54 protein-coding genes (1 of these 54 running past the window's edge) are annotated in these 57,671 nt (G+C 35.2%); 34 read left to right on the forward strand and 20 right to left on the reverse strand.

The window, feature by feature from the left end; translation table 11 throughout:
* Nucleotides 1-598: 598 nt before the first annotated feature.
* Complete coding sequence (locus VB264_RS07625; RefSeq protein WP_323248159.1) at nt 599-1,576, reverse strand: GlxA family transcriptional regulator; 978 nt, start codon at nt 1,574-1,576, stop codon at nt 599-601.
* Between the two features lie 122 nt (nt 1,577-1,698).
* Here VB264_RS07625 and VB264_RS07630 point away from each other — a divergent pair, with 122 nt between their 5' ends.
* From VB264_RS07630 to VB264_RS07675, 10 genes are all read left to right on the forward strand, one after another.
* Nucleotides 1,699-2,124, forward strand: a complete 426-nt coding sequence (locus tag VB264_RS07630; protein WP_323248161.1) for an SRPBCC family protein — start codon at nt 1,699-1,701, stop codon at nt 2,122-2,124.
* 11 nt (nt 2,125-2,135) lie between these two features.
* Nucleotides 2,136-2,975: a VOC family protein gene (locus VB264_RS07635; protein WP_323248163.1), complete on the forward strand. Its 840-nt coding sequence runs from the start codon at nt 2,136-2,138 to the stop codon at nt 2,973-2,975.
* Between the two features lie 80 nt (nt 2,976-3,055).
* Nucleotides 3,056-3,466 carry a VOC family protein gene (locus tag VB264_RS07640; protein WP_323248165.1) on the forward strand — a complete coding sequence of 137 codons (411 nt, stop codon included), beginning with the start codon at nt 3,056-3,058 and terminating at the stop codon, nt 3,464-3,466.
* Nucleotides 3,467-3,486: 20 nt separating this feature from the next.
* Nucleotides 3,487-3,858, forward strand: a complete 372-nt coding sequence (locus VB264_RS07645) for a DoxX family protein (RefSeq protein ID WP_323248167.1) — start codon at nt 3,487-3,489, stop codon at nt 3,856-3,858.
* Between the two features lie 11 nt (nt 3,859-3,869).
* On the forward strand, nt 3,870-4,406 hold the full coding sequence (locus VB264_RS07650; RefSeq protein WP_323248169.1) for an SRPBCC family protein: 537 nt from the start codon (nt 3,870-3,872) through the stop codon (nt 4,404-4,406).
* 8 nt (nt 4,407-4,414) lie between these two features.
* Nucleotides 4,415-4,777: an iron chaperone gene (locus tag VB264_RS07655; RefSeq protein ID WP_323248171.1), complete on the forward strand. Its 363-nt coding sequence runs from the start codon at nt 4,415-4,417 to the stop codon at nt 4,775-4,777.
* A 78-nt stretch (nt 4,778-4,855) separates the two neighbouring features.
* A complete protein-coding gene (locus VB264_RS07660; protein WP_323248173.1) occupies nt 4,856-5,269 on the forward strand; it encodes a DUF1801 domain-containing protein in 414 nt (137 codons plus the stop codon).
* A gap of 16 nt (nt 5,270-5,285) precedes the next feature.
* Complete coding sequence (locus VB264_RS07665) at nt 5,286-5,507, forward strand: hypothetical protein (RefSeq protein ID WP_323248175.1); 222 nt, start codon at nt 5,286-5,288, stop codon at nt 5,505-5,507.
* A 195-nt stretch (nt 5,508-5,702) separates the two neighbouring features.
* On the forward strand, nt 5,703-6,491 hold the full coding sequence (locus VB264_RS07670; protein ID WP_323248177.1) for a PhzF family phenazine biosynthesis protein: 789 nt from the start codon (nt 5,703-5,705) through the stop codon (nt 6,489-6,491).
* Nucleotides 6,492-6,534: 43 nt separating this feature from the next.
* Nucleotides 6,535-7,548 (forward strand): quinone oxidoreductase family protein, encoded by a 1,014-nt coding sequence (locus VB264_RS07675; protein ID WP_323248179.1) that lies wholly within the window; start codon nt 6,535-6,537, stop codon nt 7,546-7,548.
* Between the two features lie 135 nt (nt 7,549-7,683).
* On the opposite strand, the gene VB264_RS07680 is transcribed toward VB264_RS07675, so the two are convergent.
* Nucleotides 7,684-8,457 (reverse strand): AMP nucleosidase, encoded by a 774-nt coding sequence (locus tag VB264_RS07680; protein WP_323248181.1) that lies wholly within the window; start codon nt 8,455-8,457, stop codon nt 7,684-7,686.
* Nucleotides 8,458-8,651: 194 nt separating this feature from the next.
* Between VB264_RS07680 and VB264_RS07685 the strand changes: the two genes are divergently transcribed.
* The 4 genes from VB264_RS07685 (at nt 8,652) to VB264_RS07700 (ending at nt 13,223) form a co-directional block, all read left to right on the forward strand.
* Nucleotides 8,652-9,002 (forward strand): type I restriction enzyme HsdR N-terminal domain-containing protein, encoded by a 351-nt coding sequence (locus VB264_RS07685; protein WP_323248183.1) that lies wholly within the window; start codon nt 8,652-8,654, stop codon nt 9,000-9,002.
* A gap of 65 nt (nt 9,003-9,067) precedes the next feature.
* Complete coding sequence (gene pafA, locus VB264_RS07690) at nt 9,068-10,720, forward strand: alkaline phosphatase PafA (protein WP_323248185.1); 1,653 nt, start codon at nt 9,068-9,070, stop codon at nt 10,718-10,720.
* 107 nt (nt 10,721-10,827) lie between these two features.
* Nucleotides 10,828-12,141 (forward strand): UDP-glucose dehydrogenase family protein, encoded by a 1,314-nt coding sequence (locus VB264_RS07695; protein WP_323248187.1) that lies wholly within the window; start codon nt 10,828-10,830, stop codon nt 12,139-12,141.
* A 101-nt stretch (nt 12,142-12,242) separates the two neighbouring features.
* Nucleotides 12,243-13,223 (forward strand): UDP-glucuronic acid decarboxylase family protein, encoded by a 981-nt coding sequence (locus VB264_RS07700; protein ID WP_323248188.1) that lies wholly within the window; start codon nt 12,243-12,245, stop codon nt 13,221-13,223.
* Between the two features lie 259 nt (nt 13,224-13,482).
* Here VB264_RS07700 and VB264_RS07705 read toward each other — a convergent pair whose 3' ends face one another.
* From VB264_RS07705 to VB264_RS07720, 4 genes are all read right to left on the reverse strand, one after another.
* Nucleotides 13,483-14,487: a beta-ketoacyl-ACP synthase III gene (locus tag VB264_RS07705; RefSeq protein ID WP_323248190.1), complete on the reverse strand. Its 1,005-nt coding sequence runs from the start codon at nt 14,485-14,487 to the stop codon at nt 13,483-13,485.
* Between the two features lie 166 nt (nt 14,488-14,653).
* A complete protein-coding gene (locus tag VB264_RS07710; RefSeq protein WP_184131079.1) occupies nt 14,654-14,980 on the reverse strand; it encodes a HesB/IscA family protein in 327 nt (108 codons plus the stop codon).
* A 107-nt stretch (nt 14,981-15,087) separates the two neighbouring features.
* On the reverse strand, nt 15,088-16,017 hold the full coding sequence (gene ctlX / locus VB264_RS07715) for a citrulline utilization hydrolase CtlX (RefSeq protein WP_323248192.1): 930 nt from the start codon (nt 16,015-16,017) through the stop codon (nt 15,088-15,090).
* A gap of 12 nt (nt 16,018-16,029) precedes the next feature.
* A complete protein-coding gene (locus tag VB264_RS07720) occupies nt 16,030-17,475 on the reverse strand; it encodes an arginine deiminase family protein (protein WP_323248194.1) in 1,446 nt (481 codons plus the stop codon).
* A gap of 401 nt (nt 17,476-17,876) precedes the next feature.
* Here VB264_RS07720 and sufC point away from each other — a divergent pair, with 401 nt between their 5' ends.
* The 6 genes from sufC to VB264_RS07750 all read left to right on the forward strand — a co-directional run bounded on the left by sufC (nt 17,877) and on the right by VB264_RS07750 (nt 22,742).
* Nucleotides 17,877-18,653, forward strand: coding sequence for a Fe-S cluster assembly ATPase SufC (sufC, locus tag VB264_RS07725; RefSeq protein ID WP_309920269.1), 777 nt, complete (start codon nt 17,877-17,879; stop codon nt 18,651-18,653).
* 61 nt (nt 18,654-18,714) lie between these two features.
* Nucleotides 18,715-20,031, forward strand: a complete 1,317-nt coding sequence (gene sufD / locus VB264_RS07730) for a Fe-S cluster assembly protein SufD (protein ID WP_323248196.1) — start codon at nt 18,715-18,717, stop codon at nt 20,029-20,031.
* A gap of 93 nt (nt 20,032-20,124) precedes the next feature.
* Nucleotides 20,125-21,357, forward strand: coding sequence for a cysteine desulfurase (locus VB264_RS07735; protein ID WP_323248198.1), 1,233 nt, complete (start codon nt 20,125-20,127; stop codon nt 21,355-21,357).
* A 46-nt stretch (nt 21,358-21,403) separates the two neighbouring features.
* Nucleotides 21,404-21,823 carry a SufE family protein gene (locus VB264_RS07740; protein ID WP_323248200.1) on the forward strand — a complete coding sequence of 140 codons (420 nt, stop codon included), beginning with the start codon at nt 21,404-21,406 and terminating at the stop codon, nt 21,821-21,823.
* A 47-nt stretch (nt 21,824-21,870) separates the two neighbouring features.
* Nucleotides 21,871-22,182: a DUF59 domain-containing protein gene (locus VB264_RS07745; protein WP_323248201.1), complete on the forward strand. Its 312-nt coding sequence runs from the start codon at nt 21,871-21,873 to the stop codon at nt 22,180-22,182.
* 143 nt (nt 22,183-22,325) lie between these two features.
* Nucleotides 22,326-22,742, forward strand: a complete 417-nt coding sequence (locus tag VB264_RS07750; RefSeq protein WP_309920256.1) for a BrxA/BrxB family bacilliredoxin — start codon at nt 22,326-22,328, stop codon at nt 22,740-22,742.
* Between the two features lie 69 nt (nt 22,743-22,811).
* On the opposite strand, the gene VB264_RS07755 is transcribed toward VB264_RS07750, so the two are convergent.
* Both VB264_RS07755 and VB264_RS07760 read right to left on the reverse strand, forming a co-directional pair.
* A complete protein-coding gene (locus tag VB264_RS07755) occupies nt 22,812-24,215 on the reverse strand; it encodes a tetratricopeptide repeat protein (protein ID WP_309994609.1) in 1,404 nt (467 codons plus the stop codon).
* A 257-nt stretch (nt 24,216-24,472) separates the two neighbouring features.
* Entirely contained in the window at nt 24,473-25,561 is a 1,089-nt protein-coding gene (locus VB264_RS07760; RefSeq protein ID WP_323248203.1) for an SDR family NAD(P)-dependent oxidoreductase, read from the reverse strand.
* 16 nt (nt 25,562-25,577) lie between these two features.
* Here VB264_RS07760 and VB264_RS07765 point away from each other — a divergent pair, with 16 nt between their 5' ends.
* From VB264_RS07765 to VB264_RS07785, 5 genes are all read left to right on the forward strand, one after another.
* Nucleotides 25,578-26,519, forward strand: a complete 942-nt coding sequence (locus VB264_RS07765; RefSeq protein ID WP_323248205.1) for a Ppx/GppA phosphatase family protein — start codon at nt 25,578-25,580, stop codon at nt 26,517-26,519.
* Between the two features lie 228 nt (nt 26,520-26,747).
* The gene (locus VB264_RS07770; RefSeq protein WP_309920246.1) at nt 26,748-27,467 is read left to right on the forward strand and encodes a MotA/TolQ/ExbB proton channel family protein; all 720 of its coding nucleotides are present in this window, start codon (nt 26,748-26,750) and stop codon (nt 27,465-27,467) included.
* A 53-nt stretch (nt 27,468-27,520) separates the two neighbouring features.
* Nucleotides 27,521-27,919 carry an ExbD/TolR family protein gene (locus tag VB264_RS07775; protein WP_309920244.1) on the forward strand — a complete coding sequence of 133 codons (399 nt, stop codon included), beginning with the start codon at nt 27,521-27,523 and terminating at the stop codon, nt 27,917-27,919.
* Between the two features lie 83 nt (nt 27,920-28,002).
* The gene (locus tag VB264_RS07780; protein ID WP_323248207.1) at nt 28,003-28,509 is read left to right on the forward strand and encodes a DUF421 domain-containing protein; all 507 of its coding nucleotides are present in this window, start codon (nt 28,003-28,005) and stop codon (nt 28,507-28,509) included.
* Nucleotides 28,502-29,164, forward strand: a complete 663-nt coding sequence (locus VB264_RS07785; RefSeq protein WP_323248209.1) for an MgtC/SapB family protein — start codon at nt 28,502-28,504, stop codon at nt 29,162-29,164. The genes VB264_RS07780 and VB264_RS07785 overlap by 8 nt, the downstream gene beginning before the upstream one ends.
* A 50-nt stretch (nt 29,165-29,214) precedes the next feature.
* Here the strand turns inward: VB264_RS07785 and VB264_RS07790 are convergent, their stop codons facing one another.
* Entirely contained in the window at nt 29,215-30,528 is a 1,314-nt protein-coding gene (locus VB264_RS07790; RefSeq protein ID WP_323248211.1) for a gluconate:H+ symporter, read from the reverse strand.
* Nucleotides 30,529-30,955: 427 nt separating this feature from the next.
* Here VB264_RS07790 and rpsU point away from each other — a divergent pair, with 427 nt between their 5' ends.
* Both rpsU and VB264_RS07800 read left to right on the forward strand, forming a co-directional pair.
* On the forward strand, nt 30,956-31,150 hold the full coding sequence (rpsU, locus tag VB264_RS07795) for a 30S ribosomal protein S21 (RefSeq protein ID WP_323248213.1): 195 nt from the start codon (nt 30,956-30,958) through the stop codon (nt 31,148-31,150).
* A 214-nt stretch (nt 31,151-31,364) separates the two neighbouring features.
* Nucleotides 31,365-32,249 (forward strand): tyrosine-type recombinase/integrase, encoded by an 885-nt coding sequence (locus tag VB264_RS07800; protein WP_323248215.1) that lies wholly within the window; start codon nt 31,365-31,367, stop codon nt 32,247-32,249.
* Between the two features lie 50 nt (nt 32,250-32,299).
* On the opposite strand, the gene VB264_RS07805 is transcribed toward VB264_RS07800, so the two are convergent.
* The 5 genes from VB264_RS07805 to VB264_RS07825 all read right to left on the reverse strand — a co-directional run bounded on the left by VB264_RS07805 (nt 32,300) and on the right by VB264_RS07825 (nt 37,805).
* Nucleotides 32,300-32,923, reverse strand: a complete 624-nt coding sequence (locus VB264_RS07805; protein WP_323248217.1) for a Uma2 family endonuclease — start codon at nt 32,921-32,923, stop codon at nt 32,300-32,302.
* 70 nt (nt 32,924-32,993) lie between these two features.
* Complete coding sequence (locus VB264_RS07810) at nt 32,994-34,529, reverse strand: P-loop NTPase family protein (protein WP_323248219.1); 1,536 nt, start codon at nt 34,527-34,529, stop codon at nt 32,994-32,996.
* 30 nt (nt 34,530-34,559) lie between these two features.
* Entirely contained in the window at nt 34,560-34,856 is a 297-nt protein-coding gene (locus tag VB264_RS07815; protein ID WP_323248221.1) for a hypothetical protein, read from the reverse strand.
* Between the two features lie 134 nt (nt 34,857-34,990).
* Nucleotides 34,991-36,109, reverse strand: coding sequence for a vWA domain-containing protein (locus tag VB264_RS07820; protein ID WP_323248223.1), 1,119 nt, complete (start codon nt 36,107-36,109; stop codon nt 34,991-34,993).
* Between the two features lie 184 nt (nt 36,110-36,293).
* Entirely contained in the window at nt 36,294-37,805 is a 1,512-nt protein-coding gene (locus VB264_RS07825) for a choice-of-anchor I family protein (protein WP_323248225.1), read from the reverse strand.
* A 444-nt stretch (nt 37,806-38,249) separates the two neighbouring features.
* Between VB264_RS07825 and VB264_RS07830 the strand changes: the two genes are divergently transcribed.
* From VB264_RS07830 to VB264_RS07860, 7 genes are all read left to right on the forward strand, one after another.
* Nucleotides 38,250-40,622 carry a TonB-dependent receptor gene (locus tag VB264_RS07830; RefSeq protein ID WP_323248227.1) on the forward strand — a complete coding sequence of 791 codons (2,373 nt, stop codon included), beginning with the start codon at nt 38,250-38,252 and terminating at the stop codon, nt 40,620-40,622.
* Between the two features lie 369 nt (nt 40,623-40,991).
* The gene (gene thrA / locus VB264_RS07835) at nt 40,992-43,448 is read left to right on the forward strand and encodes a bifunctional aspartate kinase/homoserine dehydrogenase I (protein WP_323248229.1); all 2,457 of its coding nucleotides are present in this window, start codon (nt 40,992-40,994) and stop codon (nt 43,446-43,448) included.
* A gap of 22 nt (nt 43,449-43,470) precedes the next feature.
* Nucleotides 43,471-43,719: a hypothetical protein gene (locus tag VB264_RS07840; RefSeq protein ID WP_323248231.1), complete on the forward strand. Its 249-nt coding sequence runs from the start codon at nt 43,471-43,473 to the stop codon at nt 43,717-43,719.
* A 99-nt stretch (nt 43,720-43,818) separates the two neighbouring features.
* Nucleotides 43,819-45,219, forward strand: coding sequence for an AAA family ATPase (locus VB264_RS07845; protein WP_323248233.1), 1,401 nt, complete (start codon nt 43,819-43,821; stop codon nt 45,217-45,219).
* 4 nt (nt 45,220-45,223) lie between these two features.
* Nucleotides 45,224-45,898 carry a DUF4276 family protein gene (locus tag VB264_RS07850; RefSeq protein ID WP_323248235.1) on the forward strand — a complete coding sequence of 225 codons (675 nt, stop codon included), beginning with the start codon at nt 45,224-45,226 and terminating at the stop codon, nt 45,896-45,898.
* A gap of 50 nt (nt 45,899-45,948) precedes the next feature.
* Entirely contained in the window at nt 45,949-46,884 is a 936-nt protein-coding gene (locus tag VB264_RS07855) for a homoserine kinase (protein ID WP_323248237.1), read from the forward strand.
* A gap of 123 nt (nt 46,885-47,007) precedes the next feature.
* Complete coding sequence (locus VB264_RS07860) at nt 47,008-47,610, forward strand: Uma2 family endonuclease (RefSeq protein WP_323248238.1); 603 nt, start codon at nt 47,008-47,010, stop codon at nt 47,608-47,610.
* Nucleotides 47,611-47,931: 321 nt separating this feature from the next.
* Here the strand turns inward: VB264_RS07860 and VB264_RS07865 are convergent, their stop codons facing one another.
* The 6 genes from VB264_RS07865 to VB264_RS07890 form a co-directional block, all read right to left on the reverse strand.
* On the reverse strand, nt 47,932-49,677 hold the full coding sequence (locus tag VB264_RS07865; RefSeq protein WP_323248240.1) for an OmpL47-type beta-barrel domain-containing protein: 1,746 nt from the start codon (nt 49,675-49,677) through the stop codon (nt 47,932-47,934).
* Complete coding sequence (locus tag VB264_RS07870; protein WP_323248242.1) at nt 49,670-51,436, reverse strand: tetratricopeptide repeat-containing sensor histidine kinase; 1,767 nt, start codon at nt 51,434-51,436, stop codon at nt 49,670-49,672. Before VB264_RS07870 ends, VB264_RS07865 begins: the two co-directional genes overlap by 8 nt.
* A 442-nt stretch (nt 51,437-51,878) precedes the next feature.
* Entirely contained in the window at nt 51,879-53,741 is a 1,863-nt protein-coding gene (locus VB264_RS07875; protein WP_323248244.1) for a glycoside hydrolase family 13 protein, read from the reverse strand.
* A gap of 242 nt (nt 53,742-53,983) precedes the next feature.
* A complete protein-coding gene (locus VB264_RS07880) occupies nt 53,984-55,303 on the reverse strand; it encodes a SusE domain-containing protein (protein ID WP_323248246.1) in 1,320 nt (439 codons plus the stop codon).
* Between the two features lie 87 nt (nt 55,304-55,390).
* Nucleotides 55,391-56,935 carry a RagB/SusD family nutrient uptake outer membrane protein gene (locus VB264_RS07885; protein WP_323248248.1) on the reverse strand — a complete coding sequence of 515 codons (1,545 nt, stop codon included), beginning with the start codon at nt 56,933-56,935 and terminating at the stop codon, nt 55,391-55,393.
* Between the two features lie 13 nt (nt 56,936-56,948).
* On the reverse strand, nt 56,949-57,671 hold the 3' end of the coding sequence (locus tag VB264_RS07890; protein ID WP_323248250.1) for a SusC/RagA family TonB-linked outer membrane protein. 2,622 nt of this gene lie beyond the right edge of the window; the window shows 723 of its 3,345 coding nt (coding positions 2,623-3,345); its start codon lies beyond the right edge, outside the window; the stop codon is at nt 56,949-56,951.

A 57,671-nucleotide genomic window follows, 5' to 3' on the forward strand; every position in this document is an offset into this window, starting at 1 on the left:
GAAGTCTTTTACAGAAAAACAGACCCTTGGGATGTGTTACACTGTGGAGAGGATTCCAAAAATTTCAAACTATTAAAGAAATATATAACATCAATACTTATGGGTAATCAGTAGGACTTAAGTCCCTCGCTAGAGATGAGGGTTTCAACGCTTGGTTTTAAAGACTATTTATGTATATTTAAGCTAATTTAATCAATAATAACATTTCCATTTCAACTTTTTAAAAGATGTGGGTAATCAATAGGACTTAAGTCACGGGCTAATAGAAAAGTTAGAATCTTATTTTTAATCCTCCATTGATTACAAATCCATCTACAGGCGCATAAATATCTCTAAACGTAGGATTGCTAATGGAACCTGTATAAATAGTATCAAACTGTTGAGCTACTAATGGAAATTGTGTAGTATTTCCATTATAATGTTGCTTTACTTCGCTAACGTATAACTTATAAAAAGCTTGAAGTCATTATACGTCAAATTACATTTGCTTCTATTCCTTTAGTATCGATAAAACCGTTTGGCTGTTGAAATTCATAAAAGTATAGTAGCATTTGGCACTATTTTAATGAATGTATTCATTACTTCTCTGTTACAGGTTTTACTCTACCCCAATTTTATTGTATTTATTCTTGTATTCAACAGGACTAAGGCCTGTTATTTTTTTAAAGGTAGTTCTAAAAGCTTTTGTATCAGTATAACCAACATCAAACATTACTTCATTAATATTTTTACGGCTACTTTCTATGCTTCTTTTGGCAGCCTCAATCTTAACCCTTTGGATATATTCCAGTACAGAATTATTAGTAGCCAATTTAAACCTTCGTTCAAAGCTTCTTCTTCCCATGGATACTTTCTCCGCTAATTCTTCTACCGTAAGTTTTTCTTCAATATTCTGTTCGATATACTCTTGCACTGTTCTGATAGCATCATCATTATGTCCTTTTTGTCCTTTGAACATCGCAAAGGATGATTGACTCGTACGGTCTATATCTATCGCAAAAAACTTTGAGGTAAGGATAGCTGTTTCACGGTCAGTATATTTTTCAATAAGATACAGCAATAAATTCCAGCAAGAATTTGCACCTCCGCTTGAATAAATACCGTCTTCGTCCGTCACAATTTTGCCATCTTGCAAAATGACTGACGGAAACATATTTCTAAATTCCTCTGTAAAGCCCCAATGCGTAGAACACTTTTTACCATCGACCAAGCCCGTAGCAGCTAATAAAAAAGCACCCACACAAAGCGAGGCTACCTCCGAGCCTTTTTGATGTTGTGAGATAATCCAATTTATCGTGTTTTTATTGGCCGAAATACCCTCGTGCATACTCCCTGCCATTGGAGGAATAATGATTAAGTCTGTCTCACTGACATCTTTCATGAGCAAGTCAGGATCAACCATAAAAGGCCCATCAATTAATTTCATTTGTTTGCGTTGTCCTACTAGCTTAACGTCAAACAGTTTGTCTTTGCCCGAACCGATAAGAAACTGATTTACAGTTTCAAACATAAAGCGTGAGATAGCTATCACATGAATAGCAGCATGATCAGGAACTAAAATGGCGACTTTTTTCATAACACAAATATAGAAAAATAGTTTGTCGTAAATTACCCTTCATTTGTCGTTTTTGTATAGTTAATTTAGAAAAAGCTTTTGCACATTTGTGTCATCAATATTTCACATAAAAACCTAGTAACATGGAAAGTACAACAAAAGCAAAAATCACCGTAGAAGTTACCGTAAATGCTCCATTAGAAAAAGTGTGGACGGCATTTAATGACCCCAAGCACGTAATCAATTGGTGTTTTGCTTCAGATGATTGGCATGCGCCAGCTGCTGAAAGTGATTTTAGAGAAGGAGGGAAAAGCAAAACCGTAATGGCTGCAAAAGATGGTAGCTTTTCTTTTGATTTTGAATGGATTTATACAAAAATCAAAGATTTGGAAACGGTAGAATATGCCTTGGGAGATGGCAGAGAAGTAAGTATACAATTTGAAGAAACAGCAGATGGTATAAAGGTAACAGAAACGTTTGACCCTGAAAGTGAAAATCCTGTAGAAATGCAAAAAGGTGGATGGCAAGCTATTCTTGATAATTTTAAAAAGTATGTTGAACAAAACTAACTAGCAAAATAATGTACACAGACGCTCTTATTTCATGCTTATGGTTTGACGGACAAGCTAAATCTGCTGCTACCTTTTATAGTTCAATTTTTAAAAGTAGCAAAATCACGGCTGAAAATCCGATGGTGGTAACTTTTGAATTGAATGGAACAAAATTCATGGGATTGAATGGTGGACCAATGTTTAAGATTAACCCTTCTATTTCATTTTTTGTAACTTGTACGACTATCGAAGAAGTAGACGAAGTATGGAATAAATTGATAGAAGGAGGCAAAGCCTTGATGCCTATTGATACTTATCCTTGGAGTAAACGATATGGCTGGTTGCAAGACCAATTTGGCGTAACATGGCAAGTGAGTATAGGTAATGAAGGACAAACTGAGCAAATAATAAGACCATCGTTTTTATTTACGAATAAACAATTTGGTAAAGCCGAAGAAGCTATTAAGTTTTATACATCAGTTTTTGAAGGTAGCACGATTGACCTACTCTTGCCTTATGGACAGGAAGATGCGAATGCAGGAAAAGTATTGTATTCGGAGTTTACCATCGGGAAAAGCCCGATGATTGCGATGGATGGTCCGGGCGATCATCAATATGCCTTTAATGAAGGCGTATCCTTGGTAATTAACTGTGATACACAAAGTGAAATTGATTACTATTGGAATAACCTTACTAAAGGAGGAGAAGAAAGCATGTGTGGTTGGTTGAAAGACCAGTTCGGGGTGTCGTGGCAAGTAGTGCCTTCAATGATTGGGAAATTGGTGAGTGACCCCGAAAAAGGACAAAGAGTAATGCAAGAAGTGTTCAAAATGCGAAAACTTGATATTGATGTGTTATTAAATGCTTGATATGTAGGTGATTATGTTGTGTTTTGAGCTGTTTGTTATTATATTAGCACACCTTCCATTTTTTAAATGAAGTATCTTAAATGTCAACGATTAGTGTTTATTTAAGTTTTAACGGTAATTGTAGGGAAGCAATGACTTTTTATCAGCGATGTTTGGGTGGAGAACTTTTTTTTCAAACATTAGGAGAACACCCCAACGCTGAAAAAATGCCCGATCGCATGAAGGCCTGTATTCTGCATGGCACGCTTACCAGAAATGGATTAGTTATTATGGGGTCTGATATGTTGGGTGAAGAAGGATTAAAAAAAGGCAATGCTGTCTCCTTAATGTTGCATTGTGATAGTGAAACAGAAATGAAGGAATGTTATCAAAAGCTCTCTCTTGGAGGCGCACAAACTTACCCCATCGCCCAAAGTTTTTGGGGGACATTATTTGGGGATTTAACCGATAAGTTTGGTAATCAATGGTTATTACATTACAGAAAGAACTAACAATTAAACATACTATTATTATGAAAAGCACAAAAATTACCTTTTGGATTAGTACAGCAGTAATATTCTTGTTTTTTGGTGTGATGCCTGCTTTGACTGGCCACACTGAAATGGCAAAAGAAAGCATAAAGCATTTAGGGTATCCACAATACTTCGGAGTGGCCTTGAATATCTTTAAAATAGTGGGTTCGTTGGCATTAGTTATCCCTCAGGTTCCTAAGATACTTAAAGAATGGGCTTATGCAGGATTTGTATTCGACATTATTTTTGCTACTATTAGCTTATGGGCTGTTGATGGCTTTAGTGCCATGCTTTTGATGCCAGTCGTAGTATTAGCTGTATTATTAGTGTCATATTTCAGCTACCATAAATTACAAAGTCCACAACTTTAATAGATAGCCCCATGAGCATATTGTTTATTATTCTGTATATCATTTTTGGATTCATCGCTTTAGTGTTGATTATAGGCTTATTCACTAAAAAGGGTTATGCAATAAGTAGATCCATTGTTATTAATAGACCCGTCGACGAAGTATTTTATTACTTAAGGCATATCAAAAACCAAGACTATTTTAGTAAATGGGTAATGACAGACCCTAATATGAAAAAAACTTTTATAGGCACAGATGGAACCTTGGGTTTTATTTATGCTTGGGAAGGCAATAAAAAAGCTGGCATGGGTGAACAGGAAATAACGGGTATTGAGGAAAACAAAAGTTTGGATATAGAAGTACGCTTTAAGAAGCCATTTGAAGCTACTGCTAATACGCCCTTCGTCACAGAAGCTATTACTGCTAATGAAACAAGAGTAACATGGGGAGCGAGTAGCGGAATGAAATATCCTATGAATATTTTTTTATTAATAGGTATCGAAAAGAACCTAGAGAAAGATATTGACATAAGTCTTGGTAACTTAAAAAGGATTCTTGAAAGTAAATAAAATCATCCATGAAAGCCGTAAACAACATTGATGAATACATTGCGGATTTCCCTGAAGAAACCCAAGTACTTTTGAGGGAAATCCGACAAACAATCAGCATGGCTGCTCCTGAGGCGACAGAAAAAATTAGTTATGCCATGCCTACTTTTTATTTAAAAGGAAACGTAGTGCATTTTGCAGGTTATAAAAATCACATAGGGTTTTATCCAGCATCCTCTGGCATTCGCAATTTTCAAGAAGAAATTGCTGGTTATAAAAGCTCAAAAGGAGCAGTGCAGTTTCCACTTGACCAACCTTTGCCTAATGACTTGATTACTAAAATCGTTCAGTTCAGAGTACAAGAGAATCTGGAAAAAGCGGCTAAGAAATGAGCTTACAGGTTTGTCATAGACAACACAATCTATTACGAAATGCCTTACGTAAACAAGGACTAAACTTTAAGCAAGACGATGGCAAAAAAAACTAAGCTTTCAGAGGCTGAACTAGTAATAGCATATTTTGAGGCACTTGAGCATCCTTTAAAAGAAGTTGTTCAACGATTGAGAACAATCGTTTTGTCGACTGACAAGGAAATTGCTGAACAAATAAAATGGAACTCACCAAGCTTTTATTATTCTGGGAAAATGCAACCGTTTGACCCTAAGGAATATAAAAGAGATATCGTGGTGTTTAACCTGCATAAAAATGATAGCGTATTATTAGTATTTCCAACGGGTTCAACGATTAATGACTCATCAGGATTGCTGGAAGGAAAGTTTGCTGATACTAGGAAAATTGCTAAATTCACAACAATAGAGGAAGTGAAAACAAAAGAAAACGCTTTGAAAACAGTAATAAAAGCGTGGCTAAACCAAATTGATTAATAAACTTTTATTAAGGATGACCTACGTTTCAATAGAAATATTCAAAACCAGTGTGAGCAATCAGCGAGCATCAGAGGAGATATTAAACTTATTGAAAATATCATTTCCTCATCTGAAAATGAATTTTGACCTTGACGATTGTGACAAGATTTTAAGGATTCAAGGACATAGTTTTTGTTCAACCAACATCATAGAGATATTAAGCAATATGGGGCATCACTGCGAGCGTATTGAATAAACTTTATGAACGATGATTACCTCTGAGCTGTTACTCATATTAATTGAGTAATAGCTTTTTTTGTTAAATGAATAGGTGAAGAGTGATTGACTGATTGAGTGAATTAGTGATTGAGTGATTTTTTAAATTAATGCGCTAGATTAAAATCACTAATTCACTCAATCACAAATCACAATTTATTAAATTAACTGCAAAATGAAACTTGAATTATATCAAATAGATGCCTTTACAGATCATATCTTTGGTGGAAATCCTGCTTGTGTTGTTCCTCTAAATAATTGGTTAAGCGACGAGACACTTTTGCAAATAGCGAAAGAGAATGCCGTAGCAGAAACAGCTTTTTTTATCAGTATGGGAGATAGGATTCATCTACGTTGGTTTACGCCCGAAATTGAAATGGATTTATGCGGACATGCTACTTTAGCCACTGCTCATGTTTTGAAAACAATACTGAACTATCCTAATGAAAACATTGTCTTTGATACACTAAGTGGTGAGTTAATTGTTACAAGCCATGATGATATTTACACCTTAGATTTTCCGTCCAGAAAGCCCGTACCCGCTGTATTACCTGACATTATTCAACAATCCATCAGCATTCAGCCTTTGTATGTGTTAAAAGCAAGAGACTACATATTGGTGTATGAATCAGAACAATCAATCAAAGATATGGTGATTGATAGGCAAATTTTTGATACGATTAACCTAGACCCTGGTGGGGTAATTGTTACGGCTAAAGGCACTAATGCCGATTTTGTATCAAGATATTTTACATCGCAATCTTCTATTTTAGAAGACCCAGTTACAGGGTCAGCACATTGTTCATTAATACCCTATTGGAGCGAGCAACTTAATAAAAAAGAGATGAAAGCACTACAGCTTTCTGAAAGACAAGGCACCTTGTATTGCGAAGATAAAGGTGATAGAGTATTGATTAGTGGCAAAGCAAAAACCTATTCAATAGGAGTATGTTGGATTGAATAATAGGGCGGATAAAAATTTATTATACTGAAAATATTGGTCTTACATGATGAAAGCAATTGTTTTAAAAGATTTTGGGAGTATTGATAATTTTGAATTGGCTGAAGTTGATACACCAATAGTTACTCCAAATGATATTCTAGTAAAGATTAAGGCTACAGCATTTAATCCAATTGATTATCAGATGCGTCAAGGGGCTACTGAAAGTAAATTACTGAAATCTCCTATTCTTGGTCGTGAATTATCAGGAATTGTTAGCCAAATAGGCGAGCAAGTCACTGGATTTACTATTGGGGATCGTGTAACTGCTTATGTTGGCAGTTTAGCTTCAAATGGTACTTATGCCGAGTTTATCAGTATTCCTCAGCAACTAGTTGCTAAAACTCCCACTTCATTGTCATTTGCTCAAGCAACTGCCCTGCCAATGGTAAGTATGACAGCCATGCAATGTTTTCAACGAGCAAATATTCCCAAAGAAAAACCTGTTTTCATCAGTGGGGGTGCGGGTGGAGTAGGTACGCTATTGATAAAACTTCTTTTAGTAAATGGGAATAACGAATTGATTACAACCGCAGGTAATGAAGATAGTAAAAACCAATTAATTTCATTGGGATTGAACCCTGATAATATTATCAATTATCATGAACCAGACTTTTTTGAAAAGATACAATCAAAGTGCACTAATGGTAAATTTGAGTATTGTATTGATTTAGTAGGAGGCAAAATGTCAGAAGTATGTGCCAATCTTTTGCAAGTTCATGGAGTATACGTTGATGTAACATTTTTGGCTACTGAACAGGCCAGAGAAACATTATTTGACAAAGCCACCATCATCATTAATGTTGCTAATTTTGCGTATAGCTTAACAGGAAATAGCAATGATACGGCATTTTATGGTAGCGCATTAAATGAAATTTTTAATAAAATAAACGATAGCATTATTTCACCCATAGATATTAATATCATAGGCAATTTGAGTGTAGAAACTGTTCAAAAAGCGCATCTGATGATGGAGAGGAATGAAACCAGAGGAAAGAAATTAGTAATGATTAATGATTAGAATACTCAATCAGCAACAATAAAAAGCATATTAAAGAGGTTGTCAAATTTAGGTGATTTGAGTCAAGAATCTCCGCAAGCGTTTTAAACGCTTGTGGAGGTAATTTTCCTGTATCAACAGCAAAAACTCTAACCTTTACTCAAACCTTAAATGTTTTACTGATTCGCCAGAGACTGCTAATTCTACCAAAGAATCTATGCCAATTTGTAAGTGTTTTTCTACAAAATTGGTAGTTACTTTTTTATCGCTTTCTTCCGTTTTTACACCTTCTGGCGTCATTGGGTTATCCGAAACTAATAATAATGCTCCATGAGGAATTTTGTTGGCAAAACCAGCCGTAAAAATAGTCGCGGTTTCCATATCAATTGCCATGGCACGAATATCTGTCAGGTACTGTTTGAAAGCCTCATCGTGTTCCCATACGCGTCTGTTGGTAGTATATACCAAGCCTGTCCAGTAATCTAATTCATGTTTTTTAATCATGGATGAAACTGAACGTTGCAAACGGAAAGATGGTAAAGCGGGTACTTCTTTAGGCATATATTCGTCAGAGGTTCCCTCTCCGCGTACGGCAGCAATCGGTAAAATCAAATCTCCTAAGCCAAGGTTTTTCTTTAAACCGCCACATTTCCCTAAAAACAAAACGGCTTTAGGCTCAATAGCTGATAGTAAATCCATCACGGTAGCCGCCATCGGTGAACCCATTCCAAAATTGATAATTGTAATGTTGTTTGCAGTAGCAGTTAACATTGGTCTATCTTTTCCTCTGATTTCCACAGAGAATTGCTCCGAAAACATCGTCACATAGTTACTAAAATTAGTCAGTAAAATATACTGACCAAATTCATCCAGTTTCATTCCTGTATACCGAGGAAGCCAATTTTCTACTATTTCTTGTTTTGTTTTCATAAATTTGGTTTTAATTTGTGATTAAAAATGAGCGGTTAGTCAATTTATTTGTAGCATTGTATTATCCTTAATTTTTTTAAATAAAAACTCAATCCACAATCTTGGAAAATCTAAACATCCCATCATACGATTACAAATTAAGGAAAGTTGATGAAAAAATCTATATATATGATATCCTCAGACGCAAATATATTATGCTAACACCCGAAGAATGGGTTCGACAGCACTTCGTTCATTTCTTAATCAACCATTATCAGTATCCTAAAAGTTTAATCAAATTAGAAAGTTCTTTAAAATATAATACGCTACTCAAACGAACAGATATCCAAGTGTTTGACAGAGACGGTAAATTAAAGATGATTATCGAGTGTAAGGCTCCCTATATTCCACTTAGTCAACAGGTTTTTAGTCAGGTAGCGGAGTATAACCAAGTATTAAAAGCAGAATTCCTGACAATTACTAATGGTATGGTATATCATTGTTGTAAAACAGATTGGGAAAATATGAATCTTGAGTTTCTAAAAGATTTACCCTTATTTGTCTAAAATTTCATGTTTCTATAATTTCATTCATCATTCACATCACTACCTTTGTGAAAAAAACCTTCATCATGGCATCAAAAAATATCTTGTCCATTGTACTTTTCTTCGCTCTGACAGCTTCTTTTGCTCAGAAACCAAAAACTCAAACAACGTCAGCAACTTTAGCAAAACCCAAATTAGTAGTAGGTATTGTGGTAGACCAGATGCGTTATGACTACTTATATCGCTATTATGATAAATATAGTGCGGGTGGTTTCAAAAGACTAATGAATGAAGGGTTTAACTGTCGAAACAACCACTACGACTATGCTCCAACGGTTACAGCGGCAGGTCATGCAGCTATTTTTACAGGTTCTGTTCCAGCCGTTGATGGTATCGTAGGTAATGAATGGTATGACCAAAAATATAATCGTTCAGTATATTGTGTGGAGGATTCAACAGTAAAAACTGTAGGGGCAGATTCTAAAGCAGGATTGATGTCTCCTAAAAACTTATTAGTTTCAACCATTACAGATCAATTGAAAATTGCCAATGCATATCAATCAAAAACGATAGGTATTTCATTGAAAGACAGAGGGGCGATTTTACCAGCAGGGCATACAGCGAATGGTGCTTATTGGTTTGATTCTAAAGATGGTTCTTGGATTACCTCTACCTTCTATATGAACGATTTACCACAATGGGCGAAAGATTTTAATGCTAAAAAAATGCCATTAAAATACATGGCTGAGGGCTGGAAAACTCTTTTGCCAATTGAGCAATATACGGAGAGTTCTGTGGATAATCAACCCTTTGAAAGTAAATTGGCGGGTGAAACTAGTCCAGTTTTTCCGCATGAATTAGTAGGTAGAGCAGGCGTAAATTTACTAGAAGTACTAAGAACAACGCCTTTTGGAAATACCCTGACGAAAGATTTTGCTTTGGCAGCTTTAGCAAATGAGAATCTAGGGAAAGGTGCTAAAACCGACTTTTTAACAGTTAGTTTTTCATCAACAGATTATGTAGGGCATTCATTCGGCCCCAACTCAATAGAAGCAGAAGATACTTATTTGAGATTAGACAAGGATATTGCTGAAATCTTAACGACTTTAGATAAAACACTTGGTAAGAACAATTATTTAGTATTTTTAAGTGCAGATCATGGCGTAGCGGATATTCCAGGGCTCTGGCAAGCGAATAAATTACCTGCGGGGATATACGAACGTTCAAAAGCAACTGCTGAAATAAAAGCGGCGTTGAAAGCAGCTTTTGGCGAAGGCGATTTTATAAAAGCAGAGGAAAATTCTCAATTATATTTGAATTATGCTTTGTTAAGTGAAAAGAAATTGTCATTTTCACAAGTATATGAGGTAGTAAGAGAAACTTTGTTGAAACATGACGAAGTAGCCGACGTTGTTGACTTTCATAATATCGGGAATAGCACTTTACCAGATTATCAGTTGAAATTTCTCAAAAATGGCTACAATACTAAACGTAGTGGTGATATTTCAGTGGTGTTAAACCCAAGTTGGTTTAGTGGGTATAAAACTGGGACAACGCATGGTACACAATATAGATACGATACGCACGTACCATTATTATTTTTTGGTTGGGGCGTGAAAGCTGGAGAAACCACCACAAGAACTAATATCTCTGATATTGCACCAACCGTTGCAGATATATTAAGTATCCTTGAGCCTAATGGCAGTGTTGGAGGAGTAATTTTAGGGGTAAAACAATAAGAAAGGTTTTTGAAATAACAAAATGGCATACTTTTAGTTAGTTTAATTTTGTAGAATTTGATTAAAATAAACTAAATTACCAATCTAAATAAAAAATACAAAAACGTATGAAGATAGCAGTAGTCGGAACTGGATATGTAGGCTTAGTAACAGGTACTTGTTTTGCAGAGACAGGAAATCAGGTAGTTTGCGTAGACATCGATGCAAAGAAAGTTGAAAAGATGAAAAATGGCATCATTCCTATTTATGAGCCAGGTCTTGATGTTTTATTTAATAGAAATACAGCAGAAGGGCGTTTGAAATTCACGACAGATTTAGCCGAAGGAATCAAGGATGCTAAAGTGATTTTCTTAGCATTACCAACACCTCCAGGTGAAGATGGTTCAGCTGATTTAAAGTATATTTTAAAGGTTGCTAATGATTTAGGTCCTATTTTAGATCAATACGTAGTAGTAATTGATAAAAGTACAGTACCAGTAGGAACAGCAGAGAAAGTACATGCTGCTATTGCTAAAAATGCTTCAACAGATTTGTTTGATGTAGTATCAAATCCAGAATTCTTACGAGAAGGAGTTGCTGTAGAAGACTTTATGAAACCTGACCGTGTGGTAATCGGAACGAGTTCAGAAAAGGCTAAAGGAGTAATGACAAAATTATATGCTCCATTAGTACGTCAAGGTAACCCTGTTATTTTCATGGACGAACGTTCAGCAGAAATGACTAAATATGCAGCCAATGCATTCTTGGCAACTAAGATTACGTTTATGAACGAAATTGCTAACCTATGCGAAAAGGTAGGAGCAAACGTAGATGATATTCGTAGAGGAATTGGTACTGATTCAAGAATTGGTAAGCGTTTCTTATTCGCAGGAATTGGTTACGGCGGAAGCTGTTTTCCTAAAGACGTTCAGGCTTTAGAGAAAACTTCAAAAGACTCTGGTTATGACTTTCAAATATTGAAAGCCGTAATGACTGTAAATGAAGACCAAAAGACGAGATTAATACCGCATATCAAAGCACATTTTGGTGGAGATTTGAAAGGGAAAGTATTTGGGATGTGGGGCTTAGCCTTTAAACCATATACTGATGATATTCGTGAAGCGCCAGCTTTGTACAACATCGAAGAATTGTTAGCAGAAGGAGCTATCATCAAAGCCTTTGACCCAGAAGCAATGGAGAACGTGAAGGGAGTAATTGGTGATACGATTACTTATACAAAAGGTCCTTATGAAGCTATCAAAGATGTGGATGCGTTATTGATTATGACAGAATGGCCACAGTTCCGTACACCAGAATTTGAGATAATGGAAGTGTTGTTGAAGAATAAAGTAATCTTCGATGGTCGTAATTTATATGAATTAGACCAAATGAAAGAATTAGGATATACTTATTATTCAATTGGTAGAGATACAGTCAAATAATTGTGATTGAGTGAGTTGTGATTGAGTGATTTTTATACAAAGCATTAGTTTTTAAAAAATCACTCAATCACTAATTCACAAATCACTAACTATATAAAAACATGAAACGAGTATTAATAACAGGAGGAGCAGGCTTTTTGGGTTCACACCTTTGTGATAGATTTATCAAAGAAGGATTCCATGTAATAGCGATGGATAATTTGATTACAGGTGATTTGAAGAATATCGAACACTTATTCAAATTGCCGAATTTTGAATTTTATCACCATGATGTTTCTAAATTTATCCACGTTCCGGGTGAATTAGATTATATCCTTCACTTTGCCTCACCAGCCTCTCCGATTGACTATTTGAAAATTCCAATTCAAACCCTAAAGGTAGGTTCATTAGGTATTCATAATTGTTTAGGATTAGCCAGAGTAAAGAATGCAAGAGTATTGATTGCTTCAACTTCAGAAGTTTATGGAGACCCAACGGTTCACCCACAACCAGAAGAGTATTGGGGAAATGTAAATCCAGTTGGCCCTCGTGGTGTTTATGACGAAGCGAAACGTTTCCAAGAAGCAATGACGATGGCATATCATACTTTCCACGGTTTAGAGACAAGAATTGTTAGAATCTTTAATACTTATGGCCCAAGAATGAGACTGAATGATGGACGTGTATTGCCTGCATTCATCGGTCAAGCTTTAAGAGGCGAAGATTTAACGATGTTTGGAGATGGTTCACAGACAAGAGCATTCTGTTATGTAGATGACTTGGTTGAAGGTATCTATCGTTTGTTATTGAGTGATTATGCACAACCAGTAAATATTGGTAATCCAGATGAAATCACTATCAAAGAATTCGGAGAAGAAATTATCAAATTAACAGGAACAGAGCAAAAGTTAATCTCATTACCATTACCAACAGACGACCCTAAGCAACGTAAACCAGATATTACCAAAGCAAAGGCTATTTTAGGTTGGGAACCGAAAGTGAGTCGTTCAGAAGGCTTGAAGATTACCTATGAATATTTCAAATCTTTATCGAAAGAGGATTTATTCAAAATGGCAAATCATAGAGAGTTTGAAAAGAAATAAACATAAACATGAGTCATCCCGAATTTTAAAATCATAAAAAAGCGGTCTAAATTAGTTTTTAGACCGCTTTTTTATGATTGATGGGCAACGAATTCCTACTGTTTGAGCGGAGCGAGTTTAGGAATTCTTGATTTTCTTTTGTTACTTTTCTTTCATCAAGGAAAGAAAAGTAAGGACTAGACGATAATTAAGTAGAAAACCTCACAAATTGTCTCCAAAACACACAATTTTAGGAAAAATTTGGGATGACTCATGTTTATTACCATCTAATCAAAGCTGACCCCCACGTAAAGCCACTTCCAAAAGCAGCCAGACAAATTAAATCTCCATCCTTTACTCGCCCAGTTTCCCATGCTTCGCAAAGGGCTATTGGAATAGAAGCGGCGGTAGTATTGCCATACTTTTGAATATTGTTCATTACTTTATCTTCCGAAAGTCCCATTTGTTGGCGAACATATTCCGAAATTCTTAAATTAGCCTGATGCGGTACTAATAAATCTATCTGGTCTGGTTGAAGTCCATTTTTATCTAAGGCCTCGCGTATTACTTCTGGAAAACGCACAATAGCATGCTTGAAAACAGCATTACCGTTCATGATAACATCACCAGAGTTTTTGTCTTTCACTAGATTATCAAAGAATCTGCCCCCACTGCTACTACTACTAGGTTCTTTTACATATAAATCCTCAGCATATCTGCCATCTGCGTGCAAATGCGTTGAAAGTATTCTATGGTTTTCATCTTGAGTTGCTTGTAATACTACCGCACCCGCTCCATCTCCAAAAATTACTGCCACCCCTCTACCTTCGTTAGTTGGGTTCAAGAAAGTAGATTGCACCTCAGCACCAATCACCAAGATGTTTTTATACATTCCTGAGCGAATGAATTGATCAGCAGTTGATAATGCATAAATGAACCCCGAACATTGGTCGCGGATGTCTAATACCCCTACACCTTGTATGCCTAATTCTCTTTGCATCACAAACCCAGGACCTGGGAAATAATAATCGGGTGTGATGGTAGCATACACAATAAAGTCAATATCTTCTGGTGTAATTCCAGCGCGTTCTATCGCGATTTTGGCTGCTTCGGTGGCCATTGAAGCATTGGTATCTTTGCCAGCTGTAAAATATCTACGTTCTTTAATACCAGTACGTTCGGTAATCCAAGCGTCGGAGGTGTCCATTAAAGTTTCTAAATATTGATTGCTGATAATATTTTCAGGTACGTAATGTCCGATACCTACGATTCTTGAGTAAAGCATAAAGAAATTTTTAAATACAAAACAAAATTATGAATTTTCGTGAAAATATTAGATTATTTCCGGAAAATGAATTGATGTTTTAATAAAAGCAAATATGATGCCCAATAAAAAAGTGTCACCTAAGTTTTGCTTAAATGACACTCTGTTATAAAAGTCTAAACAATAATTAAACTGAAAAACTTTCGCCACATCCGCAAGTACGGGTAGCATTCGGGTTTTTGAATTGAAAACCTTTACCGTTCAAGCCGTCTGAAAAGTCAAGCTCTGTACCTGCTAAGTATAAAATTGATTTTTTATCAACCATGATTTTTACACCTTTATCTTCAAACACCATATCAGTAGTTTGCGGTTGAGAAGCAAAATCAAGATTATACATTAATCCAGAACATCCTCCGCCTTCCACAGCTACTCTAACGTTAAAGTCGCTCGTAAGTCCTTCTTTCTGACGCAATTCTATGATTTTGTTAGCTGCTATTTCTGTGATGGTTACCATATCTTTATGAAAATTATTTCCTATTTTAATCTTTATAACGGCAAAGTTAATCGGAAAGTTCATAGAAAGTACGCTGTATTGAATCCAATTTTGGGATAAAATATAATTTATTTCACAGGTAAATGTACTTCTGCCATCATACAACGAGCAGACCCTCCGCCATTTCCTTCTATCATCGATAAGTCAAAATGGTGAATAGTGGTATAATCTTCAAGCGTAGCAATTTGCTTAGGCGTTAATGAATAATAAGCTGCATCAGACATTACTAAAATTTTGTCCCCTTGCAAACTCCTTATTTCCAGCATATTACCAGCAAAGTTATTCATCTGTTCCAATGATATTTCTATGATTCTTTTACCATGTTGTTCTAAGGCATTTCGTAAAGTAAGTCGCTCATCTAAATTTTTGATAGCATCTAAACACACCACAGAAAACATATCACCTACACACATCAATACATTGGTATGATAAATCTGCTTTCCATTGCCATCTACCGCTTCAAAAGACACTATTGTATAATTCGTTTTAGCACTAAATTCTGACAATACATCCTGATTGGTTCTAGGCGAAATACAGGCATAAGTAATCTTATTCTTGCGGTCGAGTACCATCGAGCCTGTTCCTTCCAAGAATTTATTATCCTTTTCAAAAGAAGATAAATCGATTCTTTTATTCACATAAAATCTCTCTTGAAGGCTATCGATAATATCCTGTCTGCGTTCTAAACGTCTGTTTTCAGCCTGCATTGGATAGAGGATAACTGTTCCATCATTATGAAATGAAATCCAGTTATTAGGGAAAATAGAATCAGGCGTGTGTGGGCTTGCAGTATCCTCAATAACGATGATATCTACACCAGCTTTGCGGAGCTGTGCCACCATTTCGTCAAATTCTTTCAGGGCAATTTCTTGTGAAGTTGCTTGTGTTTCTTTGCCAAAAGCTTGGTTTTGAAAAGCATTGGATGTGGCAGTTTGTTCATTAAAACCAAAACGAACAGGACGAATCATTAAAATATGAGCAGTAGTCTGATTTTGCATGGCTTAATAAATTTACAATGATAGTTCACTTCTTAAAATGGGCATCGACATACAATGCGAGCCACCCCTTGCTCTGGATAACTCGGCTGACGGAAGCATAATAAATGTATTTTGAACCGTTTCGGGCGAACGCTTTCCTGATTCAAAATCATTTAATAAATCTTCCATTTTGATGGTTTCAAACCCCATTTCTCTGAAAGCCTCAAGGGTTTTATCGTTTCTATCATACCCAATCACAACCCCTTCTTTTACAGCCAGTAAATTACAAGAGTCTGTCCATTGTTCTCTGGCACCATAAGGAAATTCATTATTGCCAGAATAAATAAATTTCACATCTAATGGTTGAACGCCAAGGTCATAAATAGAAATTTCGGTTAATAATTCCTCTAAGCTAGCTATTTCACGAGGTTCATGTGCCTCTCCACGACGAAACTGAACAATGTGTACTTGTTCTGCTTTCTTGGAAGGTAACAAGCCTGCTTTAATTAAAACCTCATCTTCTGCTTGTAGTTGTGGTTTAGCCAACGAACCCAACAATACCCACATATTACGTTTTACTTGCGTAAAAACGGTATCAATGTGCATATAATCACGTTTGTTTGGAATCTTTACCAACGTAATTTTATCTACTATTTTCTTTTCAAATAGAATCTTAATGACTTGTTTGGCTGCATTTACGGTGGTTCTTTCTGAAATGCCAATCAATAAATGATTTTTTGCTACCATCATTACATCGCCCCCTTCCAACGTCGTTTGTGCTTCGTTAGCTTCGTATTCTGGTAATAAGAAAAGCGTTTCGTTATCAGGTATTTCTATCAGATTTTTACGAACAGTATCAAAAATTGGGTGATTGAAAAAGATATACTGAACCAACAATGCCTCGCGAGTACGCGCTTGTTTTTTAGGACGGTTCAGTAGAATATGATTGTTGATGGTAATGCCAATATCACGCGTAAAAATAAAATTTGGAATAGGCGGAAAAAGCATTTCTCCAGATGGTGTACTACCTGAAATCAAGGTTTTCGCTAATTCGATAGGAGGGAGGTTGTAAAGCTCATCATGCGTACTATACCATTCTTTCTCTATCGCACAGGCAGCAGCTACTAGCTTCATCCTCACTAAATCATCCTCTAAAATATCAGATAATAATTTTTGAAGTTCTATTACTTTGTCAGAATTGAAATATGCTGGATGGTCCGGTTTAAAGAAGTTACGGTCTTTATCGGCATCAATAGCAGCTAATTTACCTTTAATTTTATCAGGGTCAAGAAAATAGAGCAAGGTTTTTACATAAAAATCATACTCTTGGCGACGCATCGTATCTAAATGCACAATGTCTTCAAAAAGCCAGTCTTGTGCTTTTGAAGGCACTACTTTCCCTAAACCGCTATCTGGACTATGTATGAGCAATCGCCTAAGTGTGCCTACTTCAGAAGAAACTTGGATGAGATTTTCCATAAACAATGATTAATAAAATCTGATTTCTCGCAAGTACTCATAATTTTTTAGCAATGTCAAGCCTGTTTTGAAAGGTAATTTTGAAAACATACCCTATTGAATTTAAACCCTGTTTTTAATGAATAATTTTTTTAGAAAATAATATGAGTTTTGAACAGTTCATCTTGATTTTAAACTTCATCTTGAGATTTTATTCTTAATAAAAGGCTAAAAATATAGTAATAAGCAAACTTTTTTCAATTACTTAGAGTTGTTCTAAATAAAGTGTAGTATTTAAAAAATACAATATTTAATTTTGTATCATGATTGGGAAAATTGTGTTTGATTTCTCCATTTGGGAATTATTAAACTAACGAAACAATTGTACCCCATAAATCAAGGTTTAGAAATTAATAGATAAAATGCTCAAAATAGACAATTTACAGGCGAAAATTGGGGAGAAGCAAATCCTCAGAGGAATTAATCTTGAAGTTAAAGCGGGTGAAGTACACGCAATCATGGGACCAAACGGTTCTGGTAAAAGTACTTTGGCTTCAGTATTAGCAGGACGCGAAGATTACGAAGTAACTGCTGGAAGCGTAGATTTTAACGGAACAGATTTATTAGAATTAGCAGCTGAAGAACGTGCAGCAGAAGGTGTTTTCTTGGCTTTCCAATATCCAGTTGAAATCCCTGGGGTTTCAACAACCAACTTTTTGAAAACTGCTGTTAACGAGATTCGTAAATATCGTGGTGAAGAACCAATGGATGCCGTACAGTTTTTAAAGATGTTCAAACAGAAAATGGCTTATGTAAATATTGACCAATCTTTGTTGAACCGTGCTCTGAACGAAGGTTTTTCTGGTGGTGAGAAAAAGAAAAATGAGATTTTCCAAATGGCAGTACTAGAACCTAAATTAGCCATTTTGGATGAAACAGATTCAGGTCTTGATATTGATGCACTTCGTATCGTAGCAGAGGGAGTAAACAAATTGAAATCTCCGGACAATGCTGTCATCGTAGTTACTCACTATCAACGTTTGTTAGATTATATCGTTCCTGATTTTGTTCACGTATTATACAAAGGACGTATCGTAAAATCTGGTACTAAAGAATTAGCTTTAGAATTAGAAGAAAGAGGTTACGACTGGATTAAGGCAGAAGTAGATGCTGAAGAATTGGGTGAAACAATCGCTTAATTGAATAGAGATTTTTATTGCGTATTAGGCAACTAATACTGCATCAATATCAATTATTAACATGGATAATAAAGATTCATTAAAGGCTCAATTGATTTCAGACTTTCAGGCCATTGAAGGACGCATGAATGGAGAAGCAAAATCTCCTGTTCATCAAGTTCGTCAAGAAGCCTTGAAAACGTTTGAAACCTTGGGTTTTCCGACGATAAAACACGAAGAATGGAAGTATTCTAATGTCAAAAACTTGATTAATCAAGCATTTGAATTCAATGCTCCTTCTGATTTTTCAGCACAAGATGTAGCGGATTCTTCTATTCCTAATCTTGAAGGTAATATACTTTACTTTGTAAATGGTGTTTACAATGCCGAGCTTTCGTCAATTGTAAGTCCAAGCTCAGAATTACAGATTTTAACTTTTGCAGAAGCTGTTAAACAAGAGCCTGCATTAGTAGAACAGTATTTTAATAAATATTCTGATTCAGCAAGCAATGCTTTCACGGCATTGAATACTGCCTTTGCTCACAACGGAATTTTTGTGCATGTTCCTGCTAATAAAGTAGTAGAACAACCTGTCATTTTAAGATTCATCGCTGATGCTCGTAATGTAAATGTAGCATCACAACCAAGAAATTTGATTGTTGTAGGCAAACGTTCACAAGTACAAATTGCAGAAGCTTATCGTTCATTGGGTGATAATTCTTCGTTTACCAATGCTGTAACTGAATTTGTGGTAGAAGAAGAAGCAAACGTTCACTACTACAAAGTTCAGAACGAATCTGATAAAGCTTATCACATTGGTACTACATCGGTACTTCAAGCTGGTAAATCAGTTTTTACTGCCAATACAGTAACTGCCAATGGTGGTTTTGTACGTAACAATTTGAATATCAAAATTGATGGTGAATATGCAGAAGCAAATATGTTTGGCTTATACATTCCAAACAAAAAACAGCATATTGATAACCATACTGTTGTAGACCACGCTAAGCCAAATTCAGAATCGCACGAATTGTATAAAGGAATTTTGAAAGACAATTCAGTGGGCGTTTTCAATGGTAAAATATTTGTTCGTCAGGACGCTCAGAAAACAAACGCTTTTCAATCTTGCAAAAACGTATTGATGTCTGAAAATGCTTCGATGAACACGAAGCCACAATTGGAAATCTGGGCTGATGATGTAAAATGTTCGCATGGTACTACTACTGGTCAATTGAACGAAGATGCTTTGTTTTATATGCAAGCACGTGGGATTTCAAAAGACTCAGCAAGAGCATTATTGATGTTGGCTTTTGCTCAGGAAGTAATTGACAAAATGCAAATTCCAGCGATTAAAGAGTACTTACAGGAATTGATTATTGATAAGATTTATCAGGGATAATATACGCAGGAGAGTAGTATTTTACCATAACCTTTGTTGAGGTAAAATGCTGGAAAGATGATTTGCTAAAGCAAAAAAAGCACCATTGAAACCATGATAACGACCGATATTTTAGATATACAAAAAATAAGAGCTGATTTCCCTATTCTTGACCAAGAAATAAACGGAAAAAAATTGGTTTATTTTGATAATGCCGCTACTACGCAAAAGCCAACAGCCGTTATTGATGCCATTGCTCATTATTATAATTTTGATAATGCCAATATTCACAGAGGAATTCACACACTAGCGGAAAGGGCTACGCGTGACTTTGAAGCTTCGAGAGAAGCCGTTCGTGAATTTTTGGGTGCGTCTTCTACTGAAGAGATTATTTTTACGTCTGGTACTACCCAAGGAATTAATTTGGTAGCAAGTACTTTTGGTAGGAAATTTATCAAAGAAGGCGATGAAATTATTGTGTCGGGCATGGAACACCATTCCAACATTGTGCCTTGGCAAATGCTTTGTGAAGAAAAAGGAATAACGCTAAAAGTGATTCCTGTCACTGAACAAGGTGAATTGGATATGGAAGCGTATGAAAATTTACTTTCTGAGAAAGTAAAACTAGTAGCGGTAAACCATGTGTCTAATTCATTGGGAACAATCAATCCTGTGAAAGAAATTATTGCTTTAGCCCACGAATATGGTGCTAAAGTATTAATTGATGGCGCTCAGGCTACTTCACATTTTAACATAGATGTGCAAGATTTGGATGCTGATTTTTATGCGTTTTCAGCGCATAAATTATACGGACCAACTGGTATGGGTGCTTTGTATGGCAAAAAAGAATTATTGAATGCTATGCCTCCATACATGGGGGGTGGTGAAATGATTAAGGATGTTACCTTCGAAAAAACCACTTATAATGAATTGCCTTATAAGTTTGAAGCCGGTACGCCTAACATTGCGGATGTAGTGGCGCTAAAAACAGCGTTAGAATATGCTGATGCACTTGGAAGAGAGAACATCGCTGCACATGAAGATATGCTGTTGAGCTATGCAACTGAGCAATTATCTGAGATTGAAGGATTGAGAATTATCGGTCAAGCCAAGAAAAAAGTATCTGTATTGAGCTTTGTGATTGATGGAATACATCACCAAGATATTGGCGTATTGCTTGATAACCAAGGAATAGCCGTAAGAACGGGGCATCACTGTACACAGCCTTTGATGCAAAGATTTAATTTACTTGGAACTTCAAGAGCCTCTTTTGCGGTTTATAACACGATAGAGGAGATTGATAGATTAGTGGCAGGTATTCATCGAGTAAAGAAAATGTTATTGTAGTTTGTAAAAGAGGATTAGCTGAATTACAAATTATTCAAAATAATTTATGACTATCAACGAAACACAAGACGAAATCATTGATGAGTTTGCACTTTTTGACGATTGGGCAGATAAATACGAATACATCATTGATTTGGGTAAAAAGTTAAAAGGTTTGCCAGAAGAGCAAAAAACAGAAGATAATATCATCAAGGGTTGCCAAAGTAGGGTTTGGCTGAATGCTAAATTTGAAGATAATAAATTATTGTTTGAAGCAGATTCTGAAGCAATCATCGTAAAAGGTTTGGTGAATATGTTAATCAGAGTATTATCTGGCCATACCCCCGAAGAAATTACTGCTGCTAATTTGTATTTTATTGATAAAATTGGAATGACTTCGCATTTAGCTCAAACTCGTTCAAATGGGTTGGCTTCAATGGTAAAGCAAATGAAAAATTATGCTATTGCCTATGGATTGAAGGCTTAGTTTTTCAGAAAATAAATAGTAGAAATTCATAATCATTGATAGAAATCATGTCGGAAGTAGATTTAAAAGAAGAGGTAATCAGAGCATTAAAGGGCGTATATGACCCAGAAATTCCTGTGGATGTATATGAACTAGGATTGATTTACGATATTAAAGTTTTTCCAGTAAACAATATTTACATTTTGATGACTTTAACATCACCTTCATGCCCATCTGCTGAGGCCATTCCTGTTGAAATCGAGCAGAAAATTCGTGAGATTGAAGGAGTAACAGATGTAAGTGTTGAATTAACTTTTGACCCCCCATATTCACAAGACATGATGTCTGAGTCGGCCAAATTGGAACTTGGTTTTATGTAATTGTGTTTTGAATCAGATTGCCCCACTAATGATTGTTAATCATTAGGTATATATTTTTATTACAAGACAAAATCATATTTGAAGTGTTTCTTTGAAGGACAATTTTCAAATTGACTATTTTTCAAATTTTCAAACTTTATATTATGTACCCAGAACATTTAGTAGCTCCAATGCGTGCTGACATCGTAGAAGGAGGATTTACAGAATTAAAATCAGCTACAGAAGTTGATCAAGTATTGGCTGAAAAAGGAACGACGTTGGTATTTATCAACTCGGTTTGTGGTTGTTCAGCTCGTACTGCTCGTCCAGGTGTAAAAGAAGCTGTTTGGAACTCTGCTAAAAAACCAGAACATTTAGTGACAGTTTTTGCAGGTGTTGACCAAGAAGCGACTCAAAAAGTTCGTGAATATCATTTACCTTATCCTCCGTCTTCTCCATCAGTAGCATTGTTTAAAGATGGTGAATTGGTTCATTTTGTAGAACGCCACCACATCGAAGGTCGTTCGGCTGAAATGATTGCAGGACATTTGGAAATGGTTTTTGACGAATTTTGTGCATAGTATCAAATACTTTCCAATAAAAAGCAGGCTTTCAATACTTGAAAGCCTGCTTTTTATGTAATTCGCCTTTTATTTTTTGTATTGCTCAATAATCCTGAATATTGTCTTTTGCGTTTCTAAGCTTTTGAAATATTCAAACATTAATTCATGCCCTTCATAGCTGAGTACCAAAGCTGTTTCTAAATAATTAAAGGCTTCTTGATATTTTCCTGCTTTAATTAAATAAATGGATGCTCTATAATACAATTCGGCTTCTTCGGGCATAATATCAATAGCAGATACCATTAGTTCAGCCGCTAAATCAAAATCACCTTGTTCATGAACCAATGCCGACCATTTAATCCATGCTTCTGGATTAATAGGCTCTAATTCAGCTGATTTTTGATAGGCTTCCATGCCAGAAGTGATATTCCCTAAGTTTGTTTCAGCATCAGCCAAAGCTAACCAGTAATATGCGTTTTGATCATCAAGGCTCAATGCTTTTTTGATAAAATGAATAGCCTCTATCCATCTCTTCATTTCGCACAAGCAAATTCCTACACCAAAATACCCGTCATCCCATTCAGCATCAAGCTGGATAGCATATTTGTAATAGTGGATGGCTTCTGAAAATCGTTCTTGACGTTCAATACTAGCTCCTAAGCAACAATACACTTCGGGACTGATGTCTTCGTGTTCCAAACAATAACGATAATTCTCTTCCGCTTTTTGCCAATTGCTCAAATTCATGTACGAATTTCCTAGATTGAAATAAGCAGATGAAAATTTGTCATTAATGGCAATGGCATACTCATAAGCATCGGCAGCCTCTTCAAATTTGGCAAGCTTAGAATAAGCGATTCCAATATTGTACCAAGCATTTTCAGAGAATGGGTCAGTATCAATAAACTGCTGATAGTAAGGTAGCGATTCTTCTAATTTACCAATCTCATCCAAACTATTGGCTAGTTCATATAGCGCATTTTCATTCTTGATGTTGGCTTCAATCGCTTGTTTAAAAGCTGCTACAGCATTGTGGTGCTTACCCCAGCTTTGATAAGCCAAACCGATATGGAAATATACTTCGTCACGCTCTTCGGCAATGTCCAAAATCTCTGTTAAGAGTTCTATGGCAGTTTGGTAATCACCTTTCAGGTTATAAATAGTACTCTTCAGGTAAATGGTATCGCTATCCGAAGGATTGAAAATCTCAGCTTGCGTTACTACTTCCAAGGCCTCATCATGCTTGCCTTGGTTGGCTAGTAATTCTGCCTTACAGAGCATCAATTCTAAAGAATATGGATATTGTTCAAGGGCAATGTCACAGGCTTGCATGGCATCTTCTATCTTACCTTCTTCCATATAATGCTCTACGATTTGCTCGTAAGTATCAAGGTCAAAGAAAGAATTCTCCCTACGTTTGAGCATAGACTCAAAACGCCTCACTGAATGCAGTGTCTCTTCTTGGCGGTCTTCAAAATCTTGTTCCATCATTTGATTGCAGGGGGTGAGGTGATGTTTATCAGTGGCTGGAAAAACATTTATCAACATTATTGATAAATGTTTTAGGTTATGCCAAACTCTCTTTATTGCTAAGATAATAAAAAAACTTTTAATTTACCAAAATTGGAATAGTAACATTCATCTTAGTTTCTATATTTAACTAACATATATCATAGGATAATTTTAGCTTTTTATGAAACATTTTTACGATACTTTCTAGCATTGTTACTACACTATTAATTTAAAAACTATTTAGTATTATCGATGTATTTAGCTTTTAAAACAAAACAAATACGGTTTAAGGTTTCATCTAAGTCCCTGAATTTCAAACCTAATTGGTTTTTAACTTTATCATTGGCATAATAAAAGTGATGACTTGATGTCAAAACCGTTTCTTTCGTAATTAACGGAGCTTTCCCTGTGAAATAACTTCTTACTGCTTCTACACGCCAAATAATAGCAGTTAAAAATTTACTTATTAACTTTCTGGGAGGCTTTTTATTGAGTAAGGTGGCTACTTTTTCAAAGAAATCTTTGTAAGAAACATAACCACTATTTAAAATAAACCTTTCTCCAGAAACATCTGAAGTCATTAACTGAAAAATACTCTCGGTTACATCTACGATATCTACGTAATTCAGGGTGCCTTTAGGATAGAAAGAGTGTTCTTCATTCGCATATTTGAATAATTGCGTACTACTTTTACACCAGTCGGCTTCTCCTAAAATCAATGAAGGATTTACAATCACCGATGCCAAACCTTCCGAAAAACCTCGCCAGACTTCCATCTCAGCCAAGTATTTAGATTTAGCATAATTAGAATTCAACGGACTTTCTTCCCAAGTTGCTTTTTCATCAATCGTAATGATAGACTCATGCTTAGCTTCAATAGGAATTTTTCTGCCTAAAGCCGCTACTGAACTAACGAAACATATTTTTTCTACACCATGCGAAATACAACTATTCACAATATTGGCTGTACCTTCAATGTTGGTTTTAAACATAATGTCGCGGTCTTTGGGTGCAAAAGATACAATTGCCGCAGCATGTACAACCAAATCAACCTCCCTCATTAATTCATCTAAAAACATTACATCCAAAATATCACCATCTTTCCAAGTGATTTCAGAAGCTATTTCTTTGATGAGTGATAAGTCGCTTGTACTTCTTTTTAAGCCAATTACTTGATAGCCAGCCTTTAAGAAACGCTTAGCTACAAAACTACCCACCAAGCCAGTAATGCCAGTGATTAGGATATTTTTAGGTTCTTGAATCACAATAATTTTAACATAAAAACATTCATGTACATTTGTGTTACAAAGGTAAATCCAAATCATCAGAATCAATTACAAAGTGATAAAGAAAGCGTTTATAGATTTAGGGACAAATACTTTTCAGCTACTGATTGTAGCCCAAGAAGGCAGTTCATACCAAAAGATACATGAAGATAGTTATGCTGCTAAAATTGGATTAGGCGGAATTTCATCAGGTATCATTACACCAGAAGGCATCGAAAGAGCCATCGTAGCGCTAAAGTACTTTCAGGAAAGATTAACGCAGGAAGAAGTAACAACTGAAAATATTTTTGCTACAGCTACTAGTGCTGTTCGTAATGCTAACAATGGCGATGAGTTTTGTAAGGAAATACTTAACCGAACAGGTATTAGCATCAACGTGATTTCTGGCGAAGAAGAGGCCGCATTGATTTATGAAGGTGTAAAATTAGGGACACAGATTGGAAAAGAAACGTCGTTGATTATTGATATTGGTGGCGGCTCGGTTGAATTTATCATCTGTAATCATGATCGAGTTTTTTGGAAACAGAGTTTTGAAATAGGCGGACAAAGATTGATGGATAAGTTTTTTCATTCAGACCCTATCACACCGCGTTCTGTACAGTTATTAAAGCAATATTTGGAAGAAAAGTTATTGCCATTGACCAATGCTGTGCATCAATACGCTCCAATTTGTGTCATTGGTTCAGCAGGTTCATTTGAAACCCTCATTGACTTATATTTCATGAAGACCTTTGGGCATTTGCCACCCACAGAACAGGTTTCTTTTGAATTGCCCATTGCCGAATTTTACGATTCATTCTTGAAAATAGTTTCGGCTAATCATGATGAAAGAATGGCTTTGGCTGGAATGATAGAGCTTCGGGTAGATATGATTGTCGTAGCAGTTTGTTTGATAGAGTTTGTATTAAAACGTTATGAGATTCATCAAATAAAAGTATCGAACTTTGCGTTAAAGGAGGGAATACTGAGCAAACAGCTTGCACTTCACTCATTTTAAAGAAGAAAACTGACCTATATACCTGCTAAAATACAGTTGTATAATGTTTTAATACTGAGAATTTTAAGGTTTTATAAGCTATTGAATAACTAATAATTTTCAGATATGGCATATCACATAAGTCATTTTTTTTCGTTAAACTTGTTAAAAATTAATTAATCTCCAATATTTTTTTTCAACGATTCAAGCTCAAATGTTAAACTTGACTCTTCGTAATCCGTAAAAGCTATGCAGATCTTTCTAAGTATCCTATTACAAACTAACGTTATTTCTCCAGACTCTGTAACTACTTCGCTTGCTAATGGAGCGACAAAAGCTGACCAAGAAATGAATATTTTGAACCTCTTAGAAAAAGGAGGTTGGGTAATGATTCCAATTTTTATATTGTTTGCTATTGCCTTATTTTTATTCTTGGAAAGATATTTTTATATCCGTAAAACTGCCAAACTTGATAATAACTTTTTGTTTTCAATCCGTGAAATGTTGTATGTAGGCAATGTACAAGGGGCTATTGCTTATTGTAAAAACTCACAATTCCCGATTGCAAGACTCTTAGAAAAAGGATTGAACCGTTTAGGGTCGCCTATTCGTGATATAGAAACAGCCATTGAAAATACGGCAAGAGTAGAGATTTATAACATGGAAAAAAACCTTGGATTTCTTTCAGCCATTGCTAAAATCGCTCCTATGTTTGGTTTCTTGGGTACTGTTTCAGGGATGATTCGTACTTTCCATAATATTTCAGTAGCCAACAAAATTGATATTAGCACGATTGCAAGTGGTATTTACGAGAAAATGGTTACCTCCGCTACAGGTTTGATGGTGGGTATTATCGCTTACTTTTTCTATACCATTCTTACTACGATGATTGATCGTGCTGTGAATAAAATGGAAGTTACAGCGATTGATTTCTTAGACATTTTGCATAAACCAGCATCAACTAAATAATTTTTAATGGCTGATTGCAAAATTAAGCATTCATTCTTCATTGTTGAAAATATATGAATATAAGAAAACGTACTCGTGAACAATCTGAAGTAGAAACTGGTGCATTAGCAGATATACTTTTTTTCTTGATGATGTTCTTCTTGATGATTTCAACCTTGGCTAGTCCAGATGCCATCAAGTTGTTATTACCAGAATCGTCAACTGCCCAACAAACGGCAACGAAAGAAAATATCAGATTGACAGTTGATGAAAACAATAATTACTTTGTAGATGATAACCCAGTTCCTTTTGAAGAACTGGAAACATACCTTGGTGACGAAGCCAAAAAGAAAGGCTCTGAAACCGTAATTTTGAGAATTGCCAAAGATAGAACAGTTCAGGATTTGACAAAAATCCATGATATTGTAGCCCGCCTAAACCTTGGAATGGTAATGGCAACCGATAAATTATAAATTAACATATCGATTAAGAGACATTTATTGAACTAGGTGATATTAATTAAAGGCTCAAAGCGGATAGCTTGCCCTATTTTACAATGAATTTTCTTATTATTTCCTTAAAATCAATAGCCGTTTACGTATTTATCGTAGCGGCTATTCGTTTGTTTGGCAAAAAAGAACTTTCTCAATTATCTGTAATTGATTTAGTCTTTATCTTGCTAATTTCTAATGCCGTTCAAAATGCAATGGTCGGGGATGATACCTCGCTTTTAGGAGGCTTTGCCGCCGCAGGTGGTTTGTTTGTGATGAACTTTGTCTTGAAAAAGGTAATGTTCAAACATGAGGCTATAAGCAGATTAATTCAGGGCGAACCACTAATGTTAGTTTATCAAGGAAAGGTAAAAGAAGAAGCCTTAGACAAATCGGGTCTATCTTTAGACGAACTTCATGCTGCTATTCGCGAACATGGTGTCGAAGATATTAAAAAGGTAGATTTAGCCATCCTAGAAGTAGATGGAAATATTAGTGTGTTATCAAATGACTATAAACACAAAACTTCTAAAAAAAGGAAAGGGCATAAAATATTATCAAAAAATGAATGATATAGAAATTCTATTCCAACATATTTTTTATAATGATGATTTCATTAAGATATTAGCCTCTACTGGGGTAGGAGCTTTGATTGGTCTTGAACGAGAATATAGAAGTAAATCTGCGGGTTTACGAACTTTTACCTTGATTTCGGTAGGCTGTACCATTTTTACCATTTTATCGGAGAAAATGGGCATAAATGCTTCTCCTGACCGTATTGCTGCCAATGTAGTAACTGGTATAGGATTTTTGGGAGCGGGAGTGATTTTTAAAATGGATGACCGAGTAAAAGGGCTTACTACCGCGACAATTATTTGGGTGACAGCCTCTTTAGGAATGGCTATTGGCGACGGGCATATCCTGTTGTCTTTCTTAGGAACGAGCGTAGTATATGTAGTACTTGGACTTTTCGTGAAGTTAGAAGTTATCATGGAAAGATATGGTCGCACGCATGCTTATCGAATCATTTGCGATTATACCCCTGATGCTTTTAATAGATTAGAGACTATTTTTGAAGATTGTGACCTTACTGCCAAAAGAGAAAAACAGATTATTCGGAACAATATTTTAATCAGTAATTGGTCTGTCAGAGGGCGTTCTACTAAACACGCTAAGTTGGTAGAGAGGTTGATGGATGATGCTTCGATTAAAGAACTGGAATTTTAATGTTACTGGTATCAACAAGTTTTATTGTTAATACCAGTAAATGAATTGGATTAGACGATAGCATTTAAAATTAATACACCAGCCAAGCCTACAACGGCAACGATACTTTCCATCATTGACCAAGACTTAATTGTATTTTTGATACTCAAATTGAAATATTCTTTAAATAACCAGAAGCCTGGGTCATTTACGTGAGAGAACATCAAACTACCCACACCGATTGATAACACCATCAAATTAGGATTTACACCAGATTGAGCCACCAATGGTGCCATAATCCCCGCCGTTGTTAGTCCTGCTACAGTAGCCGAACCCAAACAAACCCTAATGATGGCTGCTACTAACCAACCTAAAATCAATGGGTTTAAAGGTAATGTTTTTAGAATAACGGCAATTTCGTTACTTACCCCGCCATCTATCAAAATTTGTTTTAAAGCACCAGCCCCACCAATAATCAAGACAATCATCGATACATCTTTTACTGCTTCGGTGTAGATAGACATAATCGTCTTCATAGAAGTCCCCATGTTTCTTCCCAAAGTAAAAGTGGCTACAATTACCGAAATAAGCATAACGATAGAAGGGTCGGCAATAAATACACCGAATGATTTCATTGATTCACTTCCTTTCCAGAAGGTAGACAGCAATGTTGTAGAAGCTAATAAGATTACTGGTAAAAGTGACGTCAAAGAGCTATTTAAAGTACTTGGTAGTTGGTCTTCAGGAAGGGTTTTGCTTTGGAAAGTCTCTAAAGGTGTTGAAGGGATTTTTTTCAATGTCAAAGAGAAAAGAGGTCCCGCAATGATAATCGTTGGAATGGCAATTATGATACCGTAAACCAAGGTAAGTCCCATATCTGCATTAAACTGAGCAACTAAGGCAGCAGGAGAGGGGTGTGGAGGTAAAAAACCATGAGCAACCGATAAAGAAGCCAACATGGGTAAACCAATATATACCGCAGGTAACTTATATTGATTAACGACAGAAAAGATTAAGGGAATCATCAATACGAAACCTACATTATAAAATAATGGAATACCGATGATAAAGCCAGTACAAACCAACCCCCATTGAATATATTTTCTTCCGAAAATTTTCATCATTACAGAAGCAATTTTCTGAGCGGCGCCACTTTCAGCAACAATTTTTCCTAACATTGCCCCTAAAGCAATGACGATAATCAAAGAGCCTAGCATATCACCCACACCTTTTTGCAAAGATTTCCCTATACTACTTAGTGGAATGCCAGTTGTGATACCTGCAACAATAGAAACAATTAAGAAAGCGAGAAAGGGGTTGAGTTTTCCCCAAGTAATGAGAAGTACCAAAAGGCCGATACACAAGAAAATAATAAATAATGTCATAGTTTGATTAATTGGATAAGATAAATAATAAGATAAACCTAACCATTTGCCATGTATGGTTTATCCTTTTTTGAGATAATTTTTTTTAATCAGTATTTGGTTATATTCTCACTTAGAAAATTAAAACTAAGACTCTTTTTTCCTTAAACGCCCTATGTAAGTAGGCTAAAACATTTTTATCAAAAGGATATTTACGGTTTTCTATACTTACTATTTTAAAGATATAACCTTCATGAATCAGGTAAATATAATTAAAACAAAATAATGAATTGTGAAAATTTGAAGATTGAGTAGTATTTTGAGTGCAAAAAGGGTATTCAACTATTCGTTAATCAGGCAATTATTGCTTAAATAACTTGACATTTAAAGAAGTAAGTTTTATCTTTGCACCTCTATTACAAAAAAAGATTTTAAACAAACAAATAATATGCTGATTATCAATATTAAAGAAAACGAGTCAATCGACAAAGCGTTAAAAAGATTCAAGAAAAAATTTGAAAAAACTGGCGTTGTAAAGCAACTTCGTAGACGTGCGGCATTCGAAAAACCATCAGTTGGTCGTCGTACTGAAATCATTCGTGCTTCATACAAACAAAGAATGTACGGTAACGAAGAAGCATAGTTCATAGATTGATTTATTTCCAAATAACAGAAGTATTTTGTTATCAATTTAATCGTGAATTAAGCCGATAACCGTCAGCATTATAAAAAAGCGTCTGAATAAACAATGTTTGTTCAGACGCTTTTGTTTTTAGGCTAGCTTTGTTGTAAATTATTCACTCAAAGCAATCGCTAACGAAGAATTGCTTTTAATCTATTAACCTCCCCAAAAACTGATGCCAGAAATTATAGATTTTTTCATTAAATACATTCAGTTTGAAAAACGCAGTAGCGAACATACAGTTACGGCTTACCGAACAGATATGAAGCAGTTTACTGAATATTTAAGTAAATCTTATGATTTTCAGCATCCTCAACTGGCAGATTTTCAGATGATTCGTTCGTGGATAGTTTCACTGGCGGAGGCTAAAGTGGAGAATCGTTCAATCAATAGGAAGATAGCTACACTCAGAACCTTCTACAAATTTCTTTTGCAGAAGAAAATCATTGAAAAAGACCCGATGTTCAAGGTTTCGGCAATGAAAACCCAGAAAACAATTCCTTCCTTCGTACGTGAAACAGAATTAGATACGCTACTGGATGATGTGGACTTTACAGAAGATTTTGCTGGTGTACGTGATAAACTGGTTTTAGAGCTATTGTATGGCACAGGAATGCGTTTGTCAGAAATGATTGATTTAAAAGAGCGAGATATTGATTTCTATAACAGAACCTTGACAGTACTGGGTAAACGGAACAAGCAAAGGATAATACCGATTAATCAGCAATTGGTATCATTGATACAAGCTTATCAATCGTATAAAAATTCAGAATGTTTAGGCAACGATTTTTTGATTGTAACTGATAAAGGAGAACAGAGTTACCCTGTAATGATTCAGCGGATTACTAAAAAGTATTTGTCATTGGTCACAACGCTTGCTAAGAAGTCGCCACACATTTTACGACATTCCTATGCTACACACCTGTTAAATAATGGTGCCGATTTGAATGCAATCAAGGATTTATTGGGTCATTCGTCGCTTTCAGCTACACAAGTGTACACCCATAATTCTATGGAGAAAATTAAGAAAATTTACGAGCAGGCACATCCAAAGGCATAATGGAGTGATTAGATAATAAGTATTGATGATATTAAAGAATTCCCAATCTTTTATAATGTTACACCTTGTTCTTTAAGGTAATTTCCAATATTGAAAATGTGTACATCTAATAATTCAATGTCTTTATTCCAATCTCTAACAATCCAATCTTCATCTTTGGTAGCAATAACAACTTTCTGTGTTTTGGTAAAAATCCAAATTACTTTTTCTGTTCCAAATGCTAAGAGTTTATTGGTTTTTGTGAAAGTATAATCAAAATCTTTCTCATCAGAAAGGTCAATTCTGATGTCAACTTCAATCGCAATTTTCGGAGGAACGTCAATGTATTGAGTATTGATTTTAGAGGGAGGAAGATTTTTCTTTTCAATGATGTAAATATCACCCGACAAATTAGTCTTGTGGTCTATATGAGTACCAATCTCATTTGTAAGAAAGTAATATTGATTTAAACTGATGTTTCTGTATAGAATCCCTAGTAAATATTGGATAATAAATGATTGTAAACCACTTGATCCCATAATATCTTCAATTTTTTTCTTTTTGGATAGAACTTCTTTGTAACCTTTATAATAGAGTTTTCGCCCGTCTATAATTTCATAAACGAGAGCGTCTGGAATTTCTTTGGGCTTGCGTACGCGAGCTATTTTTTGAGGTATTTTATCTGCTATGACCATAAATAGCAATTTGTTTAGCTAATGCAATTTAAAAAGACTTGACAATTTTGCCAAGTCTTTTTAAAGTTACTTACTTATAATCTTCTTCGTCATCATCAAATTTGAACTTGTCTAAGTCGAACAAAGAATCTGTCAAATCTTTAAATTGAAGCCCTTTTTCAAGATTCTTTTTAGAAATAATAGAAAATTCAGATAGTCCGTGGAGTACAAATTCCATCATGAATAGTTTTTCTCTGCCTTGCATGGCTGGATATACTTTTTCGATGAGTTCATCCAAACCTTCTATCGTGCGTAAACGAGCTGAATAGTCTTTGTCAGAGCAATCATTTAAAATATCCATGACATTGCCATCCATAAACCAATCAATAATTGGTTTATAAGGGTTTTTGCCAGCTTTATCTTTAGCTGCTTTCTTGATTTTTTCAGGGTCTGGGAAGAAATTCAGGAATTGTGTTCTGATGGCTTTCCCAATCAGGTTTTGAGCAACAATTACTGGCCCTTCTACTTCACCTTCATATACCAATTCTACTTTGCCACAAACCGCAGGAATAACACCAATCAAATCGGCTACACGCACATACGTTTTGTCTTCGTCATTGATTAATGCACGTCTTTCAGCAGATGAAATTAAATTTTCATAGGCAGAAATCGTCATACGTGCCGAAACGCCTGATTTAGCATCAACAAATTCAGAGGAACGAGCTTCAATCGCAATTTGCTCAATCAAATCGTCCATGATATGATTAGTCGTTACTAATTCTTCTTGCTCGCCTTTTAGTTTTGCTTCTTGCAACGTAATCTTTTTGCCAATTTCCAACGTTTTTGGATAGTGCGTCACAATCTGAGAGTCGATACGGTCTTTCAAAGGCGTTACAATCGACCCACGGTTGGTATAATCTTCTGGATTAGCCGTGAATACAAATTGTAAATCAAGCGGTAAACGTATTTTGAAACCACGAATTTGAATATCGCCTTCTTGTAAAATATTAAAAAGGGATACCTGAATACGTGCTTGCAAATCGGGCAATTCGTTAATTACAAAAATACAACGGTGAGAGCGTGGAATTAGCCCAAAATGAACCACTCTTTCATCAGAGTAAGGCAAACGCAACGTTGCGGCTTTGATTGGGTCGGCATCTCCAATCAAATCGGCTACCGATACATCTGGTGTTGCTAATTTTTCAGTATAACGATCACTTCTGTGCATCCAAGTAACAGGTGTTAAATCCCCATGTTCTTCGATTAAATCTTTCGCAAAACGAGAAAGAGGCTGTAAAGGGTCATCATTCAGTTCTGAACCTTTCACAACTGGAATGTATTCGTCTAATAAATTCACCATCAATCTGGCAATACGTGTTTTGGCTTGTCCACGTAAACCCAATAGATTAATATGGTGTTGCGAAAGGATTGCTCTTTCAATATCAGGAATTACGGTGTCTTCATAGCCCCAGATTCCTTCAAAAACATTCTCTTTATTTTTAATTTTAACGATTAAGTTATCCCTTAATTCATCCTTTATTGATTTTGGTTGGTAGCCTGATGCTTTTAATTGACCGAGTGTGTGAATATTTAACAGTTCTGTTGAATCGATTGTTTTGTATGACATTATGCTGTTGTATCTTATGAAAAATGAGATTTATTTTAAGTGAGAAAGGTTCTTTTTATTTAAAATTGCTGAACCATAACTGCGGTTAGCAATAAAACCTAGAACATCTCTATTTTGTATATTTTGTCCTTTCAATTTTAATTTAATTACTTCCGAATACGCTTCTGCATAAGTCTCGTCATCGTACGATTTTACTACAGACGATTCTCTTGAAAATGCCTCGCCTTGTGCTCTATAGGGCAAAATTTTAGCTTTTGCCTCATGGTCTATGCATTGAAGATACGATTCATGCTTTTCAGCGGCTATATAATTTGGTTTTAAATTCATGATTTCTGAAATTTTTGGGTTTAAGGACGTGTTAGTGATTTGAAAATTTGAAGATATGTTAATTTGAAAATACTTTTCTTCCAAACTAGTTGACAACAAATCTCAAAGCTTACCGCTCAAAGCTAATAGCTAAATTACCTCACATCTTTCTTTCTGTTTTTTTCATAATCTTCAAAAATAAACTCTCCGAGTCCTTTTAATGAAGAATAATATGCTCGTCCATTATTAATCTTGGTGAATTCTTGTACGAATTCCTTTAGATATTGGTCACGAGCAATCATAAAAGTTGTTACTGGAATTTTTAAACGACGACACTGCGCCGCTAAGGTTAACGTTTTGTTTAGTATTTTTTTATCTAAGCCAAATGAATTTTTATAATAGCGAATCCCTTCTTTTAAACAAGTAGGTTTGCCGTCGGTTATCATAAAAATCTGTTTGTTTTTATTCTTTCTTCTTCTCAATAAATCCATGGCAAGTTCCAAGCCTGCCACAGTATTGGTATGATATGGGCCAACTTCTAAATAAGGTAAATCTCTTACTTGAATCTGCCAAGCATCGTTCCCAAAAACAATAACATCCAAAGTGTCTTTTGGATATTTGGTCATAATTAACTCCGCCATTGCCATCGCAACCTTTTTAGCAGGCGTGATTCTGTCTTCGCCATACAAAATCATCGAATGTGAAATATCAATCATCAAAACGGTAGAAGTCTGGGCTTTATATTCCTTGTCAACGATTTCTAGGTCGTTTTCCGTCAACATAAAGTTTTCTACACCATTATTGATTTGCGCATTTCTGATAGATTCCGTCATTGCGATTTGATCCATCGCATCCCCAAATTGAAACTCTCGGCGGTCGGTATTGTTTTCATCTCCAGTGCCTTGATAGGGCGTTCTATGATTCCCGTTTGAGCCTGTTTTCTTTAATTTACCAAAAATCTCATCTAGCGACTGTTTTCTGATACTTTGCTCACCTTTTGAAGTAAGGATTGGTTCTTCCTCACCTTCTTCATTTTTTTCTTCTTTGATATAGCCCTTTGATTTCAAGTCATCAATAAAATCGGCTATTCCATAAGAATTATCAGTAAGGTTATATTGTTTATCTAATGAAGTCAACCATGTTAAAGCCTCCGAAACATTGCCAGCAGTCATGGTAACTAGTTGATTAAAAATGTCTAAGAGCTGGTCGAATTTGGCTTTTTTGCCGTCTTCGGCTTCCTGAGGAATATATTCTGAAAAACGATAGCCAAGCATATTTATATATAGGATTGATGAAAATGGAGTGCTATTTTTTTTGCACAGTATAAATATAAAACAAAAACTTTAGCGAATGGGTTTAATTATCGTTGATATTAATGATAATAAATAAAAAAAACCATACTTTTAGCCTTAACTAAACGTATGGTTTTAATAAAAAATATTTAGAGACTCAGTAAAATTATAGGGTATTTGGCTTATAAACCTTGATTACGCCATCGTTTTCGCTACTAACTACTAGCAAACTTTTTTGGGTAGGGCTATTTTTCGCAGGAATAAATAATACGCCTTCTGGAGCATCTCCGCATTTCAAAATTTGTAAAAATACAGGACTTGTTGGAATCGTAACATCATAAACTGCTACCGCATCAACACGTTCCATCCCTACAAAGGCTACTTTTTTGTTTCCAACAGTACCCACTGTAATACCCTCTGGTTCTACAGATTTATCGTCACTTCTGGTATCATCATAAAGATTAGGTACGGCAATTACTTTAGTATCAAGCTCGTTTTTGCTATCAAATACCAATGTTCCGTCATTACCATTCCAAACACTGAAAGAACGAGCGCCTAAAGAGTAAAGAAAATCATAGTCACCATCACCATCTGTATCACCTAAAGTAGTTGTTACGTTTAATCTACCCGCTTTTTCAGCCTTAATAAGGTCAGTTGCATTTGGGAAAGCAGTAGCATCCAATTTCAAAGCACTTACTCTTTTGATTTCAGAAAAAGCATCATATTCTCTAGCATCACCTTCGTTGGCAGTAAATAAATAAGGAATTCCTGCATGTTGCATAAAAGCAATGGCATCAGGCTGGTACATTCCTTTTATATTAGTCCATTTACTTAGCGCTATGACATTATCTCTGTCACTAATATCAACTGCATTAGCATCGACGCCATAGTCTTTGAAGCCTAAAGGAAGAATAGCCGTAATCGTTTTAGTTTCAAGGTTCAATTTTGCGATAGCATTATTTTCTTGAAGCGTTACCCAAGCCGTTTTTGAATCGTCAGCTACTGCGATATATTCAGGCTCGATGTCTTTCGCAAAAGTAGCATTTAAACCAAATATTCTAAGTCCTTTAGCCATTAAAGCTGTTTGCTGACTTGCAAAACCAGAAAAATCTAAGGTAGTTACAGCATAATTTTCGTTTACTGAAATAATTGAAATAGAACCAACAGGGTCATTTTTATAAGTAGCATCTGGTTCTCCTTCGTTGGCCGTCAGAATCAAGTTGCCATCTGGTGAATAAGTAATCATATCAGGCAAAGCACCTACCGTAATTACTTTTACTTCCTTATAGTCAGCTGTATTAAATACTGCTACTTTACCATTTTCTTGCTTATTCAACGACTCAATAGCAGCTGCTAATTTACCGTTTGAAACCGCAACACTATTTACTGCTCCACCATAAGGTGCCATGCTAATCGAACTGATGACTTTCATTTTGGTTGGGTCAGCAAAATCAATCACATCAATTTTATTGACTGTACTATTATTCACCACAAATAAGCGTTTGGTTTGAGGGTCATAGGCCGAAATCTCTGCCGCACCAGCATCACCAATATCAATGCTTCCTATTTCAGCAAAAGTAGCAGCATCTTCATTTACAAAAAACTCTGCTTCATCTTTATTGCAACTTATTAATAGGGTTGTTAGTAAAAGGGAAAGGGATAGGAATGTTCTTTTCATTTCTTTTTTTCTGCAAAACTAGGTTCGACAAAAAATAAGCTTGTTAACTGTAGGTTAATTTTGGGTTAATTAATCTCCCGACAACACTAAAATTGTAAGGATTATATCATTATTTATAATTCATTTTGATATTAAATAATTGATTTAAAGTCTGTTATTAGTTGTTGTTTAAATTAAGTCTAAATAAATTATTTGGTTTGTTTGGATTTAGTCTAAATAGGCTATAATTTTGCGTCAGTAAATAATAACAAATCAATTGAGCGCTGAAGAAAGCGATATGCTCATTAGAGAAAAATATCTTATAATAGCCTCTAAACCTACTCTTATAATCAATAACCGATAAAAAAGGATTTTCTTAGTCAATGTTTTTATTGGCCAAAACCCCTTATCACAAATATATTTTTTGATTAAATGCTTAGAATTAGTCCAAATAAAATAATAAACATGAAAAACTCTATTAAATCTTTCTACTTAGTAATTCTTTTTTTAGTTACTGGAAGTGCTGTTTCTTTTGCTCAGACTGGAAGTATTAAAGGAAAAGTAACTGATAAAAGCGGCGAACCCATTCAATTTGTAAATATTAGCATCAAAGAAACAAAACTAGGAGCTATCTCTAACGAAGATGGAGAGTTCCTCATTAAAAATATAAATGCTGGACAAGTAACATTAGTGATGCAATTTGTAGGGCTTAAAACCTTAGAAAGTAAAGTAAATGTTAAAGCTGGTGCAGTAAGCGAAACCAATTTCTCTTTAGAAGAAGGTTCAAATGAACTATCTGAGGTAACTGTAATGGGAGTACAATCGGCAAATGAGAAAGTTGTAACCATTGGTAAAATTGCTATTAAACCAATGGATTTACCGCAAGCAGTTGCTACAATTGATAGAACTGTATTGGAACGCCAACAAGTATTACGTTTAAGTGACGCCTTAATGAATGCCAACGGGGTGTATATCATGGGGAATACGGGTGGTTATCAAGAAGAAATTGCGGGACGCGGTTTTGCTTTTGGGAGTTCAAATACTTTTAAAAATGGAGCTAGATATTTTAATGGAACTTTACCTGAAATGTCCTCAATAGAAAAAGTAGAAATCATGAAAGGAAGTACTGCTATCTTATTCGGAAACGTTGCAGCAGGTGGTATTTTAAACTTAGTAACTAAAAAACCAAAATTTGAATCGGGTGGGTCGGTTTCAATGCGTTTAGGTTCTTATGACTTTTACAAACCCATTGTCGATTTATACGGTTCTATACTTGGAAGTAAAAATGTAGCTTATCGTATCAATGGGACTTATGAAAAAGGGAATAGTTTCCGTGAAAATGTAAATTCAGAAAGAGTATATGTTAATCCTTCTTTATTGTTCAAATTGAGTGATAAAACTGAAATTATCTTAGAGGGTGACTATATGAAAGACCGTAGAACTGCTGATTTTGGTATTGGAGCTATTAATTATGTTATTACAGATTTACCTCGTGAAAAATTCATCGGTGTGAAGTGGTCTTATTTCGACATTAAACAACAATCAGCTAACGTTACCATTAATCATCAAATTAATAATAACTGGAAAATTTCAGGAACTGGTGCTTATAGAGCTTATCAAAGTGAATTATTTGCTACAACTCGCCCAACTACCATTGCAGCAAATGGTAACTTGGTAAGAAGTATCCAACGCTCTGAAGTTGATGAAAAATATTTTATGGGGCAAGTTGATTTAACAGGGCAGTTCAAAACAGGGAAAATTGAACATAATGTTTTGATAGGTACTGATGTTGATAGCTATAATACTAAAACTACTTCATTTACATCAGCAGTTTATGACACCATCAATGTATTTAATGCTGAAATTATCGACAAACGTAGCGATAGACCAAACTTAGCTACCAATACAATTACTACTGCACCTGTGAATCGTGTAGGTGTTTATGCACAAGATTTGATAAGTTTTTCAGATAAATTCAAATTCTTAGCTGGTTTACGTTATAGCTATCAAGAAACAAAAAGTTCTGTACTAACTGTAAAAACAAATGCAACAGCAGAATCTTCTGCTTATGATGATGCCCTTTCTCCACGTTTAGGTTTGGTGTATCAACCGAATAAGCGTATGGCTTTCTTCAGTAGTTACTCAAATTCCTTTACCTTGAATACTGGTGTTGATATTTATGGAACAGCTCTTAAACCATCATTGATTGACCAAATAGAATTGGGTATGAAAAATGAATTATTCAATGGTTTAGTTTCTGCAAACGTTACGGTTTATCAAATCAAAAACAGTAATTTGGCTCAAACAGCATTATTTGATAAAGACGGTAAGGCTAATAGCAATGCTAATATCAAAGAGCTAGCAGGTGAAGTAACTAGCCAAGGAGTTGAAGTTGATTTGAAAAGTAAGCCATTTTTAGGGTTTTCATTAATGGCTGGTTACAGTTATAACGAAACAAAATATACAAAAAGTAATATTTACATCGTAGGAAGTTTATTAAGATACAATCCAAATCATACAGCCAATTCGAGTATCTATTATACCTTCTCAGGTACTAAATTAAAAGGGTTGAATCTTGGATTAACAGCAATGTATTTTGGAGAAAGAGTTGCTGGTCGCTCAACAAGATTAACTGTTGCGAACGATGCTTTTAAATTGATTACAGTAAATGCTTATACACAAATAGATGCAAGTATCGGATACAATTTCAAAAAGTATTCAGTTAGAGGAAAAGTATCCAATATTCTAAATGAAATGAGCTATAATATTCATGATGATAACTCAGTAAATCCGATAGCACCAAGAATGTTCTCACTTACTGTAGCGTATAAATGGTAGTAATGTACAAAAGTAAAATTTTTAGAAAAGCTTCACATTCAATGTGGAGCTTTTTTCTTTTTTATAACCATTACAACCTCCTAATAAATGAAAATGGCTTTGGAAAATGATCAGAAGGAATCAATTGGTTAGAAATTTTCTAAGATTACACCAAAATAATATTCAAGTCAACAATCACTTTGAATGAATTTTATCAAGAATCGCGATAAATCTAAGTAAGATTCTGCCCTTTATTCTTTAAAACTAGTAGAGTATTGGTATATTTGTCGCTCATAAAATTATCAAATAAAAAACCTGCTGTTGTAAAGCAGTCGGAGTGAATATAGGAGGAAAATATTCATCCCATACCACTCAATCAATTAAATCATTATGAAAGTTTTAAAATTTGGAGGAACTTCTTGTGGTACTACTGAAAGTATCAAAGCAGTATTAGGGATTATTAAAAGCAAGCAAGCTAAAGAGGAAAGAATTGCAGCCGTATTTTCGGCAATGGGAGGGGTAACCAACCAATTGTTGAAAGCAGGAGACTTAGCTTCTACGAATGATACATCTTACTTCGACATTGTAAAGGGAATTGAAGACCGTCATTTCACAGTTGTACGTGCATTAATTGACGTAAAATCTCAGTCGAAAGTATTTGCTAATATTCGTACCATTATTAATGAATTAGAAGACCTACTGAAAGGTGTTTCTTTGATTCGTGAAATCTCTGCCCGAACATCCGACTTGATTGTAAGTTTTGGAGAGCGACTTTCAACCACATTAATTCATGAAATTCTTCATGCACAAGGAGTTGACTGTCAGTTTTTAGATGCGCGTAAAGTAATAAGAACTGATGCCAATTTTGGCATGGCAGCTGTGAATTTTGAAGTGACCAATCGCCTGATTCAGGAACATTTTTCAAAAACAAGGTCTCTTCAGTTGATTACAGGCTTTATTGGTTCAACCGAAAAAGGAGAAACAACAACATTGGGGCGTGGAGGTTCTGATTATACGGGTTCCATTTTCGGAGCGGCTTTGAATGCTTCAGAAATTGAAATTTGGACTGATGTAGATGGAATGATGACTGCTGACCCTAGAAAGGTGAAAAATGCCTTCACCATTCCAACGATTACTTATGCGGAGGCAATGGAATTGACCCACTTTGGGGCAAAAGTAATTTATCCACCATCATTACAACCTGCTTTTACAAAAAATATCCCGATTAGGGTTCTAAATACATTTAATACAGACTTTATCGGAACGGTTGTTAACCGTACTGCCGAATCGTCTGAATACATCATCACGGGTATCAGCTCGATTGATAATCTGGCTTTGGTCAACTTACAAGGCTCTGGTATGATTGGTGTTGCGGGTGTTTCCGCTAAATTATTTACCGTATTAGCAAAACACAAAATATCGGTTATCCTGATTTCTCAAGCATCTTCTGAACACTCTATCTGTTTTGCCATAGAACCATCTGCATCAGTAGCAGTAAAAGCTTTACTAGAAGATGAGTTCAAAACAGAAATTGCTGATGGTGATGTAGAAGGTATAGACATTCAAGAAAACCTTTCGGTAATAGCCGTGGTAGGAGAGGGAATGCGTCGCCATACAGGGGTAAGCGGTAAACTGTTTTCGGTATTAGGCAAGAACGGTATTAATATCGTAGCGACAGCTCAAGGGTCTTCAGAATTAAATATTTCAGTAGTAATTGAGAAGAAAGACATTTCAAAAGCATTGAATGTTATCCATGATTCTTTCTTCTTCTCGCAAGCAAAAACGTTGAACCTTTTCCTTGTAGGAACAGGTTTGATAGGAAAAGCACTCTTGGAACAAATACAAGGACAAGAAAATTATCTTTCTAAATACAAAGCCTTGAAGATTAATTTAGTAGGAGTAATGAATTCTAAGAAAATGCTGATTGATGCACAAGGAATTCCGATGGAAAATTGGGAAGAAGAACGTGACGGGAAAGGGAAACCTGCTGAGATTTGGGCATTTGTAGAAGAAGCAAAAAGATTAAATTTACCTAATTCAATCTTTGCAGATTGTACAGCCAATAAAGAGATTCATAATTACTACTTAGGCTTATTCGAAGCCAATATTTCGGTAGTAACGCCTAATAAAGTAGCCAATTCTGGTCGTTATGAAGACTATGCTTTATTGCATAGAACAGCCTTGAAAAAAGGAGTGAAGTTCTTGTATGAAACCAATGTAGGAGCAGGCTTACCCGTTATTAATACGTTACAAGGTTTGATTTCGTCGGGAGATAGATTTGAGAAAATAGAAGGCGTATTATCTGGTACTTTATCTTATATCTTCAATAATTTCAAAGCAGGCGTAAAATTTGCAGATATCGTTCGCGAGGCTAAGGTAAAAGGTTATACAGAACCAGACCCACGTGAAGATTTAAGTGGAATGGACGTAGCCCGTAAGATTTTGATTTTAGGGAGAGAAATAGGTTTACGTCTTGAACCAGAAGATGTTGAAATCTTGAAATTATTGCCAGAAAATTGTGAAACAGCACCTACGGTAGAGGATTTCTTCAAGGAGTTGGAAGTATCTAATAGTTATTTTGAAGGAATGGTAAACGAAGCAGAAGCAAAAGGAGAAGTATTAAGATTTATCGCTACTTTAGAAAACAATAAGATTACAATTGGTGTAAGAAGTATCGGAAAAACACATCCGTTTTATATGATGGATGGTGCTGACAATGTGATTTCGTTCACCACAAAACGTTATCATGACCGCCCATTGGTGATTAAAGGGCCAGGAGCAGGAGCAGAAGTAACGGCATCAGGCGTATTTGCAGATATTGTTGCGATTGGGAGTTATTTGGCTTAATTACAGTTAAAATCTTACGATTATGAACCTTATTTTAGAAAATGTTCAGCCCAAACATATTACGTTAATTCAGGAATTAGCGAAGACTTTGCACTTCCAAGTAAAGGAAGACAGCAGTACTAAGAAGACTAAAAAGCGACTTACTCCTGAACAAAGAGAATTTGTTGAAGACTTAAAAGAGGCATTAGTACAAGTAGATTTGCATCAGCAAGGTAAGATTGAGTTGCAGACTTTTGATGAAATGATGAATGAGCTTAAAGAAGAAAATTAGAAGAAGAGACGTTCAACAGTCAACAAAATTTCTGTTATTACTGAATGTCTTACTATTTGTTAGAATTTCATTATATTTTAGGTTGAATAAAAAGAAAAGATGATAACATATATAAAAATAAATGGCTTTAAATCCTTTCATGACTTTGAAATGGAATTTACTCCTTTTACTGTTATCGCAGGAGCAAATGCTTCTGGAAAAAGTAATCTTTTTGATGCCTTGACTTTGTTGTCACGATTGGCTGAAACGGATAATTTAAAGCGGGCGTTTAGTGAACAACGAGGTGAATTTATAGAGATGTTCACTCAATATGGAGATGATAAATATGCTAACGAGATTCACTTTGCTGTCGAAATGTTAGTGAATCGGAATGTGAAAGATGCATGGGGAAGTGAAGCAGAGCTAAAATATACAAGACTTCGTTATGAATTGACTATTAGGCGATTTACAAATTACTCAGGTATGGAAGACTTAGAGGTAACGAGGGAAAGTTTAGTGAAATTAAATCATAATGAAGATAAATGGGTTAGAATAATCTCCAAAATAAGCCTCGATAATTGGAGACCCAAAGTAGCTACAGGAAAAAGAGGGGTAGCTTACATTGAAACAACCATAGAAGAAAATATTTCAACTGTATTAGTTCCGCAGGATGGCTCACAAGGTAATAAAAGGAGATTTCCACTGAATAATGCTACTAGAACAGTTTTAAGTAGTTTTGATACAATTGACTTTCCCCATGTTTTAGCGGCAAAAGAAGAAATGAAAAGTTGGAAATTTTTACAACTTAATCCTGAAGATTTAAGACAAGCAACCAGTAAAAATAGAGGAGGGGATACTATTACAACAAGTGGTAAAAATTTAGCGGCTGCATTGTACCGAATAAAACAAGCTGATTCATACAGCCTTAAAGAAATTTCTAGAAAACTAAATACTTTTTTGCCAAACTTCACAGAAGTTGATGTGATTGATGATAATGAAAACAAACAATATTTAATTAAATTAAAAGATATTGATAAAAAAGAGTTTTCATCAAGGGTTCTTTCTGAGGGTACTTTAAGAATTTTAGCTTTATGTATTTTAGAGTTTGACGATAAACATACGGGTTTACTGTGTTTTGAAGAACCTGAAAATGGTATTCACCCTTTTCGTATTAAGGCAATGACCAAGCTGTTAAAAGATTTAAGTGTTGATTTTAATGATATTGATTTACCACTTCGTCAGGTTATTGTTAATACACACTCTCCTGTTTTAGTGGGTAACATGCACAGATGGGAAAAAGACCAAAATGTAAGTTTATGGTATGCTCAAATGAGAACAAGTATCTTCAATATTGGTGAAGAACGACTTAAAATGAATATTACTAAAATTAACCCGGTAATAAAACAAGGAAGTTATCAAACTACCATTGTGTATAGTGAACAAGAGAAAAAACTAACATTAGCAACTGTTGAGGAATATTTAAGGACGTCTGAATTTGAAAATACACCTTATAAAGAATAAATGTATGAATAGACAGATTTTTGCAGGACTTTTCACCGAAGGTACTACTGATGTTCGCTTTTTAGAGAGTGTTGTTAGAAAAACTTTAGAAGATGTAGCATTTGATTGCCAAGGACAAATAGAAACCCAAGTAAAAACGATTGAAATAAATAAATTAGGTCTTGGCTTTGTTGACCAAGTGTTAGAAGCTTCTCGAAAAGGATTTAATGAATATGGTATTACGCTACTTTGCGTTCACACTGATGCAGATTATTACACTGATTCAAGAGTAATGGAATCTAAAATTACTCCTGCTATCAATAGATTAAAAGAACAAAATGAAACAGAATATTGCAAAATATTAGTCTCTGTTATCCCCGTTCACATGACAGAAGCATGGATGTTAGCTGATAAAGATTTGTTAAAAAGTGAGATTGGCACACAAAAAAATAACTTTGATTTAGGTATTCATCCGATGCCTCAAGATATTGCAGATCCCAAAGAAACGATTATAAATGCAATTCGAATTGTTCAAAGTGATTTAACAAGAAGAAAAAGAAATAGAGGATTAGATATTTCAGAATTGTACCAAATTATAGGTCAAAAGATAGAGTTAAGTCAATTAGAAAACTTAGACTCTTTCCGTAAATTTAAAGAAAGTTTAAAAAGTGCATTTAGAGAATTAGGTTTTTTGTATTAATTGAAATACTTAATATCTATAATTTAATTTTCTGTGGAATAAACTAATTAATGACAAATTCAATAAAAGTTTTTGCCCCAGCTACGGTGGCGAATGTGGCTTGTGGTTTTGATATTTTCGGTTTTGCCGTAGATAATCCAGGTGACGAAATCATATTAAGAAAATCTGATACAAAGGGTGTCAAAATTTTAAAAATTGAAGGCGATGATGGGCGTTTGCCTTTGGCGGCTGAAAAAAATACGGCTGGTATTGCTATTATTAAATTTTTAGAAGCGATTGGCGAAGAAGGGCAAGGATTTGAAATGGAGCTTAAAAAATTAATGCCTTTAGGTTCTGGCTTGGGTTCTTCTGCGGCTTCGGCTGTAGCAGGCGTTTTTGCAGCAAACGAATTACTTGGTAAGCCTTTAGCCCAAAAAGATTTATTACCCTTCGCCATGGAAGGCGAATTCATCGCCTGTGGGTCTGCTCATGCTGATAATGTTGGACCAAGTTTGATGGGCGGTTTTGTTGTCATTCGCTCGTATGACCCACTTGATATTATTCAGTTGCGTACTCCAAAAGAATTGTATGCGACCATTGTTCATCCACATATAGAAGTTAATACTAAAGATGCCCGTAATATTTTGAAGCGTGAAATTTCTTTGAAAAATACCATCACACAAATGGGAAATGTAGCGGGTTTAGTAGCAGGTTTTATGTTGCCAGATTATGACTTAATTTCAAGAAGTTTAGTAGATGTAATCATAGAGCCGATTCGTTCTATCTTGATTCCGCAGTTTGATGACGTGAAGAATGCCGCTTTAGATAATGGAGCGTTGGGCTGTTCTATTTCTGGTTCAGGGCCATCAATGTTTGCTTTGTCGAAAGATTTATTTACAGCAAATAGGGTAGGAAAAGCCATGCAAGATGGATTTGCAAAAGTAGGAATTGGTTCTGAATGTTATGTATCGGGCATTAATCAAGCTGGCCCAGTGGTTTTAGGTTGATATTGACTTTATAGATAAAAAGTATTAATTTAGATTATGAGTGATAAGTTTTTGAGGTAATGTCTCTCATTCTTATTATTCATAAACTTTTTATGTTTTTAAAAACATTAATTAACATCTACAATGAGCGATTTAATAGAAGTTTCAGCACGAATATATAGCGTTGAGGAGTATTTCGAAATCGAGAATCACTCAGAAATCCGTCATGAATATGAAGACGGGATATTAATACCTATGCCTGGAGAAACCTTAGATGCCAATGAAATTGCCCAAAATTTCGTTGTAGCCTTGCAAAAAACTTTAAGAAAAAAAGGATTCAGAATGTTTGGACACGATGTTCGTACTATTGTTCGAGAAAGAAGAATTTATCGTTATCCGGATGTTGTTGTTTCAGCTTCTGATACTATCAAAGATATTCGACATGTAACAGAACCCGTACTGATTGTTGAAGTACTTTCTGAAAGTACAGAGGAGGTAGATAGAAATAAAAAATTTAGACAATATACTGCTTTGCCTTCGCTACAATATTATTTGATGGTGCATCAAAATACAGCTTTGGTAGAATGCTATCAGCGAAAAGAAAATTCTCAAACGTTTGAATTCAACTTTTTTGATAAATTGACAGACGTAATTCAATTACCAGCCTTAGAAACATCAATTACTTTAGATGATATATACGAAGGTATTCAGTTTGTTATTGAGGAAGAAAATGCCCCTCAAGCATAGATAGAATACTTGTTAGAAGAACATAAAACATGAGTCATCCCGAATTTTCTCTTGGAAAAGCAAGTTTTAAAAGATTTTAATGTTTTTTGGATTTATTCTCGCCCTTACTTTTTGCCTTGATGCAAAAAGTAACCGCAACGGCGGACCGTAAAAAAATCAAGAATTCCTAATCGCATCGGCGAACCGACTCGCTTCGCTCAAACAGTAGGAATTCGTTACCCATCAATCATAAAAAAGCGGTCGAAAAACAAATTTCGACCGCTTTTTTATGATTTTAAAATTCGGGATGACTCATGTTTGTGTTAATATTTTTGATAATCATTATTTACCAGTCATAAAGGTTACTTCCTTAAATGATTGATTACCCAAATAATCAGTACCTGTTATCTTAACCGTATATTTGGTATTGGCTTTGAAGCCACCAATCGTATTAAGATAGACTTTTGGTGCTTGTCCATTAATACTATAAGTGATTGATTTTAAACCAGCCAATACATCCGTTCCTGCTAGCGTAAAGCCCACTGTTGATGGATAAATATCAATACCTTGTTTAGTCGTATTAATACTACCAACTGTCCAGAAAGTGAAAAGCTCAGGGCCTTCAATATCACTTACAAAGACGAATGAAGCAAAGTTTCTATTGTTTACATTATCATATCCATAGTAATCAAACTTATGAACACCTTTTTCTGTCATCTTGATTGGTTTAGTATAATCATTCTCAATTAACTTGCCATCAAAATTATACGTGATTTTTTGTAAACCAGACTCAGGGTCATTTGCTTTCAACTGGATAAAATTATTAGGTCCAAGTAGCATCGTATCTCTTCTTGTAACAATATCACCAATGATTTCATGTTGAAGATTTGGTCCTGTTAAATCTACATATACTTTACTGATATTATGTTTAAATTCTTCATAGCCAGCTCCGTTTAAGCTTGTAGTTTGATTATTTAAATTATCAACAGAATAATATCTGATATTGTGCATACCAGAGATACTTGGCAAATAGAATGGATTATTATAATTAACAAATGGTTGATTATCAATTGAATATTTTACTTCCTTAATACCAACTTTATTGTCTATCGCTGTTAATTTTAGTTTTGTTTTTCCAGAGAAATAAACAGTATTGTTAGCAATAAATCTATCTCCTAATATATCTGTAGCCATCAAAGGAGAACTTTTATCTAGGAAGAAATCAAATTTTCTTTCTTTCTCTTGGTTATTTACGTTATCGGTTGAGTAGTAATACAAGGTATGTTTTCCTTCAGATAAAACAGAAAAAGGAATACTTTTTCCATCATAAGGCTGTATGGCACCATCATCGAATTTGTAATAAGTACCTTTCAATCCTGAAATACTATCTTCAGTATTGAAATATAGCCTACTGGTGAATGAAATTACTTTATCATCAGTAACACCATTTACAGTCAAATTTGTAAAAGGAGGCGTATTATCAACCGTAAATGTTTCTTGTTGCATTGTGCTAGCATTTCCTACATTATCAGTTGCGTAGTATTTCAACACATAGTTGCCTTGTGTAGCTATCTTTTTTTCAGATTTATACGCTTCAAAGGAAGTATTATTGATGGCATAAAAAACTGTTTCTACACCACTTGTTTTATCGTTAGCTGATAAACTAAAGCTTACAAAAGGACCATAGAAAATCTTTCCTTCGGCATTAACATATTTCTTAGATCCATTGAATAAAGAAATGCCCGTTTCAGGTGCAATTCCATCTGCATAGATTTCTAATCTTACTTCCTGTGGAGGCTCAACAGCAACCCTCGTTTCTGGGTCAATAGCATTTTTTGAACGAATATAATTTACTCCTTCTGTATCCAAATAGAAAGGGAATGAATATTTTTGGTTAGGAGATTTGTTCAATAACTTTTCCGCATGGTCGGGAGTGGTGGATACCCAGATATAAACTGGCAACTTCTTGTTCCAATACAATTTACCTGATGTACTATCAGTATAATGTTTAGGCTTACTAGTCTGAGCAACGGCAGCAAAAGCCATTACTATCAAAATAATTGTGTTTAGTATTATGTGTTTACGCATCTTTTGTTTTATTCAAGGTTACGGTAATAGTGGTTCCTACATTTAATTCACTTTCAACTTTAAGTTTACCTCCACAAATTTTAATAAAGTCATTGCAGAGTACCAAACCTAAGCCAGTACCTTTTTCTTTGTTAGTTCCATAGGTTGATTTATTACTTTTAAGATTAAATAATGTTTTTAGTTTTTCTTCATTCATGCCTACGCCACTATCAATTACTACGATTTCTACGTTTTCACCGCTGTACTTAGCTTGTATTTTAATAGTACCTCTTGCTTTTGTGAATTTGATGGCATTTTGAATCAAATTGCGCATAACAATTTTGGTCATTTCAATATCGGAACTAGCCTTTAATTGAGCTGATACTTCATTGATAAGAACAATCTCTTTTACTTCAGCAATACGTTGAAGTAAGTTAATGTTTTCTTCAACTATATCATGAATGTTTACTGTCTGAATTTTTGGCTTAAGTTCAGCCATTTGTGTTTTTGCCCAGTTCAAAAGATTATCTAAAATTGTTGAAACCTGAGCATTATCGGTTTTTAACTGATTTAAAATTTCTTTCAGGTCTTCTGGAATATCGTCATAATAATCTTCTTCTATAATCACAAAGAAGCTTTGTAAAGAGGCAATCGGACCACGAAGGTCATGTGCGATGATAGAGAAAATCTTGTTCTTTACATCGTTTGAAATTGTTAGTTGCTCTTTTTGTTCAGCTATTTCTTGATTTTGCTTTGATAACTGTTCATTTTGCTTTTTAATTTTTACGTTATTCAAATACACGATTGTAGCAATAGCAAGCACAAATAAAATAATAATGCTGGTAATGATAAAAATGTATTTATTCTCTTTTTCCAGTACTGTATTTTGGGCTTGGGCTATTTCGGCATTTGCCTTTTCAATCAATAAATCTCTTTTTTGTAATCCAACAATCATTTCAGCATTGGTAAGATCCTGATAAAGATTGATATTTTTTTGTTTAGCAGTCAGAAGTTGCTTACCACTTTCTTTGAGCTTAATCTCGTTTTTCTCTAGTTCTAATTCTTTCGTTTTAGCCATAGATTCGGCTAATTGTTTTTTCAAACTTTCGGCTTCTAAATCACTGGCTAGTTTGGTTACTTCCTTTTTCTGTAATTGGTCATGAAAGGATTTATAAAGACTGAAATACTTAAGGGATTCATCTACATTACCTGCTTTTTCATAAGTTTCGCTCAACATGGCATAAGTACTCGCCATTTGTTTAATATCGTTCAACTCCCTCGCTAAATTCAGTGCTTCGTCTAAGTCATTCAGTGCAAGATTATATTTTTTTATATTGTTATAAACAACAGAACGGTTGATTAATGACGAGATAATACTGTAAGGTTCTTTCTGAACTCGTCGGGCAGCCAGTGTTTGGGTAAAATGGTACAAGGCTTTGTCATATTCTTCGGCATCAGCATAGAGCATACCCAAGTTGTTATGAATCATAGCACTACCATTTTTGTTTTCAATTTTTATATTTAGATTTAAGCTTTTTTCATAGAAAGGAATGGCTCGTTTATATTGGTTATAATTCCAATAGATGAAACCTATTTCATTCATCATTCTTGATGCTTCTTTGTAGTTATTTACATCAATGAAATTTTCGTATTGTGATTGAAATTGTATAACACGTCCAGAATCAGAACGGCTTAAAGGCAATACCTGCGCCTTCAATTGAAAACCAAAAGAAACAAGTATAATTAAAAAGAGGCTACAATATATTTTTATTGGATACATACTCGAACAAAAAGTCAATAATGGGAAGTTAAAATAAACAACGCCCTTTAATACAGTAAAAAAAGAGTATTAAGTCATTCATTTTTTATTGGTTTAGATAAATTATCTTTTAGATAATTAGTAGAAAACGTTATTTATATCAATTTGACGATGCTTAATCTCTTGAAAATCAAAGTGTAAACCTTATAGTAGCTGGTTATTAAAATTTTCATAACTACAAAGATAATGTAAATTAATTCAAATAATCATGCTGTTTTTTTGAATTAAAAATAACATGAGTTAACGACAATACTATAATTGTTTATACGTTGAAATAAACAGCAAATTTTATGCCATAAGTACTGATAATAGGACTATAATTAAAATTTAGGAACGTTTGAAAGGATGCCTATTATTGTTTGAAATAGCTCTTCCAGACAATAATAGGCACTAAAGAAGGGTGTTATTTTTCAGTAATTTCTAAAATCATCGGGCTATTCGGGGCAATGTTCAAGCTATTATTTACTTCAATAGTTTGATTATTAAGAATATCTTTTGCTTGGAATGTTGGCTGAATGATTTCTTTGAATTTACCCATGTCTAATGTCTTGGCTTCATTATTCTTGTTCAGAATAATCATGATTTTTTGCTTATCATTATACCTGAATTGCACATAAAATCCATTTTCAGGAGCGAAGTGCTTCAATTTCCCTGAATGTATCACGGGCGTGTTTTTACGCCATTTTAATAAAGTACTAACAAAGTTTTTAGCATTTGTTTCGGCAGTACTCATATTCGTATTGGTGAATACATTTTTTTTGTCGCCATCCCAACCGCCAGGCATATCACTTCTGATTTCTCCATGTTCATCACTTTTGGGATTGGTCATTAAGATTTCTGTGCCATAATAAATCTGAGGGATTCCTCTAGTAGTCAGCAGAAATACCATTCCATTTTTGAATTTGTTATAATCTTCGTGAAGTTGGGTGAAGAAACGACTCATATCATGATTATCTGGAAAAATCACTAAATCGTTCGGGTTAGCGTAAACAAAGTCATTTGCAATGGTTTGATAGAGCCTCACCAAACCTTGATTCCAAACTTTTTCGTCAGTATTCAAGGCTTCAATTAAAGCAGCATTAGTCGGGAAGTCCATCAAACTTCTTAGATACGATACATATCCATTTTTGTTGACCTTACCTTTTTGCCATGCTGATACAATACTTGGATTTAATGACCATTCTTCGCCAACAATATTAAAATTTGGATATTCTTCACCCATTCTTTTGCTCCAAACACTCATAAAATTCTTGTCTGGATAAGGCCAAGTATCCATTCTGATACCACCCAAGTCGGCATACTCTACCCACCAAATTGAGTTTTGTATTAAGTAAGTTGCCATAAATGGATTTCGTTGATTCAAGTCAGGCATGGTTGAGTCAAACCAACCGTCGCTGTGCGATGTGATGTCGTATTGAGCGGCATAAGGGTCATGAAGACTTTCACGTCGATGGCTCGAATAAATTACCTTTGGTGAGTCTTGAAAATTCACCCAATCTTTAGCAGGAAAATCCTTCATCCACCAATGCTCAGACCCACAATGATTCAATACCATATCCATTACTAACTTAATGCCATGCTTTTTAGCTTCTTTTGATAGCCGAACATAATCCTCATTTGTTCCGAATCGGGCATCAATTTTGCTGAAATTAGTAATGGCATAGCCATGATATGAAGTTTTAGGTTGGTTATTCTCCACCAATGGATTTATCCAAAGGGCAGTCATCCCTAAGTTTTGAATATAGTCTAAATGCTGAATGATTCCCTCAATATCACCCCCATGCCTGCCTGTTAAATTTTTGCGATTAAGGCTATCTTTGAATAAAGGCACATTATCGTTCAGCGGATTTCCATTAGCAAATCTATCAGGGGTAATCATGTACATCACATCACTACTATTAAACCCTATTCTTTCTGCAGACTTACTCTGTCTCTTCAACAATTGGTAGTTATACGTAAATGATTCTTTTTTACTGTTTTTAAAAACGATTTTTACGTTGCCTGCTACTGTCTCAGGGGCAATCAAAAGGTCAATAAATAGATAATTTGGATTTTCTACTTTGTTGACTTTTTTGATAGTTACTCCTTTATAGTTGATATGAGGTGTAAATTCAGTCATGTTTTTTCCATGAACTAATAATTGTAAAGCAGGATTTTTCATACCTACCCACCAGTTCAAGGGTTCGATATGTTGAATTTTTTCTTGAGCAACCACTACGTTTTGCATCAAGCATAAACAGAGAAATAGTTGAAATGTCTTTTTCATCGTATTTGTATGATTTAATAGCTAAAAAAAATCTGCATGAGCAAAGCTATGCAGATTTAAGTATTGAAGCTGTTTAAACTTTCCCTTTCGGATTAAACTAAGTCTTTTAGCATAGCTTGTTCCAAAATTTACTCAACGTAGCGATGCTATGCTTCGCAAATTTTGAAAAAATCAATTCAAAAATACAATACTTTCACCTCAGAAACGGAAAGTTTAAACAGCTTCATTAAATTTATTATGAATTATTGTACTTTAGTTGCCTTATAAGTAGGATTTGCAGCATCTTTCAGATTGAGCTCAAAATCGTAAGTGCCAGCCACTGCAATAAAATTCTCTCCACCTAATTTTAAAGCACCGCTTGTACCAATTAATTGAGCCGCCGCCGCTGTAGTGCCATAGTTCGTACCCCAATCATCATTTAATCTAAATTTGAATTGGTCAGCCTTCAATACTACGCCTTTCAATACCCAAGTTTCAGTACTCAAATCATACGTGAATTTCTGGTCTGGTTTATCGCCCCAGCCAGTAGCTGTAGCAGCACCCACAATTCCCCAAGGAGCATATTTCGTAATAGTATAGGTTAATTTTTTGAAATCAACCGTGATTAAATAAGTGCCTTTTTTCACGACGATGTTATCACCACCTTCTTTCAAAACGCCACCTGCACCACCATAATTTGTTCCCCAGTCACTGTCTTTACGGATTTTAATTTCTCCGTCAATCAAATTAACAATGCCCGTCCAAAGGTCAACGGTTGGGTCATAACTTAATGGTAAATCTGGTGTTGCCCCCCAATCATTAGCTGCACTTCCTACAATTCCCCAAGCATATTTCTCGATTTTATAAGTAAGGGCTGTTGGGTTTAATGTTATTTTATAAGTACCCGCTTTTACAGCAATATTGTCACCACCTGCACTCAAAACACCCGCACTTCCACCTAAGTTAACAGTCCAGTCGTTATTCTGACGGAACTTAATTTCTCCATCAGTCAAAATGACATACGCTACTAAAACATTAGCTACATCTGTTTTGTAGAATGGCAAATCTGGTGTTGCCCCCCAATTGTTAGCAGCACTACCTACAACGCCCCAAGTAGTACTCAAGTCAAGCTTAGCAGAGTAGGGGGTAGCTTTTAAGCTACCAGTAGTCGAACTCAATACTGTAGATGCTCCTAATGACGACTGCACTTTAATGTCAATGTCACTAGCCGCTCCTGGCAAAAAGCCAAAGCCCAATAATATGGCATTTAATTCAGAAGCCTTGAATACTTTTTTCAAAGCAGTTCCTGTTACTAACGAAACAGCTTTTGTAAAGTCGCCACCCTTTTTATCAATTAATATGGTATAAGATGGAGCCGCTTTAAAGCCATAGTTGGGATTAGCCCACGAAACAGTTAATACTTCGGTATCTGCTTTATCTTTATCCAAGACAAGATTGCTTGATGATAAAGTGACAACGGGAATAGCATTGGCATCTAATACCGCTATTTCTTCGTCTTTTTTACATCCCCAAGCCAGTACAAAAACAAGGCTCATTAGGAATAATTTTTGTATCGTTTTCATCGTTTGATGTTATTGGTCTAAATGTTGTTCTTTAGGTAGGCTATAGGCTGTATGCTAGTACTGTAAAAGCCTACTGCTTATAGCTTTTTAATATCCAGTATTTTGCTTTAAAGTTGGGTTGGCAATAATATCGCCAGAAGCCAAAGGGAATAGAGTACGGAAAGCCTCTACATCTTTACCTTCTTTTACACCACCTTTCCATGCCCAGTTATACCCAGAAGTGAATTTTCCAAAACGAATTAAATCTGTACGACGATGTCCTTCCCAGAATAGTTCACGACCTCTTTCATTCAATAAGTCATTTATTGTCAATGTTGAAAGATTCCCTGCACCAGCACGTTTACGAAGCTCGTTTACTAAATTTAATGCCAATGAATTATCGCCCGTTCCTCCACGCGTAACAGCCTCTGCATACATTAAATAAGCATCTGCCAAGCGAAATAATGGAAAATCTGTATCTGCATATAATGCATTTTTACCTTTTACACCTGTACTTGTTAAGTTTGAAAACTTCACTACCGCATAACCATTTTCAAAAGTACTGAACTCATCGATTTCTAATTGTTGTCCATTTGTGTAGAAAAGCGCTCTCTTATCAGCTTTGTCATCAAATAGATTCACCAATTGTTTGGTAGTACGGAAACCAGCCCATTTTTGCTCGGTACCATAGTCAGCAGGATTCATTGCTCCACCTATCGAACCATTAATCGCCAAAGTAGTTACGCCATAAGTTTGGGTTTCGTTACCATCAAAATTGATACTGAAAATAATCTCTTTAGACGTATTATTATCTGCCAAGAAATTAGTTCTGTAATTACTAGCAAGCGTATAACCAGCATCAATTACTTTTTTGGCAATAGCAGCAGCCTCTGTATATTTCTTTTGACCAATATATACTTCAGCATTCAAATATAATTTTGCTAGGGTCATCCATGCAGCAGCTTTGTCGGCTCTACCATATTCGTTGGTTTTTGGGGCAGGCAATTCGGCATCCAAAGCCAATAATTCTGATTCCAAATATGCAAACAATTCAGCTCGGGTAGCTTGTTTTGGTAACGTAGCACCTACTTGCTCGTTTTCGGTAATCAATGGTACGTTGCCGTACAAATCAATCGCATGAGAATAAGCCAACGCACGAAGGAAACGAGCTTCAGCACGGTAGTTCTTAATATCTTGCGTATTAGTTACGCCACGGCTACTCAATTTAGCCTCTGTAGTTTCACGCAAGAATTCATTAGAAACGGCTACTTGAAACAAAATACGAGAATAGAATGCAGCAGAAAAAGAGTTGGCTGCTGTCCAGTTCATCGCATGTAAATCAGGTACGCCTGGGTCATTCCATCTACAAACCAATTCGTCGGTCGTAAATTCCTGTAAATACCAATAGGCACGCATATAACTTTGCGAACCGCCGTCATATCCTTTTAAATCAACATCGTTATCGCCATTTTTCAACCCTGATGCTGCTAGTCCAGCGTACATCTTAGCTAAGATAAGTTTATAGTTAGCAGGGTCTTTATATACTAATTCTGATACCTGTCCTACATACGGCACAGTATCCAACTCTTTGCAAGAATTCAATGAAAAACAAAGAATTGCTGCGGTTAATACGTTTTTAAATATATGTTTCATGATGATTTTCTAATTAAAAATTAACATTTAAGCCCAAAGAATAAGTACGCGGTCTTGGATATACTTGGTTGCCAATTCCGTCTCTTAATTCTGGATCCAATCCTTTGTAATTTGTAATAACAAATACATTTTGTACAATAAATGATAATTGCGCTCTTACATTTTTGATTTTGATAATATCACTTAAATTGTAGCCTAAGTTGATATTATCCATTCTCAAGAATGAAGCATTTTGAATGTAATAATCAGACATACGGGTTTCTACCGTACCTGTCTTAAAGCCAGTTTCTAACACATTGGTAGATAAATTGCTATTGAAACCAGTGTTGAAAAGGTTAGAATAGATACCTCTGTTTGAGAAAATGTTATTGTAAGCATAATTGCCCACATTCGAACGTAGCACAAATCCAAAGCTTGCTTTTTTGTAGGTCATCTGCGATGTAAAGCCAAATAAATAGTTTGGCGCAGCTCCTTTATAACGATAACGGTCTAAATCAGTGATTTTACCATCTCCGTTTAAATCTTCAAAAACGCCTTCTAATGGTTTGCCGTTAGCATCGTATACTTGTTTGTAAACAAAGAAAGCATTTGGCACATAACCAGTAGAGTGTACTTGTATGGTATTTCCTGTACCGCCTTCAATGCCACCTACTAATACACCTACATAACTAGGGTTATCCACTTTAGTCAAAGCAGTGATTTTTCTTTGATTATAAGTAAAGTTGGCACTAATATC

Origin of the sequence: Arcicella aquatica, from assembly GCF_034928825.1 — a bacterium.
Taxonomy (GTDB): domain Bacteria; phylum Bacteroidota; class Bacteroidia; order Cytophagales; family Spirosomataceae; genus Arcicella; species Arcicella aquatica.

What these genes read in the sequence shown, in the direction of transcription:
- rpsU (WP_323248213.1), top strand. Translation starts at nt 30,956, where the DNA reads ATGCTGATTATCAATATTAAAGAAAACGAGTCAATCGACAAAGCGTTA.
- sufC (WP_309920269.1), top strand. Translation starts at nt 17,877, where the DNA reads ATGCTCAAAATAGACAATTTACAGGCGAAAATTGGGGAGAAGCAAATC.
- VB264_RS07825 (WP_323248225.1), bottom strand. Translation starts at nt 37,805, where the DNA reads ATGAAAAGAACATTCCTATCCCTTTCCCTTTTACTAACAACCCTATTA.
- VB264_RS07695 (WP_323248187.1), top strand. Translation starts at nt 10,828, where the DNA reads ATGAAGATAGCAGTAGTCGGAACTGGATATGTAGGCTTAGTAACAGGT.
- VB264_RS07675 (WP_323248179.1), top strand. Translation starts at nt 6,535, where the DNA reads ATGATGAAAGCAATTGTTTTAAAAGATTTTGGGAGTATTGATAATTTT.
- VB264_RS07710 (WP_184131079.1), bottom strand. Translation starts at nt 14,980, where the DNA reads ATGGTAACCATCACAGAAATAGCAGCTAACAAAATCATAGAATTGCGT.
- VB264_RS07810 (WP_323248219.1), bottom strand. Translation starts at nt 34,529, where the DNA reads ATGTCATACAAAACAATCGATTCAACAGAACTGTTAAATATTCACACA.
- VB264_RS07775 (WP_309920244.1), top strand. Translation starts at nt 27,521, where the DNA reads ATGAATATAAGAAAACGTACTCGTGAACAATCTGAAGTAGAAACTGGT.
- VB264_RS07875 (WP_323248244.1), bottom strand. Translation starts at nt 53,741, where the DNA reads ATGAAAAAGACATTTCAACTATTTCTCTGTTTATGCTTGATGCAAAAC.
- VB264_RS07885 (WP_323248248.1), bottom strand. Translation starts at nt 56,935, where the DNA reads ATGAAACATATATTTAAAAACGTATTAACCGCAGCAATTCTTTGTTTT.
- VB264_RS07790 (WP_323248211.1), bottom strand. Translation starts at nt 30,528, where the DNA reads ATGACATTATTTATTATTTTCTTGTGTATCGGCCTTTTGGTACTTCTC.
- thrA (WP_323248229.1), top strand. Translation starts at nt 40,992, where the DNA reads ATGAAAGTTTTAAAATTTGGAGGAACTTCTTGTGGTACTACTGAAAGT.
- VB264_RS07740 (WP_323248200.1), top strand. Translation starts at nt 21,404, where the DNA reads ATGACTATCAACGAAACACAAGACGAAATCATTGATGAGTTTGCACTT.
- ctlX (WP_323248192.1), bottom strand. Translation starts at nt 16,017, where the DNA reads ATGCAAAATCAGACTACTGCTCATATTTTAATGATTCGTCCTGTTCGT.
- VB264_RS07805 (WP_323248217.1), bottom strand. Translation starts at nt 32,923, where the DNA reads ATGGTCATAGCAGATAAAATACCTCAAAAAATAGCTCGCGTACGCAAG.
- VB264_RS07815 (WP_323248221.1), bottom strand. Translation starts at nt 34,856, where the DNA reads ATGAATTTAAAACCAAATTATATAGCCGCTGAAAAGCATGAATCGTAT.
- VB264_RS07650 (WP_323248169.1), top strand. Translation starts at nt 3,870, where the DNA reads ATGAGCATATTGTTTATTATTCTGTATATCATTTTTGGATTCATCGCT.
- VB264_RS07745 (WP_323248201.1), top strand. Translation starts at nt 21,871, where the DNA reads ATGTCGGAAGTAGATTTAAAAGAAGAGGTAATCAGAGCATTAAAGGGC.
- VB264_RS07870 (WP_323248242.1), bottom strand. Translation starts at nt 51,436, where the DNA reads ATGTATCCAATAAAAATATATTGTAGCCTCTTTTTAATTATACTTGTT.
- sufD (WP_323248196.1), top strand. Translation starts at nt 18,715, where the DNA reads ATGGATAATAAAGATTCATTAAAGGCTCAATTGATTTCAGACTTTCAG.
- VB264_RS07685 (WP_323248183.1), top strand. Translation starts at nt 8,652, where the DNA reads ATGCTAACACCCGAAGAATGGGTTCGACAGCACTTCGTTCATTTCTTA.
- VB264_RS07750 (WP_309920256.1), top strand. Translation starts at nt 22,326, where the DNA reads ATGTACCCAGAACATTTAGTAGCTCCAATGCGTGCTGACATCGTAGAA.
- VB264_RS07770 (WP_309920246.1), top strand. Translation starts at nt 26,748, where the DNA reads ATGCAGATCTTTCTAAGTATCCTATTACAAACTAACGTTATTTCTCCA.
- VB264_RS07625 (WP_323248159.1), bottom strand. Translation starts at nt 1,576, where the DNA reads ATGAAAAAAGTCGCCATTTTAGTTCCTGATCATGCTGCTATTCATGTG.
- VB264_RS07705 (WP_323248190.1), bottom strand. Translation starts at nt 14,487, where the DNA reads ATGCTTTACTCAAGAATCGTAGGTATCGGACATTACGTACCTGAAAAT.
- VB264_RS07845 (WP_323248233.1), top strand. Translation starts at nt 43,819, where the DNA reads ATGATAACATATATAAAAATAAATGGCTTTAAATCCTTTCATGACTTT.
- VB264_RS07630 (WP_323248161.1), top strand. Translation starts at nt 1,699, where the DNA reads ATGGAAAGTACAACAAAAGCAAAAATCACCGTAGAAGTTACCGTAAAT.
- VB264_RS07800 (WP_323248215.1), top strand. Translation starts at nt 31,365, where the DNA reads ATGCCAGAAATTATAGATTTTTTCATTAAATACATTCAGTTTGAAAAA.
- VB264_RS07855 (WP_323248237.1), top strand. Translation starts at nt 45,949, where the DNA reads ATGACAAATTCAATAAAAGTTTTTGCCCCAGCTACGGTGGCGAATGTG.
- VB264_RS07645 (WP_323248167.1), top strand. Translation starts at nt 3,487, where the DNA reads ATGAAAAGCACAAAAATTACCTTTTGGATTAGTACAGCAGTAATATTC.
- VB264_RS07830 (WP_323248227.1), top strand. Translation starts at nt 38,250, where the DNA reads ATGAAAAACTCTATTAAATCTTTCTACTTAGTAATTCTTTTTTTAGTT.
- VB264_RS07865 (WP_323248240.1), bottom strand. Translation starts at nt 49,677, where the DNA reads ATGCGTAAACACATAATACTAAACACAATTATTTTGATAGTAATGGCT.
- pafA (WP_323248185.1), top strand. Translation starts at nt 9,068, where the DNA reads ATGGCATCAAAAAATATCTTGTCCATTGTACTTTTCTTCGCTCTGACA.
- VB264_RS07850 (WP_323248235.1), top strand. Translation starts at nt 45,224, where the DNA reads ATGAATAGACAGATTTTTGCAGGACTTTTCACCGAAGGTACTACTGAT.
- VB264_RS07735 (WP_323248198.1), top strand. Translation starts at nt 20,125, where the DNA reads ATGATAACGACCGATATTTTAGATATACAAAAAATAAGAGCTGATTTC.
- VB264_RS07840 (WP_323248231.1), top strand. Translation starts at nt 43,471, where the DNA reads ATGAACCTTATTTTAGAAAATGTTCAGCCCAAACATATTACGTTAATT.
- VB264_RS07660 (WP_323248173.1), top strand. Translation starts at nt 4,856, where the DNA reads ATGGCAAAAAAAACTAAGCTTTCAGAGGCTGAACTAGTAATAGCATAT.
- VB264_RS07755 (WP_309994609.1), bottom strand. Translation starts at nt 24,215, where the DNA reads ATGATGGAACAAGATTTTGAAGACCGCCAAGAAGAGACACTGCATTCA.
- VB264_RS07860 (WP_323248238.1), top strand. Translation starts at nt 47,008, where the DNA reads ATGAGCGATTTAATAGAAGTTTCAGCACGAATATATAGCGTTGAGGAG.
- VB264_RS07655 (WP_323248171.1), top strand. Translation starts at nt 4,415, where the DNA reads ATGAAAGCCGTAAACAACATTGATGAATACATTGCGGATTTCCCTGAA.
- VB264_RS07680 (WP_323248181.1), bottom strand. Translation starts at nt 8,457, where the DNA reads ATGAAAACAAAACAAGAAATAGTAGAAAATTGGCTTCCTCGGTATACA.
- VB264_RS07785 (WP_323248209.1), top strand. Translation starts at nt 28,502, where the DNA reads ATGAATGATATAGAAATTCTATTCCAACATATTTTTTATAATGATGAT.
- VB264_RS07780 (WP_323248207.1), top strand. Translation starts at nt 28,003, where the DNA reads ATGAATTTTCTTATTATTTCCTTAAAATCAATAGCCGTTTACGTATTT.
- VB264_RS07880 (WP_323248246.1), bottom strand. Translation starts at nt 55,303, where the DNA reads ATGAAAACGATACAAAAATTATTCCTAATGAGCCTTGTTTTTGTACTG.
- VB264_RS07635 (WP_323248163.1), top strand. Translation starts at nt 2,136, where the DNA reads ATGTACACAGACGCTCTTATTTCATGCTTATGGTTTGACGGACAAGCT.
- VB264_RS07670 (WP_323248177.1), top strand. Translation starts at nt 5,703, where the DNA reads ATGAAACTTGAATTATATCAAATAGATGCCTTTACAGATCATATCTTT.
- VB264_RS07760 (WP_323248203.1), bottom strand. Translation starts at nt 25,561, where the DNA reads ATGATTTGGATTTACCTTTGTAACACAAATGTACATGAATGTTTTTAT.
- VB264_RS07665 (WP_323248175.1), top strand. Translation starts at nt 5,286, where the DNA reads ATGACCTACGTTTCAATAGAAATATTCAAAACCAGTGTGAGCAATCAG.
- VB264_RS07720 (WP_323248194.1), bottom strand. Translation starts at nt 17,475, where the DNA reads ATGGAAAATCTCATCCAAGTTTCTTCTGAAGTAGGCACACTTAGGCGA.
- VB264_RS07700 (WP_323248188.1), top strand. Translation starts at nt 12,243, where the DNA reads ATGAAACGAGTATTAATAACAGGAGGAGCAGGCTTTTTGGGTTCACAC.
- VB264_RS07640 (WP_323248165.1), top strand. Translation starts at nt 3,056, where the DNA reads ATGTCAACGATTAGTGTTTATTTAAGTTTTAACGGTAATTGTAGGGAA.
- VB264_RS07820 (WP_323248223.1), bottom strand. Translation starts at nt 36,109, where the DNA reads ATGCTTGGCTATCGTTTTTCAGAATATATTCCTCAGGAAGCCGAAGAC.